Source organism: Kitasatospora sp. NPDC051984 (assembly GCF_044593455.1).
In the GTDB taxonomy this organism is placed as follows: domain Bacteria; phylum Actinomycetota; class Actinomycetes; order Streptomycetales; family Streptomycetaceae; genus Kitasatospora.
Genome location: NZ_JBIUCB010000001.1, coordinates 379,845 through 435,157 on the forward strand (window position 1 = coordinate 379,845; position 55,313 = coordinate 435,157).

At 71.4% G+C, this 55,313-nt stretch carries 50 protein-coding genes, 1 tRNA gene, 4 pseudogenes and 1 riboswitch (1 of these 56 only partly in view); of the genes and pseudogenes, 33 read left to right on the forward strand and 22 right to left on the reverse strand.

Annotated elements, in window-relative coordinates:
* Positions 1-37: 37 nt before the first annotated feature.
* From ACIHEI_RS01740 to ACIHEI_RS01755, 4 genes are all read left to right on the forward strand, one after another.
* On the forward strand, positions 38-238 hold the full coding sequence (locus ACIHEI_RS01740) for a hypothetical protein (protein ID WP_396605263.1): 201 nt from the start codon (positions 38-40) through the stop codon (positions 236-238).
* A 119-nt stretch (positions 239-357) separates the two neighbouring features.
* Positions 358-1,227 (forward strand): JmjC domain-containing protein, encoded by an 870-nt coding sequence (locus tag ACIHEI_RS01745; protein WP_396605264.1) that lies wholly within the window; start codon positions 358-360, stop codon positions 1,225-1,227.
* Positions 1,228-1,268: 41 nt separating this feature from the next.
* Positions 1,269-2,144: a JmjC domain-containing protein gene (locus tag ACIHEI_RS01750; RefSeq protein WP_396605265.1), complete on the forward strand. Its 876-nt coding sequence runs from the start codon at positions 1,269-1,271 to the stop codon at positions 2,142-2,144.
* 59 nt (positions 2,145-2,203) lie between these two features.
* A complete protein-coding gene (locus ACIHEI_RS01755; RefSeq protein ID WP_387637997.1) occupies positions 2,204-3,202 on the forward strand; it encodes a MazG family protein in 999 nt (332 codons plus the stop codon).
* A gap of 4 nt (positions 3,203-3,206) precedes the next feature.
* Here ACIHEI_RS01755 and ACIHEI_RS01760 read toward each other — a convergent pair whose 3' ends face one another.
* On the reverse strand, positions 3,207-3,629 hold the full coding sequence (locus tag ACIHEI_RS01760) for an SDR family NAD(P)-dependent oxidoreductase (protein WP_396605266.1): 423 nt from the start codon (positions 3,627-3,629) through the stop codon (positions 3,207-3,209).
* 155 nt (positions 3,630-3,784) lie between these two features.
* Between ACIHEI_RS01760 and ACIHEI_RS01765 the strand changes: the two genes are divergently transcribed.
* The 7 genes and pseudogenes from ACIHEI_RS01765 (at position 3,785) to ACIHEI_RS01795 (ending at position 11,649) form a co-directional block, all read left to right on the forward strand.
* Positions 3,785-5,029 (forward strand): cytochrome P450, encoded by a 1,245-nt coding sequence (locus ACIHEI_RS01765; protein WP_396605267.1) that lies wholly within the window; start codon positions 3,785-3,787, stop codon positions 5,027-5,029.
* 242 nt (positions 5,030-5,271) lie between these two features.
* A riboswitch (cyclic di-AMP (ydaO/yuaA leader) is annotated at positions 5,272-5,471 on the forward strand.
* A gap of 3 nt (positions 5,472-5,474) precedes the next feature.
* Positions 5,475-6,143, forward strand: a complete 669-nt coding sequence (locus tag ACIHEI_RS01770; RefSeq protein ID WP_396605268.1) for a transglycosylase family protein — start codon at positions 5,475-5,477, stop codon at positions 6,141-6,143.
* Between the two features lie 252 nt (positions 6,144-6,395).
* Positions 6,396-7,685 carry a phosphopyruvate hydratase gene (gene eno / locus ACIHEI_RS01775; protein WP_387637989.1) on the forward strand — a complete coding sequence of 430 codons (1,290 nt, stop codon included), beginning with the start codon at positions 6,396-6,398 and terminating at the stop codon, positions 7,683-7,685.
* Positions 7,686-7,789: 104 nt separating this feature from the next.
* Positions 7,790-8,227 carry a septum formation initiator family protein gene (locus ACIHEI_RS01780; RefSeq protein WP_387865365.1) on the forward strand — a complete coding sequence of 146 codons (438 nt, stop codon included), beginning with the start codon at positions 7,790-7,792 and terminating at the stop codon, positions 8,225-8,227.
* A pseudogene (locus ACIHEI_RS01785) lies at positions 8,224-8,773 on the forward strand (DUF501 domain-containing protein); the annotation flags it as partial. The gene ACIHEI_RS01780 and the pseudogene ACIHEI_RS01785, both read left to right, overlap by 4 nt.
* A 131-nt stretch (positions 8,774-8,904) precedes the next feature.
* On the forward strand, positions 8,905-9,840 hold the full coding sequence (locus ACIHEI_RS01790) for an exopolyphosphatase (protein WP_392952123.1): 936 nt from the start codon (positions 8,905-8,907) through the stop codon (positions 9,838-9,840).
* Positions 9,841-10,284: 444 nt separating this feature from the next.
* On the forward strand, positions 10,285-11,649 hold the full coding sequence (locus ACIHEI_RS01795; RefSeq protein ID WP_387637983.1) for an NAD(P)/FAD-dependent oxidoreductase: 1,365 nt from the start codon (positions 10,285-10,287) through the stop codon (positions 11,647-11,649).
* A 175-nt stretch (positions 11,650-11,824) separates the two neighbouring features.
* On the opposite strand, the gene ACIHEI_RS01800 is transcribed toward ACIHEI_RS01795, so the two are convergent.
* Positions 11,825-12,268 carry a DNA-binding protein gene (locus tag ACIHEI_RS01800; RefSeq protein WP_396605269.1) on the reverse strand — a complete coding sequence of 148 codons (444 nt, stop codon included), beginning with the start codon at positions 12,266-12,268 and terminating at the stop codon, positions 11,825-11,827.
* 148 nt (positions 12,269-12,416) lie between these two features.
* Here ACIHEI_RS01800 and ACIHEI_RS01805 point away from each other — a divergent pair, with 148 nt between their 5' ends.
* Positions 12,417-12,623: a hypothetical protein gene (locus ACIHEI_RS01805; protein WP_396605270.1), complete on the forward strand. Its 207-nt coding sequence runs from the start codon at positions 12,417-12,419 to the stop codon at positions 12,621-12,623.
* Positions 12,624-13,482: 859 nt separating this feature from the next.
* On the opposite strand, the gene ACIHEI_RS01810 is transcribed toward ACIHEI_RS01805, so the two are convergent.
* Positions 13,483-13,564, reverse strand: a tRNA-Leu gene (locus ACIHEI_RS01810).
* A gap of 337 nt (positions 13,565-13,901) precedes the next feature.
* Here ACIHEI_RS01810 and ACIHEI_RS01815 point away from each other — a divergent pair.
* The gene (locus ACIHEI_RS01815; RefSeq protein ID WP_043915787.1) at positions 13,902-14,675 is read left to right on the forward strand and encodes an ABC transporter ATP-binding protein; all 774 of its coding nucleotides are present in this window, start codon (positions 13,902-13,904) and stop codon (positions 14,673-14,675) included.
* Between the two features lie 46 nt (positions 14,676-14,721).
* The gene (locus tag ACIHEI_RS01820) at positions 14,722-17,277 is read left to right on the forward strand and encodes an ABC transporter permease (protein WP_396605271.1); all 2,556 of its coding nucleotides are present in this window, start codon (positions 14,722-14,724) and stop codon (positions 17,275-17,277) included.
* Between the two features lie 83 nt (positions 17,278-17,360).
* Here ACIHEI_RS01820 and ACIHEI_RS01825 read toward each other — a convergent pair whose 3' ends face one another.
* Positions 17,361-17,885, reverse strand: a complete 525-nt coding sequence (locus ACIHEI_RS01825; RefSeq protein WP_396605272.1) for a peptidylprolyl isomerase — start codon at positions 17,883-17,885, stop codon at positions 17,361-17,363.
* A 172-nt stretch (positions 17,886-18,057) separates the two neighbouring features.
* On the opposite strand from ACIHEI_RS01825, the gene ACIHEI_RS01830 reads away from it, so the two are divergent.
* Positions 18,058-18,942, forward strand: a complete 885-nt coding sequence (locus tag ACIHEI_RS01830; RefSeq protein ID WP_392952106.1) for a Bax inhibitor-1/YccA family protein — start codon at positions 18,058-18,060, stop codon at positions 18,940-18,942.
* An 89-nt stretch (positions 18,943-19,031) separates the two neighbouring features.
* Complete coding sequence (locus ACIHEI_RS01835) at positions 19,032-19,370, forward strand: hypothetical protein (protein ID WP_396605273.1); 339 nt, start codon at positions 19,032-19,034, stop codon at positions 19,368-19,370.
* Between the two features lie 110 nt (positions 19,371-19,480).
* Here ACIHEI_RS01835 and ACIHEI_RS01840 read toward each other — a convergent pair whose 3' ends face one another.
* From ACIHEI_RS01840 to ACIHEI_RS01850, 3 genes are all read right to left on the reverse strand, one after another.
* The gene (locus ACIHEI_RS01840; RefSeq protein ID WP_387637962.1) at positions 19,481-20,392 is read right to left on the reverse strand and encodes a hypothetical protein; all 912 of its coding nucleotides are present in this window, start codon (positions 20,390-20,392) and stop codon (positions 19,481-19,483) included.
* A gap of 289 nt (positions 20,393-20,681) precedes the next feature.
* Entirely contained in the window at positions 20,682-21,902 is a 1,221-nt protein-coding gene (locus ACIHEI_RS01845; protein WP_396605274.1) for an acetyl-CoA C-acetyltransferase, read from the reverse strand.
* A 57-nt stretch (positions 21,903-21,959) separates the two neighbouring features.
* Positions 21,960-23,069: an SGNH/GDSL hydrolase family protein gene (locus tag ACIHEI_RS01850; protein ID WP_396605275.1), complete on the reverse strand. Its 1,110-nt coding sequence runs from the start codon at positions 23,067-23,069 to the stop codon at positions 21,960-21,962.
* A gap of 300 nt (positions 23,070-23,369) precedes the next feature.
* On the opposite strand from ACIHEI_RS01850, the gene ACIHEI_RS01855 reads away from it, so the two are divergent.
* From ACIHEI_RS01855 to ACIHEI_RS01875, 5 genes are all read left to right on the forward strand, one after another.
* Positions 23,370-24,794, forward strand: coding sequence for a cystathionine beta-synthase (locus ACIHEI_RS01855; RefSeq protein WP_396605276.1), 1,425 nt, complete (start codon positions 23,370-23,372; stop codon positions 24,792-24,794).
* 420 nt (positions 24,795-25,214) lie between these two features.
* Entirely contained in the window at positions 25,215-25,544 is a 330-nt protein-coding gene (locus tag ACIHEI_RS01860) for a hypothetical protein (protein WP_396605277.1), read from the forward strand.
* 155 nt (positions 25,545-25,699) lie between these two features.
* A complete protein-coding gene (locus ACIHEI_RS01865; RefSeq protein ID WP_396605278.1) occupies positions 25,700-26,965 on the forward strand; it encodes an Ig-like domain-containing protein in 1,266 nt (421 codons plus the stop codon).
* Between the two features lie 110 nt (positions 26,966-27,075).
* Positions 27,076-28,437: a hypothetical protein gene (locus ACIHEI_RS01870; protein WP_396605279.1), complete on the forward strand. Its 1,362-nt coding sequence runs from the start codon at positions 27,076-27,078 to the stop codon at positions 28,435-28,437.
* Between the two features lie 354 nt (positions 28,438-28,791).
* Positions 28,792-29,283: a DUF1203 domain-containing protein gene (locus tag ACIHEI_RS01875; protein WP_387637944.1), complete on the forward strand. Its 492-nt coding sequence runs from the start codon at positions 28,792-28,794 to the stop codon at positions 29,281-29,283.
* A 7-nt stretch (positions 29,284-29,290) separates the two neighbouring features.
* On the opposite strand, the gene ACIHEI_RS01880 is transcribed toward ACIHEI_RS01875, so the two are convergent.
* The 3 genes from ACIHEI_RS01880 to ACIHEI_RS01890 all read right to left on the reverse strand — a co-directional run bounded on the left by ACIHEI_RS01880 (position 29,291) and on the right by ACIHEI_RS01890 (position 32,556).
* Entirely contained in the window at positions 29,291-29,656 is a 366-nt protein-coding gene (locus ACIHEI_RS01880) for a cupin domain-containing protein (protein WP_392952083.1), read from the reverse strand.
* Between the two features lie 115 nt (positions 29,657-29,771).
* Complete coding sequence (locus ACIHEI_RS01885) at positions 29,772-30,887, reverse strand: hypothetical protein (RefSeq protein WP_396605280.1); 1,116 nt, start codon at positions 30,885-30,887, stop codon at positions 29,772-29,774.
* A gap of 19 nt (positions 30,888-30,906) precedes the next feature.
* A complete protein-coding gene (locus ACIHEI_RS01890; protein ID WP_396605281.1) occupies positions 30,907-32,556 on the reverse strand; it encodes a M48 family metallopeptidase in 1,650 nt (549 codons plus the stop codon).
* Positions 32,557-32,721: 165 nt separating this feature from the next.
* Between ACIHEI_RS01890 and ACIHEI_RS01895 the strand changes: the two genes are divergently transcribed.
* Positions 32,722-33,876 (forward strand): cystathionine gamma-synthase, encoded by a 1,155-nt coding sequence (locus ACIHEI_RS01895; RefSeq protein WP_392952075.1) that lies wholly within the window; start codon positions 32,722-32,724, stop codon positions 33,874-33,876.
* Positions 33,877-33,976: 100 nt separating this feature from the next.
* On the opposite strand, the gene ACIHEI_RS01900 is transcribed toward ACIHEI_RS01895, so the two are convergent.
* The gene (locus ACIHEI_RS01900) at positions 33,977-34,417 is read right to left on the reverse strand and encodes a MarR family winged helix-turn-helix transcriptional regulator (RefSeq protein WP_387637931.1); all 441 of its coding nucleotides are present in this window, start codon (positions 34,415-34,417) and stop codon (positions 33,977-33,979) included.
* An 89-nt stretch (positions 34,418-34,506) separates the two neighbouring features.
* Between ACIHEI_RS01900 and ilvA the strand changes: the two genes are divergently transcribed.
* The 3 genes from ilvA to ACIHEI_RS01915 all read left to right on the forward strand — a co-directional run bounded on the left by ilvA (position 34,507) and on the right by ACIHEI_RS01915 (position 37,827).
* Entirely contained in the window at positions 34,507-35,718 is a 1,212-nt protein-coding gene (gene ilvA, locus ACIHEI_RS01905; protein ID WP_396605282.1) for a threonine ammonia-lyase, read from the forward strand.
* 236 nt (positions 35,719-35,954) lie between these two features.
* Complete coding sequence (locus ACIHEI_RS01910; protein WP_396605283.1) at positions 35,955-36,965, forward strand: ATP-binding cassette domain-containing protein; 1,011 nt, start codon at positions 35,955-35,957, stop codon at positions 36,963-36,965.
* A 1-nt stretch (position 36,966) separates the two neighbouring features.
* Positions 36,967-37,827: an ABC transporter permease gene (locus tag ACIHEI_RS01915; RefSeq protein ID WP_392952065.1), complete on the forward strand. Its 861-nt coding sequence runs from the start codon at positions 36,967-36,969 to the stop codon at positions 37,825-37,827.
* Between the two features lie 78 nt (positions 37,828-37,905).
* Here the strand turns inward: ACIHEI_RS01915 and greA are convergent, their stop codons facing one another.
* Together greA and ACIHEI_RS01925 are read right to left on the reverse strand one after the other, a co-directional pair.
* Positions 37,906-38,403 carry a transcription elongation factor GreA gene (greA, locus tag ACIHEI_RS01920; protein ID WP_387637920.1) on the reverse strand — a complete coding sequence of 166 codons (498 nt, stop codon included), beginning with the start codon at positions 38,401-38,403 and terminating at the stop codon, positions 37,906-37,908.
* A 288-nt stretch (positions 38,404-38,691) separates the two neighbouring features.
* Positions 38,692-39,114, reverse strand: coding sequence for a DUF4307 domain-containing protein (locus ACIHEI_RS01925; RefSeq protein WP_396605284.1), 423 nt, complete (start codon positions 39,112-39,114; stop codon positions 38,692-38,694).
* A gap of 160 nt (positions 39,115-39,274) precedes the next feature.
* Here ACIHEI_RS01925 and mca point away from each other — a divergent pair, with 160 nt between their 5' ends.
* Complete coding sequence (mca, locus tag ACIHEI_RS01930; RefSeq protein WP_387637915.1) at positions 39,275-40,144, forward strand: mycothiol conjugate amidase Mca; 870 nt, start codon at positions 39,275-39,277, stop codon at positions 40,142-40,144.
* A 58-nt stretch (positions 40,145-40,202) separates the two neighbouring features.
* Positions 40,203-40,394: a hypothetical protein gene (locus ACIHEI_RS01935; RefSeq protein WP_392952062.1), complete on the forward strand. Its 192-nt coding sequence runs from the start codon at positions 40,203-40,205 to the stop codon at positions 40,392-40,394.
* Between the two features lie 3 nt (positions 40,395-40,397).
* Here the strand turns inward: ACIHEI_RS01935 and ACIHEI_RS01940 are convergent.
* The 3 genes and pseudogenes from ACIHEI_RS01940 to ACIHEI_RS01950 all read right to left on the reverse strand — a co-directional run.
* A pseudogene (locus tag ACIHEI_RS01940) lies at positions 40,398-40,764 on the reverse strand (Uma2 family endonuclease); the annotation flags it as partial.
* A 107-nt stretch (positions 40,765-40,871) separates the two neighbouring features.
* The gene (locus tag ACIHEI_RS01945; RefSeq protein ID WP_392952059.1) at positions 40,872-41,825 is read right to left on the reverse strand and encodes a hypothetical protein; all 954 of its coding nucleotides are present in this window, start codon (positions 41,823-41,825) and stop codon (positions 40,872-40,874) included.
* On the reverse strand, positions 41,822-43,234 hold the full coding sequence (locus ACIHEI_RS01950) for a phenylacetate--CoA ligase family protein (RefSeq protein WP_387865416.1): 1,413 nt from the start codon (positions 43,232-43,234) through the stop codon (positions 41,822-41,824). The genes ACIHEI_RS01945 and ACIHEI_RS01950 overlap by 4 nt, the downstream gene beginning before the upstream one ends.
* A gap of 397 nt (positions 43,235-43,631) precedes the next feature.
* On the opposite strand from ACIHEI_RS01950, the gene ACIHEI_RS01955 reads away from it, so the two are divergent.
* On the forward strand, positions 43,632-44,489 hold the full coding sequence (locus ACIHEI_RS01955; protein ID WP_396605285.1) for a helix-turn-helix domain-containing protein: 858 nt from the start codon (positions 43,632-43,634) through the stop codon (positions 44,487-44,489).
* Between the two features lie 36 nt (positions 44,490-44,525).
* A pseudogene (locus ACIHEI_RS01960) lies at positions 44,526-44,657 on the forward strand (DUF255 domain-containing protein); the annotation flags it as partial.
* A gap of 51 nt (positions 44,658-44,708) precedes the next feature.
* On the opposite strand, the gene ACIHEI_RS01965 reads toward ACIHEI_RS01960, so the two are convergent.
* Entirely contained in the window at positions 44,709-45,707 is a 999-nt protein-coding gene (locus ACIHEI_RS01965) for an ArsR/SmtB family transcription factor (protein ID WP_387865421.1), read from the reverse strand.
* Positions 45,708-45,775: 68 nt separating this feature from the next.
* On the opposite strand from ACIHEI_RS01965, the gene ACIHEI_RS01970 reads away from it, so the two are divergent.
* A complete protein-coding gene (locus ACIHEI_RS01970; protein WP_396605286.1) occupies positions 45,776-47,029 on the forward strand; it encodes an MFS transporter in 1,254 nt (417 codons plus the stop codon).
* 43 nt (positions 47,030-47,072) lie between these two features.
* Positions 47,073-47,222: pseudogene (locus ACIHEI_RS01975) on the forward strand (DUF255 domain-containing protein); the annotation flags it as partial.
* A 161-nt stretch (positions 47,223-47,383) separates the two neighbouring features.
* Here the strand turns inward: ACIHEI_RS01975 and ACIHEI_RS01980 are convergent.
* From ACIHEI_RS01980 to ACIHEI_RS02000, 5 genes are all read right to left on the reverse strand, one after another.
* On the reverse strand, positions 47,384-47,950 hold the full coding sequence (locus ACIHEI_RS01980) for a Uma2 family endonuclease (protein WP_396605287.1): 567 nt from the start codon (positions 47,948-47,950) through the stop codon (positions 47,384-47,386).
* 179 nt (positions 47,951-48,129) lie between these two features.
* Positions 48,130-48,663 (reverse strand): hypothetical protein, encoded by a 534-nt coding sequence (locus tag ACIHEI_RS01985; RefSeq protein ID WP_396605288.1) that lies wholly within the window; start codon positions 48,661-48,663, stop codon positions 48,130-48,132.
* Between the two features lie 26 nt (positions 48,664-48,689).
* The gene (locus ACIHEI_RS01990) at positions 48,690-50,654 is read right to left on the reverse strand and encodes a hypothetical protein (RefSeq protein WP_396605289.1); all 1,965 of its coding nucleotides are present in this window, start codon (positions 50,652-50,654) and stop codon (positions 48,690-48,692) included.
* Entirely contained in the window at positions 50,651-51,814 is a 1,164-nt protein-coding gene (locus ACIHEI_RS01995; protein WP_396605290.1) for a purine phosphorylase, read from the reverse strand. The genes ACIHEI_RS01990 and ACIHEI_RS01995 overlap by 4 nt, the downstream gene beginning before the upstream one ends.
* Entirely contained in the window at positions 51,815-52,558 is a 744-nt protein-coding gene (locus ACIHEI_RS02000; protein WP_396605291.1) for an NrtR DNA-binding winged helix domain-containing protein, read from the reverse strand.
* Positions 52,559-52,744: 186 nt separating this feature from the next.
* Between ACIHEI_RS02000 and ACIHEI_RS02005 the strand changes: the two genes are divergently transcribed.
* Both ACIHEI_RS02005 and ACIHEI_RS02010 read left to right on the forward strand, forming a co-directional pair.
* The gene (locus tag ACIHEI_RS02005) at positions 52,745-54,781 is read left to right on the forward strand and encodes a thioredoxin domain-containing protein (RefSeq protein ID WP_396605292.1); all 2,037 of its coding nucleotides are present in this window, start codon (positions 52,745-52,747) and stop codon (positions 54,779-54,781) included.
* A 66-nt stretch (positions 54,782-54,847) separates the two neighbouring features.
* A protein-coding gene (locus ACIHEI_RS02010; RefSeq protein WP_396605293.1) for a GNAT family N-acetyltransferase crosses the window boundary here: on the forward strand, positions 54,848-55,313 show its 5' portion. The gene runs 386 nt beyond the window's last position; only the first 466 of its 852 coding nucleotides appear in the window; it begins with the start codon at positions 54,848-54,850; its stop codon lies off the right edge, out of view.

Here is a 55,313-nt window from a genome sequence, read left to right on the forward strand (position 1 = left end):
CTCACCCCGACACACACGACCAAGAAGGAGCCCTGCCATGGGTGTTCAGAGCACCGAGTCCGCTTCGAAGTTCGCCGCGCTGGCCCGTCAGGCCGCCCTCTCCGTGGCCGTCGCCGCCGCTGTCGGTGGCGCCGTGTTCGCGCCGGCCGTCTCGGCCCAGGCCGCGACCGCCCCGTCCGTGACCGCGGGCACCGTGACGCCGGACGGCTGCGCGGACTGCTACCCGGACGTCATCTGATCCACCGATCCACGCCCGGGGTCGCCGGCGGCATCGCCGCCGCCGGCGCCCCGCGTCCGACCCGCCTCAACACCTCCAACACCCCCTGACCCCCCGTGAATTCGGAGAGGAACGCCGCCATGGACTGGCTGGACCGCTGCGTCGACGACACCGAGACCTTCCTGCGCAAGCACTGGCGCCAGGGGCCCGTGGTGCTCCGTCCCGCCGACCCGCCCACCGAGGTGCTGACCGTGGAGAGCCTGTTCGAGATCATCGACGAGGGTTCGCTGCGCGACCCGTACGCGGGGCTGTTCACCGTCGAGGGCACGGTGCCGCAGGAGGAGTACTGCCCGCCGCGGGTCATCGCGGGCCGGAGGCTGGAGGGGTGCCTCGACCCGGAGCTGGTGCGGGCGCTGATCCGGGACCGCAACGCCACGCTCCAGCTGCGCTACCTCAACCACTGGCACCCGGGGGTGCGCGCTCTGACCGCCGGCCTGTCCGAGAGTCTCGGCCGGCTCACCGAGGCGTTCATGTTCTACTCGCAGCCCGGTCGGCACGGGCCGGTGCACCGCGACGAGGGCGACATCCTGGTCATCCAGCTGAGCGGCCACAAGCACTGGCAGGTGTACGGCGGGCCGACCGACCCGAACTGGCAGCCGGTCCGTGAGGACAACCCGGGCCCGTGCCTGCTGGACACCGTCGTCCACCCGGGCGAGGTGCTGTACGTCCCCAACGGCTACGCCCACACCGCCCGCGCCACCGAGGACGGGCCGTCGCTGCACCTGACGATCGCTCTGCGCGAGGCCTGCACCGTCCACCTGCGCACTCAGCTGCGCGCCCTGCTCACCGAGGGCCTCGAACTGCCCGCCCGCCCCCGCGACGAGGACGACCTGCTGGCGGCCGGCGAGCAGCTGCTCGACCACCTGCGCACCCGGCTGGCCACCGCCGACCCGGCCGAGCTGGTGTCCGCCGCCCGCCGCGTCGCGTACAGCAACCGTCCCACCGCCTGAACCCGCCGTCCGACCCAGCCCGCACCAGAGGAGACCCGACCATGACCGAGACCTGGCTGAGCCGCTTCGTCGCGGACGAGGAGCAGTTCCGTACCCAGCTGTGGCGCACTGCCCCGGCCGTGCTGCGCCCCGAGCGCCCGCCGGTGGACGTGCTGCCCGCCGCCGAACTCGACCGGCTGCTCGACCACGGCCTGCTGAAGGTGCCGTACCTGGGCCTGGTGCAGCGCGACGCCCACCTGCCCGTCGAGCGGTTCTGCCCGCCGCGGGTGGTGCTCGGCGAGGTGGTCGGGGGGTACGCCGACGGCGCGGCGGTGCGGGCGCTGATCCGGGACGAGCAGGCGACGCTGCTGCTGCGCTACGTCGACCAGTGGCACGACGGGGTGCGCGAGCTGGCCCGCGGTCTGGCCGCCGAGATCGGCCGGCAGGTCGAGGCGTTCTACTTCCTGACCCCGCCCGGCACCCAGGGCCGCCCGGTGCACCGCGACGACGCGGACGTGCTGGTGGTGCAGATCTCCGGGGCCAAGCGCTGGTGGGTGCACGGCGGGCCCACCGACGGCAACTGGGTGCCGGAGCGGGAGGACGGCGACCCGGGCGAGGTGCTGCTGGAGACCGTCCTGCAGCCGGGCGAGGTGCTGTACGTGCCGCGTGGCTTCGCCCACCGTGCCCGCGCCGAGGACGGCGCGCCCTCCACGCACCTGTCGCTGACGATCCGCGAGGCGGCCAGCGCCAACCTGTACACCGTCGCGCAGAGCCTGCTCGCCGACAGCCTCCCCTTGGCGGGGCGCCCGCTGGACGACGCCGCGCTCACCGAGGCGGCCGCCGCGCTGATCGAGCACGCCGGTTCGCTGCTGGCCGAGCTGACGCCCGCCGACCTGCTGTCCGTCACCCGACAGCTGATGCTGCAACCCGCGGCGTGACCGTCCGCGCAGGAAAACCGCTGGTCCGCCCCGCACGCGGTCGTTGTAGGTTCGGTGGCGTGGACACTCCGAAGCTGATCCTGCTCACCACCACCCACCGCGTCGCCCCGGGCCTGCTCGGCTGGCCGGCCTGGGAGGCCCTCCGTTCGGCGCCCGTGGTGCTGGCCGGCGTCGCCGACCACCCGCAGCTGCCCGCGCTGCGCGCCGCCGGCGTCGAGCCCCGGCTGATCGAACGCGGCTCCGCCCCGGCGCTGGCCCGGCAGTTGCTCGCGCTGGCCCCCGCGGTGTGGCTGGAGAGCCCGGACGGCGACCCGGGGCTGACCGACGCACTGGCCCGGATCGCGGTGGAGGAGGCCGGCGAGCACCCGGAGATCGAGGTGCTGCCCGGCTCGTACGACCTGCCGGGCGCCCGCCTGCTGGACCTGGTCTCGGTGATGGACCGCCTGCGCTCGCCCGGCGGCTGCCCGTGGGACGCCGAGCAGACCCACCGGAGCCTGGTGAAGTACCTGGTCGAGGAGGCCTTCGAACTGGTCGAGGCGATCGAGGAGGATGACCGTCCGACCCTCCGCGAGGAACTCGGCGACGTGCTGCTCCAGGTGTTCTTCCACTCCCGGATCGCCGAGGAGGACGCCGAGGACCCGTTCTCCATCGACGACGTGGCGGGCGACATCGTCGAGAAGCTGATGTACCGCCACCCGCACGTGTTCGCCGACGTCAGCGTCCGGGACTCCGCCGAGACGGAGGCCAACTGGGAGCAGCTGAAGGCCGCAGAGAAGCAGCGCGAATCGGTGCTGGACGGCGTCCCGGCGGGCCTGCCCGCGCTGGCGTACGCGGCGAAACTGGTCTCCCGGGTGCGCCGGGCGCGGTTCACCGGAGTGCCGGACGCGCCGTACGAACTGCCCGCCGAACTCACCGCCGAGACGGCGGGGGAACTGCTGCTGGCGGTCGCACAGCGCGGCTACGACCAGGGCGTGGACGTGGACGCCGCACTGCGGGCGGCGGCCCGGCGCTACCGCCGGGCGGTACGGGCCGCCGAGGGACTGTCCGAGGACGACTGACGGGTCAGCTCGCCAGCGGGACGTCCGAGACCGGGCGGCGGCGCTGGGCCGGCACGACCTCGCCGATCGCCTCGCCGACCAGGGCCAGCACCTCGGCCAGCGGGTCGAGGTGGCCCGACAGTTCGGCGAGCTGGACGACCCGCTCGCCGTCCGGGCCGGCGACCGCGAACAGGTCGATCGGCCCGAGGTGCTTGGCGGCGGTGTCGACCAGCGCGGCGATGTCCGCGGGGTGGTGGATGTCACCGGACACCCCGACCACCGGGCAGCCGGGACGGTCGAGTTCGGCGGCGAGGTCCTCGGCGACACCGGGGCGAAGATCGGCGATGAGCAGGCCGGCGGCTCCGGCGGCGGAGAACCGGCGGGCCAGGTCGGCCCCCTCGCCTCCGTCGAGCACCGCGATGACCACCACTGCACCGGCTACTCGCATGGCCTGCTCCCCTTTCAGAGCGAACCGCGGGCGGTCCGCACGCCGCCCACTGTGGTTCTTGCGGAGGATCGTAGGCTCGCCCCGACTCTCCACAACAGCAATTACCCGCCAGGTGACCAGACTCACGCGACGGCGGTTCCAGATACGGTCAAGACATGCCAGATCAGCCCCACGCCACCCATCCGCAACTCTTCACCTGGGAGTTCGCGGCCGATCCGTATCCGGCGTACGCCTGGCTGCGGGAGAACGCCCCGGTGCACCGCACCACGCTGCCGAGCGGGGTGGAGGCCTGGCTGGTCACCCGGTACGCGGACGCCCGGCAGGCGCTGGCCGACTCCCGGCTCTCCAAGAACCCGGCGCACCACAGCGAACAGGCGCACCGCACCGGCCGGGTGGGCATCCCGGGCGAGCGGCAGGCCGACCTGATGACCCACCTGCTGAACATCGACCCGCCGGACCACACCCGGCTGCGCCGCCTGGTGTCGAAGGCCTTCACACCGCGCCGGGTTGCCGAGTTCGAACCGCGGGTGCAGCAGCTCACCGACCGCCTGATCGACTCCTTCGCGGAGCGCGGCGAGGTCGACCTGATCCACGAGTTCGCCTTCCCGCTGCCGATCTACGCGATCTGCGACCTGCTCGGCGTCCCGCCCGAGGACCAGGACGACCTGCGCGACTGGGCCGGCATGATGATCCGCCATACCGGTGGCAAGCGCGGGGGAGTGGGCCGCGCGGTCAAGCAGATCCGCGGCTACCTGGCCGACCTGATCCACCGCAAGCGCGCCGACCTCGGCGACGACCTGATCTCCGGCCTGATCCGGGCCAGCGACCACGGCGAGCACCTGAGCGAGAACGAGGCCGCGGCGATGGCCTTCATCTTGTTGTTTGCGGGGTTCGAGACGACCATTAATTTGATCGGCAATGGGGCATTTGCCCTGCTCCGCAACCCCGTTCAGCGCACCCTGCTCCAGGAGTCGCTGGCGCGCGGGGAGTCGGGCCTGTTGGAGACCGGCATCGAGGAACTCCTGCGCTACGACGGGCCGGTGGAGCTGGCGACCTGGCGGTTCGCCACCCGGCCGCTGAGCATCGGCGGGGTGGACATCCCGGCGGGCGACCCGGTGCTGGTGGTGCTGGCCGCGGCGGACCGCGACCCGGACCGGTTCTCCGACGAGAACACCCTGGACCTGGCCCGGACGGACAATCCGCACCTCGGTTTCGGACACGGCATCCACTACTGCATCGGTGCGCCGCTGGCCCGGCTCGAAGGGCAGCGCGCGATCGGCACACTGCTGACACGGCTGCCGGACCTCCAGTTGGCCGCCGATCCGGCCGAACTCCGTTGGCGGGGTGGGCTGATCATGCGCGGGCTGCGCGAACTCCCGGTCTCCTTCACGCCCCGCTGACCCGGTTTCGACCGCCGCCGTCCTGCCCTCGCCCCGCCCCCGCACGTCACCGTCCGTGGGCCCGGTGGGGGCGCGGGTGCGCCCCCACCTGGGGCGAATACGGACATACATGGACGGTTTGTGCACGAGAAGTGAAGGTCCGTAATTTCGACGTGATACCGGTGATATGAGCTTGTGATTGCTCGTCAGCTCTGCTTACTCTCCGATTTGCCCGCAGCTGCGGGCCCCGAGCGCGGCACGCCGAGTCCTGTCCGCCGCACCCTCGGGACACCGACCAGGATTCGGACAGGAGCGGGGGAACCAGGTGTGAACGCCGTACTCCCAACGGCTTGGGGTGAAGCCGCCGGGGAACGGACGCAACCGCGTCCGGACCTCCCGGCGGCCGGGCCAGCCTCCCGGTCCGAACCCGACAGCTCACCTCGTAGGCGTGCGGAGAGGAAGTCCCATGCTGTTCACCGGTACTGGACGTCACCGCCGTAGCACCAAGGCCGAGAAGGTCGTCGCCGCTGCAGGCGTCGCCTCCGTGGGCCTGGCCCTGCCCCTGCTCTCCGCCACCGGAGCGGCAGCCGCACCCGCCGACACCTGGGACCGCGTGGCCCAGTGCGAGAGCGGCGGGGACTGGAGCATCAACACCGGAAACGGGTACTACGGCGGCCTGCAGTTCTCCTCCTCCACCTGGCGCGCCTACGGCGGCGGCGACTACGCCGCCCGCGCCGACCAGGCCACCCGCTCCGAGCAGATCGCGGTGGCCGAGCGGGTGCTCGCCTCCCAGGGGCCCGGCGCCTGGCCGTCCTGCTCGATCAAGGCCGGTCTGTCCCGCGGCGGCGACAGCTCCGAGGACACCGCCTCCCGCTCGCAGCAGCGCGCGGCGGCGCCCGAGCGGAAGCAGACGAAGTCGCAGCAGCAGTCGAAGAGTTCGAAGCAGAGCGCCCCGGCCGACGGGTCGACGCAGTCCGGCACCGGGAACTACACCGTGCAGGAGGGCGACACGCTGTCCGGGATCGCCGCCGCGCGGAACGTGTCCGGCGGCTGGGAGCAGCTGTTCCGGGCGAACCGCGAACTGATCGGCGCCGACCCCGATGTGATCATGCCCGGCCAGGTGCTGGCGCTGTGACGGCGCGGTCCGGCCGGCTCCGGCCCGGCGGTGGTATAGACCCTTCGTCGGTCTGACGATTCGTCCGCTCCGGGCGTGCGCCCAGCAGTTCGCGCCGCCCGGAGCCCGCCGCCGACGGGCAAACAGGTGAACTACCAGTGAGTAGCCGGGTCACACGGTGAGACGGGGCCCGGCCGGGCGTGGCCGTGGGCATGTCTGCGGCTAGGCTCTGGGCGTAACGACCACACATCCGCTTCCGCTAGGAGATGCCTCGTGCCGTCCATTGATGTCGTCGTAGCCCGTGAGATCCTCGACTCCCGCGGCAACCCCACGGTCGAGGTCGAGGTCGGTCTCGACGATGGCAGCACCGGTCGTGCGGCTGTCCCGTCGGGTGCCTCCACCGGCGCCTTCGAGGCGCTGGAGCTCCGCGACGGCGACAAGAACCGCTACTTCGGCAAGGGCGTCGAGAAGGCCGTCCTCGCCGTCATCGAGCAGATCGGCCCGGAGCTGGTCGGCTACGACGCCACCGAGCAGCGCCTGATCGACCAGGCCATGCTCGACCTGGACGCCACCCCGGACAAGTCCTCGCTCGGCGCCAACGCCATCCTCGGCGTCTCGCTCGCCGTCGCGCACGCCGCCTCCGAGGCCAGCGACCTGCCGCTGTTCCGCTACCTGGGCGGCCCGAACGCGCACGTGCTGCCGGTCCCGATGATGAACATCCTCAACGGCGGCTCGCACGCGGACTCCAACGTCGACATCCAGGAGTTCATGATCGCCCCGATCGGCGCGGAGTCCTTCTCCGAGGCCGTCCGCTGGGGCGTCGAGGTCTACCACACCCTCAAGGGCGTGCTGAAGGAGCGCGGGCTGTCCACCGGCCTGGGCGACGAGGGCGGCTTCGCCCCGAACCTGGACTCCAACCGCGAGGCCCTGGACCTCATCACCGAGGCCATCAAGAAGGCCGGCTACACCCCGGGCAAGGACATCGCGCTGGCCCTGGACGTCGCCGCGTCCGAGTTCTACAAGGACGGCGCCTACCAGTTCGAGGGCAAGGCCCTGTCGGCCGCCGAGCTGGTCGAGTACTACGCCGAGCTGGTCGCCGCCTACCCGCTGGTCTCCATTGAGGACCCGCTGGACGAGTCCGACTGGGACGGCTGGAAGGCCATCACCGACAAGCTGGGCGACAAGGTCCAGCTGGTCGGCGACGACCTGTTCGTCACCAACCCGGAGCGCCTGCGCAAGGGCATCGAGACCGGCACCGCCAACGCGCTGCTGGTGAAGGTCAACCAGATCGGCTCGCTCACCGAGACCCTGGACGCCGTCGAGCTGGCCCAGCGCAACGGCTACCGCTGCATGATGTCGCACCGCTCCGGCGAGACCGAGGACGTCACCATCGCCGACCTCGCCGTCGCCACCAACTGCGGCCAGATCAAGACCGGCGCCCCGGCCCGCTCCGAGCGCGTCGCCAAGTACAACCAGCTGCTGCGCATCGAGGAGATCCTCGACGACGCCGCGGAGTACGCCGGCCGCGGCGCGTTCCCCCGGTTCCGCTCTGCGGACAAGTAAGCACAGCAAGGGCTGACCAGTACTGAGCCTGTTGTGACCGGTGCCCCGGCCTCCACCGCGTAGGGTGGGGCCGGGGCACCGGCATGCGCAGGAGGGGCGACCAGATGGCCAAGTGGAGAATTCCCGGACTGGCGGCGCGCCCGCGCTTCACCAGCCGGGCCACCGTGCTGGTCCTCGTCCTGTGCTCGCTGGTGGCGATACTCGCGTACCCGGCCCGGCAGTACATCGCGCAGCGCGGCGAGATCGCCGATCAGCGGGCCAAGGCCGATCACGCCCGCCAGCAGGTCGACGAACTGCGCCGGGCCAAGGCCCGCTGGCAGGACCCGGAGTTCGTCAAGGCCCAGGCCCGGGAGCGGCTGCACTACGCGCTGCCGGGCGAGACCCCGTTCGTGTCGGTCGCGCCGCCGCCCGCGCAGGGCGAGAAGCAGTCCGCCTCGGACGGCGCCGGCCGGCCCAAGGCCGCCCGTCCCTGGTACTCCGGCTTCTGGGACTCGGTGGACGCCGCCGACACCGCGATCGCCGCTCCACCCGCAGCTCCCTGACGCCACCCCACCCGCCCCCTCCTGACGAACAGACTCCTGATGAGCAACCAGAACCCTCCCGTCTCCGACAACGACGTCGCCGCCATCGCCGCCCAGCTCGGCCGGGTGCCGCGCGGGCTGCGTTCCGTCGCCCACCGCTGCCCGTGCGGCAACCCGGACGTGGTGGAGACCGCGCCCCGGCTGCCCGACGGCACGCCGTTCCCGACGCTCTACTACTTGACCTGCCCCAAGGCCGCCTCGCTGATCGGCACCCTGGAGGCGGACGGCGTGATGAAGGAGCAGACCGCCCGGCTCGCCGAGGACCCCGAGCTCGCCGCCGCCTACCAGGCCGCGCACGAGGACTACATCGCCCGCCGGGACGCCATCGAGGTGCTGGAGGGCTTCCCCAGCGCCGGCGGCATGCCCGACCGGGTCAAGTGCCTGCACGTGCTGGTCGGCCACTCGCTGGCGGCCGGCGAGGGCGTCAACCCGCTCGGCGACGAGGCGATCGGCATGCTGGAGGACTGGTGGGCCAAGGGCCCGTGCGTCAGCCCCGCCGAGGTCGAGGCCGCCGGTGAGCGGGTCGCCCGCAACAAGGCCAAGGCCCAGGACCACGCCGCGGTGATCGCCGCCAAGGAGGCGCTGACCGCCGAGCGGGCCGAGCGCGCGGCGCGCAAGGCCGAGGAGGACGACGAGTCGTGAGCACCATCCGGGTCGCCGCGATCGACTGCGGCACCAACTCGATCCGCCTGCTGATCGCCGACCTGGACCCGGAGACCGGGGAGATCGTCGATCTGGACCGGCGGATGCTGATCGTCCGGCTCGGCCAGGGCGTCGACAAGACCGGTCGGCTGCACCCCGAGGCGCTGGACCGCACCTTCGCGGCCTGCCGCGAGTACGCGGAGATCATCGCCGCGCACGGGGTCGGCCCGGAGCGGATCCGGATGGTCGCCACCTCGGCCTCCCGGGACGCCGAGAACGCCGCCGAGTTCACCGCCGGAGTCAAGGCGATCCTCGGCATCACCCCGAGCGTGGTCAGCGGCGACGAGGAGGCCCGGCTCTCCTTCACCGGCGCCACCCGCGAGCTGCTCGGCGGCCCGCACCGCCCGCCCTACCTGGTGTTCGACCTGGGCGGCGGCTCCACCGAATTCGTGCTCGGCGAGCAGGACGTGCGGGCCGCGCACTCGATGGACATCGGCTGCGTGCGGATGACGGAGCGGCACTTCGCGGGCGGGCAGCCCACCGAGGTGCAGATCGCCGCCGCCCGGGCCGACATCCGGGCCGCGCTGGACACCGTCGAGGCGAGCGTCCCACTGGCGGACGGCGCCACCCTGGTCGGCCTGGCCGGCACCGTCACCACGGTCGCCGGGATCGCGCTGGAGCTGCCCGGCTACGACTCCGAGCGGATCCACCACGCGGTGCTGACCGTCCAGCAGGTGCGGGAGACCGCCGAGTGGCTGCTGCACTCCTCGCACGCCGAGCGGGCCGCCGTCCCCGTGATGCACCCCGGCCGGGTCGACGTGATCGCGGCCGGCGCGCTGGTGCTGCTGGAGATCATGGAGCGCACCGGGGCCGCTGAGCTGCTGGTTTCCGAGCACGACATCCTCGACGGGATCGCCTGGTCGATCGCCTGATCCGGGCGCCCGGCGGGTGGTCGACGGGTGGTTGACGGGCGGTTGACGAGTGTTCCGGGAGGCCCGGTGCGGGCCTCCCGGCGTGTCCCGGCAAGAAGCTTCGTGAATTTCTTCACATGGCGACCGGGCCTTTCGGCCCCTTGCGGTGTCCGGTCCGTCCGATATGTGGGACCGAAGGCGCCTGGGGCGGGTGGTTCATGGGATCGCAGGCAACCCGCCGTTCACGCCGAAGAAATCGAAAGCGCACTCGGGAACCCGTGCCCCACAAGGATCGTTGCTGCTCAGCGTGGCACCGAGTGCCTGGGTGATCATGGTGGACGGGCGGTGGCGGCGAGGAGGCCGGCACCAGCCGGAATTGTGGGCGCGCAGTGTAGCAGCAGGTGTCCAGGAGCTTGTGATGGGCCTCACGAATGGCCCGTCAGGCCGGGGTGGATACTTTCGGATATGAGCACCACGGAGCGTCCTCGCATCCTCATTGTCGGCGGTGGTTACGTCGGCCTGTATGCCGCGATGCGCATCCTCAAGAAGATGCGCTACGGCGAAGCGACCGTCACGGTCGTCGACCCGCGGTCGTACATGACGTACCTGCCCTTCCTCCCGGAGGCGGCCGGCGGCAACGTCGCCCCCCGCAACCTCGTCGCGCCCCTGCGCAGCGCCCTGAAGAAGGCGGAGGTGCTCACCGGTCACGTGACCGAGGTGGACCACGCCCGCAAGGTCGCCACCATCCAGCCCGCGGCCGGCGAGTCCTACGAACTGCCCTTCGAGTACCTGGTCGTGGCGACCGGCTCGGTCTCCCGCACCTTCCCGATCCCGGGTCTGGCGGAGCACGGCATCGGCATGAAGACGGTGGAAGAGGCGATCAGCCTCCGCAACCACGTCATGGCGCAGCTGGACAAGGCCGAGTCCACCACCGACGAGGACGTCCGCCGCAAGGCGCTGACCTTCGTCGTCATCGGTGGCGGCTTCGCCGGCATCGAGACGGTCGCCGAGATCGAGGACATGGCGCGCGACGCCGCCAAGATCTACAAGACCGTCAGCCGCGAGGACATGCGCTTCGTCGTGGTGGAGGCGGCCAACCGCATCCTCCCCGAGATGGGCCCCGACCTGGGTCTGTGGACCAAGGGCCGGCTCGAGGAGCGCAACATCGAGGTCTACATCGAGACCTCGATGGACTCCTGCGTCGACCAGCACGTGGTGCTGAAGAACGGCATGGAGTTCGACGCGTCCACCATCGTGTGGACCGCCGGCGTGAAGCCGAACCCGATCGTCAACCGCTTCGGTCTGCCGCTCGGCCCGCGTGGCCACGTCGACACCAAGCCGACCCTGCAGGTCCAGGGCTTCGACTACGTGTGGGCGGCCGGCGACAACGCCCAGGTTCCCGACCTGGCCGCCGGTGAGGGCGCCTGGTGCCCGCCGAACGCGCAGCACGCGGTCCGTCAGGCCGCCGTCCTCGGTGACAACGTGGTGGCCGGCATGCGCGGATTCCCGCAGGCCGAGTACAAGCACAAGAACCTCGGTGCGGTGGCCGGCCTCGGCCTGCACAAGGGTGTGGCGATCCTGTTCGGCAAGGTCAAGCTCAAGGGCCGCCTCGCCTGGTACTTCCACCGCGCCTACCACGGTGCGATGGTCCCCACCATGAACCGCAAGATCCGGGTCTTCACCGACTGGACGCTGGCGATGTTCCTCAAGCGCGAGACGGTCGGTCTCTCCGAGATGGAGAAGCCGTTCGACGCGTTCCAGGAGGCCACCGCTCCGCCGAAGCCCGCCGCCGCCGCGGAGCCGAAGAAGGAGCTCGCCTCCAGCAAGTAAGCGACGAGACCCGTCACTTCGGGTTACGAGTCGGAGGCCCTCCGCCCGGCAACGCCGCCGGACCACGTCCTCCGTGGTGCTCAGCCGGCCTTGCTGTCGGGCGGAGTACAGCACTCAGTTGACGAAGGCCCCCACCCCCGCCGGGTGGGGGCCTTCGGGCTTTCCCGGGGCGCCGTCAGCCCTGGTCGGTGGGCGTGGTGCGGTCGCTGAGGCGCTCGTGGCGCTGGCGGGCGGCCTGCGGGGTGCCGAGGCCGAGGCCGAAGGCGATCTCCTGCCAGGTCATGCTGCGGCCGCGGGCCATGGTGAGCAACCCGGCCTCCAGCTCGTCGAGTTCGGCGCGGACCAGGGGGAGCAGGGTGAGCGCGGCGGTCAGGTCGGCGCGGTCCACCTCGGGTTCGCCGTCCTCGGCGAGGGCGGCGCCGCTGAGCAGGAAGGCCACCAGCCGGACCGCCTCGTGCGGGGCGAGCATCGCCGGGTTGGTCTGGCGGCGGCGCTGCTCGTCGGTGGCGGCGTGGCGCTCGGCGATCCGGAACAGCGAGGCGTAGACGCGCTGCGTGCGGGCGGCCTCCGGGTCCGGCGGGGAGAACGGGTCGGCGGGCTGCTGAGGGGTGTCGGTCATGGGGTCAGCATGCTCCGGTGAACGGGGCAACGTCAACGGGATTCGTTGAACGAAGTGTTCATAGGCGGGCCCGGGAAGTGGATTGATCAAGCGAATCCGGCCGCTTAGCATGATGATCACCAACCACGCTCAACCTGGGGGAACCACAATGGAACTGAGCACTCGTCAAGCCGCCCTGATCGCCGCCGCCACCACCGCGCTCGCCGCCGCGGCCGTCGTCGGCACCGCTGCCACCGCCACCGCCGCCGAGCGCCCCGTCGACCAGGCCGCCGGCCAGGTCGTGGTGCCCGACCACGTGGCGCTGGTCACTCCCGACCACATCGCGATCTCCGTCGCCGACCACATGGCGCTCTGACCCCGCCGTGCGGGCAGCGGCCGACGACCCGGCGGCGAGCCTGGTCGCGCAGACCGCCGAGCGCCTGATCCGGCTCTGGGCCGAGCGCGGCGAACTCCACCACCCCGGCTGGGGACGGCCGTTCCGCCGGCTCGCCGAGCTGCTGCCCGCACCGGACGTCGAATTCGCCGTCCACAACCCGCAGATGGTGCCACTGCTCTGGTACCCGGCGCTGCGTCGCGAGGGCCCGCACGGCACCGTCGTCGAGGTGTTCGACCACCTCCCGGCGGACGCCGGCCCGCCGCTGCCGCGCCGGCAGGAGCTGTCCCGGATCTACAGCTGGGCGCCCGTCACCCGCACCGCCCTCGACTGGATCGCGGAGCGGCTGGCCGGCCGCGGACTGCTCGAAGTCGGCGCCGGCAGCGGCTACTGGGCCGCGCGGCTGCGCGCCCGCGGCGTCGACGTGCTGGCCACCGACGCCGAGGCCCGCACCGAACTCAACGGCTGGACCGACCGGTTCCGCTGGACCGACGTGCGCCCCGGCCGGGCCGCCGAGGACGCCGCCGCGCACCCCGACCGGGCCCTCGCCCTGATCTGGCCGCCGTACCGCGATCCGATGGCCCTGGACGCCCTGCGGGCCTACCGCGGCGATCATCTGATCTATCTGGGCGACCGCCCGGGCGGTCTCTGCGCCGACGACGCCTTCTTCGCCGAGCTCGCCACCCACTGGTACCCGGCCGCCCGCTGCCCGCTCACCCTGCGCTGGCTGGGCAATCACGACACCCTGACCCACTGGATCCGCAGGGAATCCGTGGGGGTGGGTCGGGGCGTCGGTCGTGATCGGGTCATTACCGCAGGTCACGATGGGTGGGCAGAAGAGTGCCCAGAGCCGGACTCGAACCGGCACGACCTTCCGGCCAAGCAGTTTTAAGCTGCCCGTGTCTGCGTTCCACCATCTGGGCCTGGGAGCGCGTGAACTCGGTTACTGAGCCTAGTCGGCCGGGCGAGGGTTTCGCATAATTCTCGGGACGGAAGTTGTCATGCTTCCATGCGATCTGACGAAGCGTCTGTCATTTCGGCCACCCTCCGACAGTTCTCGGCCACCGCCGGTCCTCGGGGTGCGGGTCATACCGAAGGAGGAGAGGGCGGCGGCGGCCGTACATCTCGGGGCGGGGCGGCAACCGTTCGGCGGAGCGACGAATTCCATGATCATCGAGGAGAGGATGGGATAGCGGTCGCAGGCACGTCCTGGCCGCAACCCAGTGACGAGCCAGCACCTCCCCGACAGGAGTCCCCTTCGTGAGCACCTCGACCGCGTACGCAGCCCACACCGGTCTGGCGGCGGCCCGCGCCACCGGTCTCAACAAGGTCTACGGCGAAGGCGACACCCGCGTCGTCGCGCTCGACAACGTCTCGGTCTCCTTCGGCCAGGGCGAGTTCACCGCGATCATGGGCCCGTCGGGCTCCGGCAAGTCCACCCTGATGCACTGCATGGCCGGCCTGGACACGGTCAGCTCCGGCTCGGCGACCATCGGCGAGACCGAACTGGTCGGACTGAAGGACAAGCAGCTGACCAAGCTCCGCCGCGACAAGATCGGCTTCGTCTTCCAGGCGTTCAACCTGCTGCCGACGCTGACCGCGCTGGAGAACATCACGCTGCCGATGGACATCGCCGGCCGCAAGGTCGACAAGGCCTGGCTCGACCGCGTGGTGGAGACGGTCGGCCTGTCCGGCCGCCTCTCGCACCGCCCGGCGCAGCTCTCCGGCGGCCAGCAGCAGCGCGTGGCCTGCGCCCGCGCGCTGGCCTCCAAGCCGGAGATCATCTTCGCCGACGAGCCCACCGGAAACCTGGACTCCCGCTCCGGCGCCGAGATCCTCTCCTTCCTGCGCAACTCGGTGCGCGAGCTCGGTCAGACCGTGGTGATGGTGACGCACGACCCGGTGGCCGCGTCCTACGCGGACCGCGTGGTCTTCCTCGCCGACGGCCGGATCGTCGACGAGCTGACCAACCCCACCGCCGACTCGGTCCTCGACCGGATGCGTCGTTTCGACGCCAAGGGCCGCACCAGCTGACGGCCCCTCAGCAGCCGACCGTCCACACCACCCCAGGACTGACCCCATGTATCGCACCGCACTGCGCAACGTGCTGGCCCACAAGGGCCGACTGCTGATGACGGCACTCGCCGTCATGCTGGGCACCGCCTTCGTCGCCGGCACCCTGGTGTTCTCGGACACCATGGGCCAGGCCGTCCGCAACAGCTACTCCAAGAGCTACTCCGACGTCTCCGTGCTGATCTCCGACAGGTGGTCCCGGAGCGCCGACGAGGGCCCCAAGGAGGCCGGCCAGAAGAAGCGTGACGCGCTGACCGACGCCACCGTGAAGGACCTCGCCGCCCTGCCGGGCGCCGAGCGGGCCCGCGGCGTGGTCACCGGCTTCACCGCCGTCGCCGACAAGAAGGGCAACCTGATCGGCGAGGCGTGGAGCGCCCAGGGCTCCAACTTCGCCCCGGACGCCTCCGGCAAGGACCCGCGCTACCCGATGGCGGAGGGCCGCGGCCCGAAGGCGGCCGGCGAGATCGCGCTGAACAAGCAGGCCGCCGACAAGGCCGGCTACAAGGTCGGCGACAAGGTCCGGGTGGCCGGCAACGGCGCCGCCGAGGACACCACGCTCACCGGTGTGTTCACCTCCGACGACCCGCAGGTCACCTCTGGCGGTTCGCTCGTGCTGATGGACACCGCCACCGCCCAGCAGCGGCTGCTGGAGCCCGGCCACTACAGCTCGATCGCGCTGACCGCCAAGTCCGGCGTCTCGGAGGACGCGCTGCTGGACGCGGCCAAGGCGAAGCTGCCCGACACCTTCGACCTGGAGACCGGCCAGAAGCTCAAGGACGAGCAGTCCAAGATGGTCGAGCAGTCGGTCACCGGCATGAAGAGCATGCTGCTGGTGTTCGCCGGCATCTCGCTGTTCGTCGGCATCTTCATCATCGTCAACACCTTCACCATGCTGATCGCTCAGCGCCTGAAGGAGCTGGCGCTGCTGCGCGCGGTCGGCGCCAGCCGCCGCCAGGTCACCAACTCGGTGCTGATCGAGGCGCTGCTGATCGGCGTGATCGCCTCCGTGGCCGGTCTGCTGCTCGGCATCGGCATCGGCGCCGGCATGCAGTCCCTGCTGGCCGGCATGAACGAGGGCATGCCCACCGGTTCGCTGGTGATCGCCCCGGCCACCATCATCGGCACCCTGGTGACCGGCATCGTGGTGACCGTGCTGTCCGCGCTGATCCCCGCGATCCGCGCCTCCCGGATCCCCCCGGTGGCGGCGATGAGCAGCGGTGACCTGCCCAGCACCCAGCGCGGCCTGGTGGTCCGCAACTCGATCGGCGCGGTGCTGGCCGGCGGCGGCATCGCCCTGATCCTGGCCGGCGCGTTCAGCAAGGGCACCGGCGGCCGGACGTACCTGGAGCTCGGCGCCCCGCTCACCCTGATCGGCGTGTTCGTCCTGCTGCCGCTGCTGTCGCGCCCGGTGGTCGCCCTGGTCGGCCCGCTGCTGGCCAAGGTGTTCGGCACTCCCGGCAAGCTGGCCCGTCGCAACGCCGTCCGCAACCCGCGCCGCACCGCCAGCACCGCGGCCGCGCTGACCATCGGCCTGACCCTGGTCACCGCCGTGACGGTGATCGGCGACTCGGTCACCAGCACGGTCACCCGCCTCGTCAGCGGCTCGATGAAGGCCGACTACACGGTCTCGATGGCCAACCACCACTCGCTGTCGAAGGACCTGGCGCCGCTGATCGCCAAGGCGGACGGCGTGACCGCCGTCAGCCCGGTCAGCAACGTGATGTGGACGATCAACGGGGACAGCCGGGCCGTCGAGGGCTTCGACGCCGCCGCCTTCGACCAGTTGGTCACGGTGAAGATGGCGTCCGGCTCGACCGGCGCGCTGAAGCAGGGCCAGATCCTGGTCAACGACGAATACGCCGCCAAGCACAACCTCACCCAGGGTGCCACCGCCAAGGTCGAGGTGGCCGACGGCAAGACGCTGGACCTCACCGTCGGCGGCGTGTTCGAGCGCAACGCCACCCTGTCGAACGTCATCGTGTCCAACGCGCTGATCGACCAGCACGACCCCGACTCGTTCATCAGCGAGATCCTGGTCAAGGGCAAGGACGGCGAGACCGCCGCGCTCAAGCAGTCCGTCAAGCAGGCCACCGGCAGCAACCCGGTGATCGAGGTGCTGACCGAGAAGGACAAGGTCGCCGAGTTCAGCCGGATCATCACCACGATGCTGAACATCATGTACGGCCTGCTCGGCATGGCGGTGCTGGTCGCCGTCCTCGGTGTGATCAACACGCTGGCGATGTCGGTGTTCGAGCGCAAGCGCGAGATCGGCATGCTGCGGGCGATCGGCCTGGACCGGCGCGGCATCAAGCGGATGGTCCGCATCGAGTCCGTGGTGATCTCGCTCTTCGGTGCCGTGATCGGCGTGGGGCTCGGCGTCTTCCTGGCCTGGTCCGCCGTCCGGGTGCTGGCCGCCGACCTGACCGGCCTGACCACCTCGATCCCCTACGGCAGCGTGCTGCTCTTCCTGGCCCTGTCCGCGCTGGTCGGCGTGATCGCCGCCCTCTGGCCGGCCCGCCGGGCCTCCCGGATGGACATCCTCGCCAGCATCAAGACCGACTGACGTCCGGTCGGCAGAACGCCGCGCCGCCCGTTCCCGGAGCAACCGGGGACGGGCGGCGCGGCGTTCGCGTGGGGCGGCCCGGGTCAGCGGGTCTCGATCACGACCTTCTCGATCACCACGTCCTGCACCGGGCGGTCGTTGCGCCCGGTCTCGACGCCGACGATCGCGTCCACCACACGCTGGCTGGGCGCGTCCGCGACCTCGCCGAAGATGGTGTGCTTGCCGGTCAGCCAGGTGGTCGGGCCGACCGTGATGAAGAACTGCGAACCGTTGGTGCCCGGCCCCGCGTTGGCCATCGCCAGCAGGTACGGCTTGGTGAACGCCAGGTCCGGGTGGAACTCGTCGGCGAACTTGTAGCCCGGGCCGCCGGTGCCATTGCCCAGCGGGTCGCCGCCCTGGATCATGAAGCCTTCGATGACGCGGTGGAACACCGTGCCGTCGTACAGCGGGGCGTTGCTGGGCTGCCCGGTGTTCGGGTCGATCCACTGGCGCTCGCCGGTCGCCAGCTCCACGAAGTTCTTGACCGTCTTGGGGGCGTGGTCCGGCAGCAGCCGGATCACGATGTCGCCCTTGTTGGTCTTCAGGGTGGCGTACAGCTCCTCGGCCATCCGGGGGGCCGCCTTTCTGATCGTCTGTCAGTTGCGTCCCCCACCCTGCCCTCTCAAGGGCCCCGCGCGCAGGCGACACGGGATCCTCCTCACGGCTGACGCGGAATACTTTGCCAAACCATTACTCTTGTGCTCTGTATGGGTGGTGCTGTGCCACCCCGGAGGGAATGTGATGAGAAGCAGAAACCCGGTCTTCTCGCGGGAGGGGTCCTTCACCCGCGACAACCAGTACGCGGGGTTCGGCACGCAGCCGGCCGGGCACCAGGGCCAGGCGTACGGCAACCCGTACGCCAACAACCCGTACGCCAACAACGCCTACGCGCAGCCCGGCGGTCAGGCCATGACCGACGAGCAGCTCTACGAGCTCTACCAGGGCCCTGACGCGGGCCCGGCCCAGACCGGCCGGATGACGCTGGACGACGTGGTCGCCCGCACCGCGATGACGCTGCTCACGCTGGTCATCACCGGCGCGGTCGCCTGGTTCGTGGTGCCGGTCGAGAACTACGCGCTGGCCGGCGTCGCCGCGTTCGCCGCGATGGTCATCGGCCTGGTCATCAACTTCAAGCGGAGCATCAACCCGGCGCTGATCCTGACGTACGCCGGCCTGGAGGGCTTCTTCCTCGGCGCGCTCAGCAAGGCCTTCAACACCCTGCTGCAGGGCATCGCCATCCAGGCCGTGCTGGGTACCGCCGCGGTGTTCGCGGCCACCCTGATCGCCTACAAGAGCGGCAAGATCCGGGTCACCCCGCGGTACACCCGGATCGGCATCTCGATCGCGATCGGCTTCGTGATCCTGATGTTCGTCAACCTGATCGCCACCATGTTCGGCGCGGACTTCGGGTTCCGCTCCGGCCCGCTCGGCATCGTGGTGGGCCTGGTCGGCATCGCGCTCGGCGCGTTCTTCCTGACCCTCGACTTCAACGAGATCCAGGAGGGCATCCGCAATGGCGCCCCCGAGCGGGAGTCCTGGCGGGCCGCCTTCGGCCTGACGCTGTCGCTGGTGTGGATCTACCTGGAGATGCTGCGCCTGATCGCCATCCTGCGCGGCGACGACTGATCGCACGGCTGTACACGCGGCGGGCCCCGGAGGACTCCTCCGGGGCCCGCCGCGTTCCGTCCGGCCCCGGTTTGGCTACCCTCGGGGCCATGCCCGAGCACCACCCCGTCACCCCCGCCCAGTTGACCGCCGCCGTGGACCGGCTCGCCGACCGCTTCCGGGCGATGCCGCAGAGCCGCCTGCTGGTCGCCGTCCCCGGCCACCCCTCGCGGGCCGCCGCGCTGCTCGCGCTGGCCGGCCGGCTGGCCGACGCCGCCCGCGCGCTGGAGGGCCTGCCGCCGCTGCCCGTCCCCGACTGCGGGGCGTTCGCGGTCGGCGACCAACTCGCCGTCACCGGCCACGACCTGGCCGCCGCGGCCGCCGAACACCTGGAGGTGCTGGCGGTCGCGCTCACCGACGTCGAGGACACCGACCGGCTGACCGCCTGACGCAGGGTCGGGAACGCCGAAGGGGCGCCGGTCCGCCCGGGCAACCCCTTGCCGTGCGGATCGACGCCCCTGTGCGTGGCTCAGATGTGCGTGGTTCAGATGTGCGTGGTTCAGATCGAGGCGACCACCCGGTCGGCGAGCACGTAGACGGTGTCGCCGTCGGTGGAGAAGGTCAGCGAGTACGAGCCGGAGAAGCGGGAGCCGCCCAGCAGCCGGACGTCCTCGTCGGCCCGGACGGCGTCGATCAGCCGGTACGCCGCCTCCCGGTCGCCGGGGGCCACGCACAGCGTGGTGCCGTCGGCGAAGGCGTACACGTCCAGGGTGCCGAGCGGGCCGGGGCGCACGTCGGTGAGGGCGATCCTGTCCTCGGCGAGGGCGGCGAGCCGGTCGTCGGTCCACTCGCGGGACGGGGTGGGACTGGGCACGAAGTCCGGGTGCGAGGGGTGGCGGCGCGGGTCGGGCGCGGTGGCGGGCTCGCTCTCGGCGTCCAGCAGTCCGGACTCCAGGCCGGTGGCCAGCAGGTCGGCCTCGCGGCGGGCCTTCACGTCACCGTTGTCGCCGGGGAGCGGGAAGCTGCCGCCCCGGATGCCGCCGTCCGCCGAACCGCCGTCCGCGGAGCCGTCCTTGGCGAGGTCCTCCAGCGCGTGGCGCAGCGCCTCGCCGAACTCCGGGTCCATCACCCCGTAGTTGTCGGCGGCCTCCTGCGGCCCGGTCGGGCGCGGGAAGAAGATCGGCCACTCCTCGCCGGCGGCCGTGAACGGGGTTTCGAACAGCGGCGCGTCCTCGGCGGCGCGCGCCTCCTGCTCGGCCCAGAATGCCCGGGCCTCGGTGATCTCCCGCTCCCGGTCGGCGGCGAGCGCCTCGGCGACGGCGCGGCGTATCAGTGCCTCGTCGAGCTGCGGGGCGGGCTGCGCGGTGGGCTGCGCGGCGTCCAACTTCCGCCCCAGTGTGCGGAGGTGGAGCAGGACGGCGGCGGTCAGGGCGATCAGGGCCAGCAGCAGGGAGGTGTAGACGACGCTCACGGAACGTACTCCCAACGAGGAGCGGAACGGGGTTACGGCTCCACACTGCCGTATTCCCGCCCGTTACTGCAGAGGCTGATGTCCGATTTGGCGGTGACTTTCCGACTTGTCCTTAAATTGCTGGGTAATGCCCTTCTACGCAGCGGAGTTGATCCAATCCGGTGCGTCGATATTTCGGTCCCGGAGGGCAAAAAAACGGGCCGGATCGCACCATGGGTGTGATCCGGCCCTCAATTACGTACGGTGACTCCGGACGGGTGAGACGTCCGTCACGGTGCCGCTGCGGAGGTCAGCTCAGCCGCTCGATGACCATCGCCATGCCCTGGCCGCCGCCCACGCACATGGTCTCCAGGCCGAACTGCTTGTCGTGCCACTGGAGCGAGTTGATCAGCGTGGTGGTGATCCGGGCGCCGGTCATGCCGAACGGGTGGCCCACCGCGATCGCGCCGCCGTTGACGTTCAGCCGGTCCAGGTCGATGCCCAGGTCCCGGTAGGACGGGATGACCTGCGCGGCGAACGCCTCGTTGATCTCCACCAGGTCGATGTCGCCGATCGACAGGCCGGCCCGCTTCAGCGCCTGCTTGGACGCCTCCACCGGGCCGTAGCCCATGATCTCCGGCGACAGCGCCGAGACGCCGGTGGAGACCACCCGGGCCAGCGGGGTGATGCCCAGCTCGCGCGCCTTGGTGTCCGACATGATCACCAGCGCGGCCGCGCCGTCGTTCAGCGGGCAGCAGTTACCGGCCGTCACGGTGCCGTCGGGGCGGAACACCGGCTTCAGGCCGGACACACCCTCCACCGTCACGCCCGCGCGCGGGCCGTCGTCCGCGCTCACCACGGTGCCGTCCGGGAGCGTCACCGGGGTGATCTCGCGCTGCCAGAAGCCCGCCTTGATCGCGGCCTCGGCCAGGTTCTGCGAGCGGACGCCGAACTCGTCCTGCTCGGCGCGGGTGATGCCCTTCAGCGCCGCCAGGTTCTCCGCGGTCTGGCCCATCGCGATGTACGCGTCCGGCAGCAGGCCGTCCTCGCGCGGGTCGTGCCACTGGCCGCCGCCCGTCTCGGCGCGGTGCTTGGTGCGGGCCATCGCCTCGTCGAACAGCGGGTTCATGGTGCCCGGCATGCCGTCCGAGGTGCCGTTGATCGACCGCGAGACGGTCTCCACGCCGGCGGAGATGAAGATGTCGCCCTCGCCGGCCTTGATCGCGTGCAGTGCCATCCGGGTGGTCTGCAGCGAGGACGAGCAGTAGCGGGTGATGGTGGCGCCCGGCAGGTAGTCCATGCCCATCTGGACGGCCACGATCCGGGCCAGGTTGTGGCCCTGCTCGCCGCCCGGCAGGCCGCAGCCCAGCATCAGGTCGTCGATCGTGCGCGGGTCCAGCTCCGGGACCTTGGCCAGCGCGGCACCGATGATCTGCGCGGTCAGGTCGTCCGGGCGGACGTCCTTCAGCGAACCCTTGAAGGCCCGGCCGATCGGCGAACGGGCGGCGCTGACGATGACGGCTTCGGGCATGACGGGCTCCTCGCTGAGTGACCTCGGGATGCGATCCGACGGATCTCCCGGGGAAAGTTACCGCTTGGTAGCTCCGGCGTCATCCGCCTCCGGATGTGAGTTGGCCGACGCGATCGCCCGCGGCCGCTCCTGGTCCGCGACCGCCCCGGGATCCTGCCTCGCCGCGTCGCCGCCCGGCAGCGCCAGCCGGAAGCGCTGCTTGAGCGTCGCCCACCGCCAGGTGCCGTTCGACGGGCCCGCCGCCGTCACCTCGGTGCCCGAACGCCCCGCCGCCGCCGCGGCCGCCACCGCCACCGGCAGCACCGCCTGCGGCTCCAACGGCCCGCCCACCGCGGACGGCGTGTCCTGCGGCCACAGGTCGAGCGCAGCGCACACCGACGGCAGCAACGCCATCGACGCCGTCGCGTACCCCTGCGCGGACGGGTGGTAGCGGTCCGCGGCGAACAGTTCCGGACGGGTCGCGAACTCCGGGCCCAGCAGCGACCCCAGCGAGACCGTCCGGCCGCCGGCCTCCACCACCGCGATGGTCTGCGCCGCCGCGAGCTGCCGGCTCAACCGGCGCGCCACCCAGCGCAGCGGCGGCCGCACCGGCTTGATGGTGCCCAGATCCGGGCAGGTGCCCACCACCACCTCGCAGCCCGCTGCGACCAGCCGGCCCACCGCCTCGCCCAGCTCCCGCACACTGGTGGCCGCCGGAGCGTGCCTGGTCACGTCATTGGCACCGATCATCAGCACCGCGATGTCCGGACAGTGCGCCAGCGCCCGCTCCACCTGCCTCGCGAGATCGCCCGAGCGGGCACCCGACTTCGCCACGTTCACCAGCCGCACCCGGCGCTCGGCGACCGACGCCAGCCCCGAGGAGAGCAGCGCGCCCGGCGTCTCCTGCGCGCGCTGCACGCCCAGGCCCGCGGCCGTCGAATCGCCCAGGAACGCCATCACCAGCGGCGGACGCGAATCCAGCGGATCGGCGAACGCCTCGCCGTGCATGCCGTCCGCGCGCGGCGGATCGCCGCCCAGGATCCCGATCGCCCGGACCGCCATCCGGCTCTCGGTCAGCAACACCCCCGCCAGCCCCACCCCGAGCAGCCCCAGCCCGCCACCGCCGTACGCGGCCGCCGTGGCGATCCGCCGTGCCACCCGCACCCTCGACGCCTGCGAGCCGGCCATCGGCCACCCCCTCTCCTCTTACACCCAGACTCGTACCCGCCCACGTACCCGCCCACCCCGCCCCGCTACCCGGCCACCCCCACCAACCACCCACCCGGAGCCCCGGTGGGGCCTGGTGCGCCGAGGTCGTTTTTCCGAAGTCTGTGCGGCGGAGGGCCTTCTCGGTGGGCTGATGTTCGGTGGTGGTGGAGTGCCGGTGGGTGCCGCGAGCGGTTTGTTCGGGCGGGGCGGGAGACATGGGGTGGATGCGCACGGTGGGTGCGAAGGGGGCCCTAGGCTGGGGGTTTCGGCAATCAGGGCATGCCATGGACCGGGAGGATCCCCGTGCGGTACCACAATTCGATCATCGAGCTGGTCGGCGACACCCCGTTGGTGAAGCTCAACAAGGTCACCGAGGGCATCACCGCCACCGTGCTGGCGAAGGTCGAGTACTTCAATCCGGGTGGTTCGGTCAAGGACCGGATCGCGATGCGGATGATCGAGGCGGCGGAGGCCTCCGGCGCGCTCAAGCCGGGTGGCACCATCGTCGAGCCCACCAGTGGCAACACCGGGGTGGGGCTGGCGATCGTGGCCCAGCAGAAGGGCTACAAGTGCATCTTCGTGTGCCCGGACAAGGTGTCCACGGACAAGATCAACACCCTGCGGGCGTACGGCGCCGAGGTCGTGGTGTGCCCGACCGCGGTCGCGCCGGAGCACCCGGACTCGTACTACAACGTCTCGGACCGGCTGGTCCGTGAGACCCCGAACGCCTGGAAGCCGGACCAGTACTCGAACCCGGACAACCCGGCGTCGCACTACCACTCCACCGGCCCGGAGCTGTGGGAGCAGACGGACGGCCGGATCACCCACTTCGTGGCGGGCGTCGGCACCGGCGGCACCATCTCGGGCACCGGCCGGTACCTGAAGGAGGCGTCCGGCGGGAAGGTCCAGGTGGTCGGCGCGGACCCGGAGGGTTCGGTGTACTCGGGCGGCACCGGCCGTCCGTACCTGGTGGAGGGCGTCGGCGAGGACTTCTGGCCGACCGCCTACGACCGCGAGGTCGCGGACCGGATCGTCGCGGTGTCCGACAAGGACTCGTTCCAGATGACCCGCCGCCTGGCCAAGGAGGAGGGCCTGCTGGTCGGCGGTTCCTGCGGCATGGCCGTGGTGGCCGCGCTGGAGGTGGCCCGCGAGCTGGGGCCGGACGACGTCGTGGTGGTGCTGCTGCCGGACGGCGGCCGCGGTTACCTGTCGAAGATCTTCAACGACGACTGGATGGCCGACTACGGCTTCCTGCCGACCGCCACCGACGAGGCGCACATCGGCGAGGTGCTGGCCCGCAAGGACGCGGTGGAGCACGAGGGCATCCCGCAGTTCGTGCACATGCACCCGGGCGAGACGGTCGCCGAGGCGGTGCGGGTGCTGCGCGACTTCGGCGTCTCGCAGATGCCGGTGGTCTCCCCGGGCGCCGGGCACCCGGACATCATGGCGGGCGAGGTGGTCGGCTCGGTGGTCGAGCGCGAGCTGCTGGACGGCCTGTTCAACGGGCGGATCGAGCTGACCGACACGCTGGACAACGTGATGTCCAAGCCGCTGCCGGTGGTCGGTTCCGGCGAGTCGGTGACCAACCTGATGACGGTGCTGGAGAAGGCCGACGCGGTGGTGGTGCTGGTGGAGGGCAAGCCGCAGGGCATCGTCACCCGCCAGGACCTGCTGGCCTTCCTGACCGCCCGGGCCGGTCACTGACGTTCCCTCAGGGGCGGCGCCCCGCTTGGTACGTGGACGTCACAAGCGCGCATCATCCGGTTAACACGGCTCGGGCATGGTGGTGGACACGGCAAGAAAAGCCGGGAAAACGGTGACGGCGGGGGTCGGGAGCGGCTCTCCGGCCGCCGCGGTCACCAGGGGTTCCGACGGTCGGCCTGACCCGTCCGCCGGGCCCGGTCCGCGGGGCTGCCGTCGTCCCGCCCCTGGCAGGTTCAGGGTGTGACGGCGCCCGTGGCGAACATCGCGTCGTGAGGCGCGGCTTCCGCGTACTCCCGGGTGGGGGAGTGCGCGCGGAGGCGGCAGGGCCGGTCCGGGTTGTTGCCCGGCCCGGCCCTCGCCGCGTCCGGAGCCGCAAGGGCCGTTTCCGGATGGGCCGTGCGACCCCCTACGCTCGCTGTCATGACCAGCAGCATTGACCTGCCCGAGCAGGACGCCCCCCGTTACGTTCGCCTCACCATCGAGCTGATCGCCGAGATCACCGACGAGCAGGCCCTGAAGGCCGCCGCCCTGACCCAGGTCGCGGACGACGAGTACCTGGACGACGAGGAGCGCGCCCAGGCCGTCGAGGCGATCGAGGTGGACCCGACCGGTTCGCTCGCCCACTTCGTCGACCCGGTGGCGCTGCTCGGCGACGTTCCCGGCGTGGAGCTCGCCTCCGCGACCTGGGAGTCCGCCACCACCGACTACGACCCGGACGACGAGGGCTGGGACGAGTACGAGGTGAAGTGAGCCCCGGCGCTTTCGCGCTCAGGCCCGGTCCGGAGATCCCTAGAACCTAAGGATCTCCGGACCGGGCCTTTTTGTCCGTTCTTTGGACCCCTTGAGTACTCTCGTATGATCTGCACATTTTTGAGTGATCTTGAGAGATCCAGGGACCGAGGAGCGTGGACGTGACCGCAGCCGAGAAGCAGGACGGGCCGCTCGGCGGCAGCTGGAGCCGGCGCGGCGTACTCGCCGGGCTGCTCGGCGCCCCCGTGCTGCTGCTGGCCGCGTGCCAGAGCGGCGACGGCAAGTCCACTCCGGTCGGCGGCGGTGCGAGCGCGGGCGGCCAGAGCCCGTCGACCAGCCCGAAGGCGTCCGTCGCGCAGATCGCCATCACCCCGGCCGACGGCGCGACCGCCGCGCCGTTCACCGCGCCGGTCACCGTCACCGTGCAGGACGGCACGCTCACCTCGGTCACCGTCACCGACGGCGCGGGCAAGCAGATAGCCGGCCAGCTGGCCGCCGACGGCGCCAGCTGGACCACCACCGCGCCGCTCATCAGCGGCAGCAAGTACACCGTCGCCGCAGCGGCCGAGGACAAGGACAAGCGCCCCGCGGACGCCAACGCGAGCTTCTCCACCGCCTCCCCGGCCAACACCTTCGTCGGGTACTTCAACCCCGAGGACGGCTCCACGGTCGGCGTCGGCATGCCGGTGACGATCAACTTCAACAAGGCGATCACCGACCGCAAGGCCGTCCAGCAGGCGATCACCGTGGTCTCCGACCCGCCGGTGGAGATCGTCGGCCACTGGTACGACTCGACCCGGCTGGAGTTCCGCCCGCAGCAGTACTGGGCCAAGGGCACCACCGTCACGCTGAAGCTGCGGCTGAAGGACGTGGCCGGCGCCACGGGCGTCTACGGCACCCAGTCCAAGGACGTCACCTTCACCGTCGGCCGCAGCCAGACCTCGGTCGCCGACCTGAAGGCCGACACCCTCACCGTCACCACCGACGGCAAGGTCACCGCGACCTACCCGGTGATCGGCGGCTCGCCCGACCACCGCACCTGGGGCGGCAAGATGGTGATCTCCGAGCGCTACAAGGAGACCCGGATGAACTCCGCCACGGTCGGCCTGGGCAGCGAGTACGACATCCCGGACGTGCCGCACGCGCAGCGGCTCACCACCTCCGGCACCTTCATCCACGGCAACTACTGGTCGGCGGCGTCCCAGTTCGGCAACTCCAACACCAGCCACGGCTGCATCGCGCTGCAGGACGTGCAGGGCGGCAACAGCACGACCACCAGCGCTGCCCGGTTCTTCGCGAGCTCGATGGTCGGCGACGTGGTCGAGGTGGTCAACTCCGGTGACCGCACGGTGAATCCGTCGAACGGGCTGAACGGCTGGAACATGTCCTGGGCGGACTGGAAGGCCGGCAGCGCGCTCTGACGCTCCGTCAGGCGGGGGAGTCTCTCACGACAAGGTGGGGGCGCCGTGAGAGTGTCCTAAACGAATGGTAAAAATATTCGCATGCGGGGGGGCATGCGGGTGTGTTGAGCTTGCCTCCGCGGCAGGGCCGATCGGGCCCGAGTTCCGCCTTCAGGCACAGGAGTTCAGCCATCAACACCGCCACCAGCCGGTCTGTCCGCGCCGGCATAGCCGTCACCACCGGAGCCGTCCTGATCGCCGCCGGCGTCACCGCCTGCGGTACCGCCGAGAAGCTGAGCGCCGGCCAGAAGGTCACCGGGGCGTTCAAGAAGCTCGGCGACGCCAAGTCGATGAGCCTCCAGCTCTCCTTGGACGCCACGTCGGACCAGATCGTCGCCTTCGGCAAGGCGGTTGACGACCCGATCGAGAAGAAGAACGCGGACCTGCTGTCCGACCTGGTGCTGAACGTGTCGCTGAGCGCCGACAAGCCGCTCAAGGACACCGAGGTGTTCAAGTTCAACACCTCCGACACCACGAACGACTCGTACGACCTCAAGGGCGTGGCGGTCGCCTACTCGCTGAGCGCCAAGAAGTCCGGCAAGACCTACGCGGACGTCCGCCTGGTCGGCGAGCGGATGTACCTGAAGGCGGACGTCCGCGGCATCGCCGAGCTCGCCGGCAAGGACACCAAGGAGGTCGACGAGTTCGTCTCCGTGCTGCCCGCCGAGGCTGGTCCGATCAAGGACGTGGTCGACGGCAAGTGGGTCTCGCTGGACGTGAAGAAGATGCAGGACGAGATCAAGAAGTCGAAGGCCCCCGGCTCCGACGCGGGCGTCAGCTCGGGCTCGCCGCTGGACGCGATGCCCGGGATGGACCCGGCGGAGCTCCGGCGCCTGGTCAAGTCGCTGAAGGCCGTGATCTCCAAGAACACCTCGGTGGAGGACAAGGGCAAGTCCGGCGACGCCGACGTCATCGAGGTCTCCGCCCAGGCGCGTCCGCTGATCGAGGGCCTGGCGAAGACCGTCGAGAAGGCCGCCACCGGCAAGGACGCCCTCCCGTCGCTGCCGACCGGCGACTTCGAGGACATCCCGGACCGCAAGATCGCCGCCGACGTGATGATCAAGGGCGGCAAGGCGCAGGCCATCACCTTCGACCTGATGCAGCTCGCCGACAAGCCCGACGCCTCGGCGCACTTCCCGCTCCGGCTCGGCATCAACTCCGACGCGCCGGCCATCGACGCCCCCAGCGGCGCCACCGAGCTCGACCTGCAGAAGCTCGGGGAGGCCTTCATGTCGATGGCCGCCCCCGGTGGCAAGGCCGGCGGCAAGGGCAGCGGCTTCGGCTCGGACGGCCCGGACACCACCCCGCTGACCGACGCCCAGTACGCCGAGCTGGCCGCCGCCGGCATCGACCACGACAAGGCCAAGAACCTCAACGCGGCCGGCCTGTCGTTCCAGGACATCAAGGACTTCGCGGACGCCATCAAGGGCTGACCATCAGTCAACCCCCGTTCGCCTCACGGCCCGTCGCAGCCCCAGGTTGCGGCGGGCCGTCGCCTTGCTCCGGCTCGGCCCGGCCAGTCCATCTCCGCGTAGATCATCTCGCCCATGTCGCAAGTGATCGCGACGCGAACACAAGTGATCACGGCGAGGAGTTCGTCCCTGCGGAGACTATCTCCGCGTAGATCATCTCCCCCGGCGCCAACGCGGACACGATCGCTGCAGCCCCCGCCACCGACAACGCCGACCCCGAGCGTGCCGCGCAGCTCGCCCGCCAGCAGGCGGTGCCGCAGCGCGACGTCCGGAACCCGCCGGACCGTCGCGCCCGGTTCGCGCAGGCTGGGGGCCATGAACACCACCGACACCACCCTCGACGTGCGGGCCGTCCCCGCGCAGACGCTCGCCGAACTGCGGCGGCTCGACGACAGCGGGCGCTGCCACCCCGTCACCGTCACCGAGGACGGCGGCTCGCCGCTGCGGTGCTGCCTCACCCGGGCCCGCCCCGGAGACCGGATCGTTCTGCTGTCGTACGCGCCGCTGCGGCGCTGGGCCGAGGAGACCGGCTGCGACCCGGGAGCGTACCTGGAGACCGGGCCGGTGTTCGTGCACGCCGACCCGTGCGAGGGCTTCGCGGGCGGCTGGCCGGACGGCTTCCACGGCGGGCAGCGAGTGCTGCGGGCCTACTCCGCGGACGGCCGAATCCTCGGCGGCCGGGTCGGCGAGCCGGACGAACTGCCCGAGCTGGCCGCCGAGTTGCTGACCGACCCGGAGATCGCCGTGGTGCATGTGCGGGCCGTGGAGTACGGCTGCTTCATGCACGAGGTGCGGCGGGCCGGCTGAGCGGGAATCAGCTGCGCTTCGCGTAGTCGGTGAAGCCCTGCCAGTCGACGACCACGCAGGCCACGTCGCCCAGCACCCAGGCGTCGTGGCCGGGCGGGCAGATCATCACGTCGCCCGCGCCGAACTCCTCGGCCTGGCCGTCGTCCATCTCGATCCGCATCCGGCCCGAGATCACGTACCCGGCGTGCGAGGCCTGGCAGCTGTCGGTGCCGGCGATCGGCTTCACGTGCTTCGACCAGCGCCAGCCCGGCTCGAACACGCCCCGGCCGACGCCGCCGGACTTCAGGTTCACCAGCGACACCTGCCCCTTGCCCTCTTCGAACGGGCGGACCTCCTCGGGGGAGTCCAGATTCATCCGTACCAACCCGGCCATTACCGCTCACCTCCGGCCGACAACGCTCCGTGCCCCCGTCGCCGGGCTCGGCAACGGGGGCACGGCTGACGTTCCCATCCTCGGCAACCGTCGCGGATCGCGCCAGGCACGGCGGTCAGTCCGCGGTGGCCGCCAGCACGATGTCGATGCGCCGGGTGACGAACCTGTCGACCGGGTCCGCCCAGTACGTCCACGGCTCGGGGACGATCGGGCCGAGCGCCCGCAGGTGCGGCATCGCGTCGGAGGGCCGGCCTGCCTGGGCCAGCACCCAGACCAGCCAGCCGTGCGCGTAGCGGCGGTGGCGGTCGTCGGGGTCGGCCAGTTCCAGGTCGGCCAGCACCGCGGCCACGGCGGCCTGCACCTCGGGGGCGGTGTACGGCTCCTTGTTCCCCTCGAACTGCTCGAAGTACGCCTCCAGCTTGAGCGCGGACAGCAGGCTGCCCTTCGGGGCGGCGGCGACCGCGGCGTCCACGAAGGCGTGCATCTCCTCGTGGCTGCCCTTCCACTTGGCGCACCAGTACTGCAGGGCGCCGGTGTGGGCGGAGAAGTTGTGCGGGTCGCGGGAGACGATCTCCTGCCAGAGTGCCCGGAAGCGCTCGTTGTCCCAGCTCTGGCCCATCGCCAGCGGGATCTGGGCGACGAACGGCAGCGGGTCGGCCGGGTCGGCGAGCCGGACGGCCTCGGCGGCGGCCGCCTCGGCGTCGCCCAGTACCTTGCGGAACGCGGCCCAGCGCTCCGAGGTGACCGCGGCGGCCCGCTGGCTGGTGCGCACGTTCCAGGCCAGCACGACCAGCGAGTCCTGGGCGAGGATCGCGGCGTCCGCGTTGTCCGGCTGCTCGGCGCGCCAGGCCAGCAGCCAGGCGTCGTTCTCGGCGGCGGGCTCCGCGAAGCGGCGCATCAGGCCCCGGCGCCGGTCGTGGTCGCCCGCGGCGGCGGCGAGCAGGTCGGCGACCGGGTGCCAGTCGCCCGCCTCGAGGGCGGCCAGCGCCGCGTCCACGTCCGGGCCGGCCAGGCCCGGATCCAGGATCAGCTCGTCCCCGGGGACCAGTCCGTGGTCGGCCGGGTAGATGGTCCGCCGCTTCCGCTCCGCCTCCTCGTACCGGGCGATGGTGGCCTTGGCCTCCTCGGTGCGGGCGTTCAGGGTGGCGACGCGGCGCTTCATCAGCCAGGGGGCCAGCTTGAGGGCGGCGATCAGGACCAGCGGGATGAGCAGGATCAGACGAGCGTCCATCGAACGGTTCTCCGGGAGGTCAGGACTGCGGGTCGGCCGGGGCGGCGGCCTCGGCCAGCAGGGCGCGCAGCGGGGCGGTGTCGGGTACGTCGGCGACGGCGGCGTCCAGCGCCTCGGGCAGCCGCTCGCCGGTGTCGCCGGGCAGCACCAGGGCGGCCGGGCGGCTCCAGGACAGCTCCCAGCGGGCCTGCTGCTGCGAGGCCAGGGCGAGCACCGTCAGCGCGCGCAGGGCCCGGCGCAGCAGCGGGCGGTGGAACTCGCGGGCGGCCCGGCCGGTGGCCTGCGCGGACTCCTGGCTCTGCGGCAGCCGCCCGGCGATCTCCGCCGAGCGCCCGGCGTCCAGCGCGTCCAGCATCGCCTCGGCGGTGCCGGGCAGGCCGCTGTCGGTGAGCGCGCGCAGCACCGGCTCGGCCTCCTCGCGGGCGTACGCGAGCATCGCCTCGTGGACCAGCTCCGGCCAGTCCAGGCGGCGCATCTGCGCGGCCTCCGGGATCAGCGCCAGCGTCTCCAGCTCGGCCAGCCGCCGCTGCGGGTCGCGCAGCAGCCCGAGCGCGGGCCGGTCCTCGCCGAGGCCGGGCAGGCCCGGGGTGTCCGGCAGGGCCTCGACGGCGGCGACCCGCTGCTTGATCGGCGGGTGCGAGTCGTACGGGTCGGGCTGCTCGTCGGGGAGCTCCAGACCCATGTCGGTGAGCTCCTTGCCGCGCTCGGGGTCGGTCAGCAGGCGGTCCAGGCCGCCGAAGAACTGGCCGGGCAGCGGGAGCAGTCCGGCGCCCACGCCCATGGTGGCGTAGCTGTTCAGGTAGAAGCCCTGCGCGGCGTCCAGCACGGGGATGCGGCGCAGCGCGGAGGCGGTGGCGTCGCGGCCGGCGATCCGGGCGGCGTGCCGGTCGGCGGCGTACTCCTGGCTGCGGCTGATCGACTCGGACACCCGGAAGTACAGCTTGGCGTACAGGGTGAACAGCTTGGCGAGGTAGCGCTCGACGCCGCCGTTGCCGGCGTCCGTGTCGCGGGCCTTGCGGCCGCGGGCCTCCCGGGCGGCGTTCTTCTCGGCGATCTCGGAGGTCCGCTCGGCGACGTTCTGGTCGGCGCCGTGGTGCAGGGTGGCGATGGTGTGCCCGATGGCGGCGCGGCCGGCCACGGTGGCGGCGGCCAGGCGGACGTCGTTGTTGGCGTAGTGGCCGAACTCGTGGGCGAGCACCGAGTCCAGTTCGGCCTCGGTCAGGCCGATCAGCAGCGGCGCGCCGATCACCAGGTGGCGGGGGCCCGGTATCAGGCCGAGCAGCTTGGTCTCCTCGTACACACCGGCGTTGACCTGCGGCACCAGGCGGATCTCGGCCGGGCCGCGGACACCGGTGGCCGCGGCGATCCGGTCGACCCGGTCCCACAGCTCGGGCTGCTCCTCGCGGGTCAGCGGCAGGCCGTCGTGGCTGTCGTCACGCGGACGGCGGGTCAGGAACACCACCCGCACCACCGGGTAGGCGATGGCGGCGCTGAACAGCACGATCTTGGCCGTTCCCAGGCTGAACCGGCCGGTGTTGACGATCAGTTCGAAGTTCAGCCAGACCAGGCCGGCCACGATGGCCGCCGCGAGCAGGTAGAACCCGGCGAGCAGCGTGACTGCCAGCAGGGCCCGGGTGGACGTGCGCATGCCGGTGCGCTCGGTGGACATTCCGCGCCCCCAAGTGTCGATCGTGTGTGCGGCTGGCAGATCGTAGCGGTACGACCTGGCCCTTCGCGAAGCGATTGCGATGGCGGCACGGCCACCTGACGCGGCGCCACGACGGACCCGCCCAACCACCACCCATGATCCGTCCGCCGCACTAGGCTCGACCGCATGACCGAGCACCAGCTTTCCCACGGCTTCGAAACCCTCGCCATCCACGCGGGCCAGGAAGCGGACCCCCGGACCGGGGCAGTCGTGACGCCGATCTACCAGGTGTCCACCTACAAGCAGGACGGCGTCGGCGGACTCCGCGAGGGCTACGAGTACAGCCGCTCCGCGAACCCCACCCGCACCGCCCTGGAGGAGTGCCTCGCCGCGATCGAGGGCGGCTCCCGCGGCCTCGCCTTCGCCTCCGGCCTGGCCGCCGAGGACACCCTGCTGCGGACCATCCTCAAGCCCGGCGACCACATCGTGATCCCCAACGACGCCTACGGCGGCACCTTCCGGCTGTTCGCCAAGGTGCTGACCCGCTGGGGCGTCGACTTCTCCGTCGCCGACACCCACCACCCCGAGAAGGTGCGCGAGGCGATCCGCCCCAACACCCGCGCGGTGTGGGTCGAGACCCCCTCCAACCCGCTGCTCGGCATCACCGACCTGACCGCCGTCGCCGAGATCGCGCACGCCGCCGGCGCCCTGCTGATCGTCGACAACACCTTCGCCAGCCCCTACCTGCAGCAGCCGCTGTCGCTCGGCGCCGACGTCGTCGTGCACTCCACCACCAAGTACATGGGCGGCCACTCCGACGTGGTCGGCGGCGCCCTGGTGGTCGCCGACGCCGGCCTCGCCGAGGAGGTGGCCTACCACCAGAACTCGATGGGCGCCGTCTCCGGCCCGTTCGACGCCTGGCTGGTGCTGCGCGGCATCAAGACCCTCGGCGTCCGGATGGACCGTCACTCCGACAACGCCGCCCGGATCGCCGAACTGCTCTCCGCGCACCCGAAGGTGACGCAGGTGCTGTACCCCGGCCTGCCCACCCACCCCGGGCACGACATCGCCGCCAAGCAGATGAAGGCGTTCGGTGGCATGGTGTCGTTCCGGGTCGCCGGTGGCGAGGAGGCCGCCGTCGAGGTGTGCAACCGCGCGCAGCTGTTCACCCTCGGCGAGTCGCTGGGCGGCGTCGAGTCGCTGATCGAGCACCCCGGCCGGATGACCCACGCCTCCGCGGCCGGCTCCCCGCTCGAGGTGCCCGCCGACCTGGTGCGCATCTCGGTCGGCATCGAGTCCGCCGCCGACCTGCTCGCCGACCTGGAGCAGGCGCTCGGCTGATCGCCGTGCCGGCGCGGTCCAACGGCGGCTGTGCGGACCGCCGTTGGACCGCGCGGATGGTAATACCGTTTGTGCATTTGCGAGTTGAACCACCTGGGCGTCAACGCTGGTTGCGCAGGCCGTCGTTGAAGCGTTCCAGAAGCGCGCAGAACAGCGTCCGCTCGTCCGCCGTCCAGTCGGCCGTCAGTTCGGCGATCAACTGCCGCCGCTGCTCGTGCACCTGCGCCAGGCGCCCGGCCCCGAGCGGGGTCAGTGCGAGCAGTGCCGCGCGCCGGTCGGCCGGGTACGGCACCCGGGCCAGCAGGTGTTCGCGCAGCAGCGGCGCGGCCTGCCGGGTCACCGTGGAGGAGTCCACGCCCAGCGCGGCCGCCAGTGTCTTCACGTTGGCCGGCCCGCCGGCGGCGAGCTGGTCCAGCAGCAGGAACGCGGCCCGGTCGAGCGCCGCGGCGGCACTGATCCGCCGGGCGAACACCGCGACCTGGTAGGGGAGTCGGCAATCGGGGTCGGGGGCGTCGGGCACGTCGGGCGGGGGCAGGCTCATCGCGACTCACGGGGGTGCGGGCGACTCGTGCCCAGCAGCGTACGCGCGCCCGGCGGGCATCGGAACCGCCTCGGCCTAGGCTGATCTTCATGCAGAACTGGCCGATCACACTCGACGACGTCCGCGGCGCACAGAAGATGCTCGCCGGGGTGGCCAGGGTCACCCCGATGCAGAGCAGCCGCCACCTGTCCGGGCTGGCCGGTACGCCCGTCCACCTGAAGTGCGAGAACCTCCAGCGCACCGGCTCGTTCAAGCTGCGCGGCGCGTACCTGCGGATCGCCGGCCTGCTGCCGGTGGAGCGGGCCGGCGGCGTGGTCGCCGCCAGTGCGGGCAACCACGCGCAGGGCGTGGCGCTGGCCGCCGCGCTGCTCGGTGTGCGCTCCACCGTCTTCATGCCGCTCGCCGCGCCGCTGCCGAAGGTCGCCGCCACCCGCGAGTACGGCGCCGAGGTGCGGCTGCACGGCGCCAACGTCGACCAGGCGCTGCAGGCGGCGCGCGAGTACGCCGACGCCACCGGCGCGGTGTTCATCCACCCCTTCGACCACTGGGACGTGATCACCGGTCAGGCCACCGTCGGCCTGGAGATCCTGGAGCAGTGCCCCGAGGTGCGCACCGTGCTGGTCGGCACCGGCGGCGGCGGGCTGCTGGCCGGCGTGGCGATCGCGATCAAGGCGCTGCGCCCGGACGTCCGGGTGATCGGCGTGCAGGCGGCCACCGCGGCGGCGTACCCGCTGTCGCTGTCCGCGGGCCGCCCGGTCTCGCTGGAGCGGTTCTCCACCATGGCCGACGGGATCATGGTCGGCCGCCCGGGCGACATCCCGTTCGAGGTGATCAACTCGCTCGCGGACGGGGTGCGGACGGTCTCCGAGGACGAGCTGTCCCGGGCGCTGCTGATCGGCCTGGAGCGGCTCAAGCTGGTGGTCGAGCCCGCCGGGGCGGCGCCGATCGCCGCGCTGCTGGCCGAGCCGGGGCGGTTCGAGGGCCCGGTGGTCGGCGTGCTGTCCGGCGGCAACATCGACCCGCAGCTGATGCAGCGGGTGCTGCGGCACGGCCTGGCCGCGGCGGGCCGCTACCTGTCGCTGCGGGTCCGGCTGGCCGACAAGCCGGGCGCGCTGGCGGACCTGCTGGGCGTGCTGACCCGGGTGGACGCCAACGTGCTGGACGTCGCGCACGTGCGGATCGACCCGCAGCTGGGCCTGACCGAGGTCGAGGTGGACCTGCACCTGGAGACCAAGGGCCCGGAGCACTGCGCGGCGGTGATCGGGGAGCTGCGCGAGGACGGCTACGTGGTCTCGCGCTGACGGCGCGGCACCGGGCGCGGCGCCGAGCCCCGGCGCCGAGCCCCGGCGCCGAGACGCGGATCACCCGTTCGGGTTGACGCGATATATCGCGAGTGGCAGCATCTTGCGATGTATCGCGAGCTTGCCGTTGGCGCGCTCAGGTAACAGAGTGGGTGATCTGCGCCCAAAACGGGCTCGTCCACCGACTCCACACCTCCGACTTCAGGACCCCGACTTCAGGGAGATGAGGCAGGACCATGGCGTCAGCCATCGAAGCCGAGAACCTGGTCAAGACCTTCGGTGACGTACGCGCCCTCGACGGCGTCAGTCTGGACGTCCCCGAAGGCACCGTGCTCGGACTGCTCGGCCCCAACGGCGCCGGCAAGACCACCACCGTGCGCGTTCTGACCACCCTGCTCCAACCGGACTCCGGGCGGGCCACCGTGGCCGGCGTCGACGTCCTCAAGCACCCCAACCAGGTGCGCAGCCTGATCGGCCTGTCCGGCCAGTACGCCGCCGTGGACGAGTACCTCACCGGCCGCGAGAACCTCCAGATGGTCGGCGAGCTCTACCAGATGAGCGCCCGCGACGCGAAGAAGCGGGCGGTGGAACTGCTGGAGTGGTTCAACCTCGCCGAGGCCATGGACCGCACCGCCAAGACCTACTCCGGCGGCATGCGCCGCCGCCTCGACCTGGCCGCCGCGCTGGTGGTCCGCCCGCCGGTGATGTTCCTGGACGAGCCCACCACCGGCCTCGACCCGCGCAACCGGCTCGCGCTCTGGGAGGTCATCGAGACCCTGGTGGAGCAGGGCACCACGCTGCTGCTCACCACCCAGTACCTGGAGGAGGCCGACCGCCTCGCCCACGACATCGCGGTGGTCGACCACGGCAAGGTGATCGCCCGCGGCACCGCCGACGAGCTGAAGGCCCAGATCGGCGGCGAGCGCATCGAGGTCGTCGTGCACCGCTCCGACCTGATCCCCGAGGCGGTCGCCGCGCTCACCCCGTTCGCCAAGGGCGATCCGGCGGTGGAGAAGAACACCCGCCGGATCACCGTCCCGGTCAGCGGCGGCGCCAAGGTCCTGGCCGACGCCATCCGCGAACTGGACGCCCGCTCCATCGAGATCGACGACATCGGCCTGCGCCGCCCCACCCTCGACGACGTCTTCCTCTCCCTCACCGGCCATGTCACCGAGGGCGACGGCGGCGTGGACGAGGGCGAGCAGCCGGCGAAGAAGGGCCGTCGCGGCCACGGGAAGGACGCCTGAGATGACCACCGCACTGCCGGACGCGGCGATCGGCCCCGTCCCCGTAGCCCCCCGCCGCGGCGTCTCCGCCACCCTGCACGACTCCTGGGTGGTCGCGAAGCGCAATTTGCGGCGAATGACCCGAATTCCCGAAATCGTGGTCTTCGGTCTCATGCAGCCGGTGATGTTCGTGCTGCTGTTCTCGTACGTGATGGGCGGCGCGATCGCCATCCCCGGCGCCCAGCCCAGCCACGAGGTGTACATCGAGTACCTGATGGCGGGCATCTTCGCGCAGACCGTCACCTTCGCGGTGGCCGGTGCCTCGGCCGGTATCGCGGAGGACATGACCAAGGGCCTGGTCGACCGGTTCCGCTCGCTGCCGATGTCGCGCGCGGCGGTGCTCACCGGCCGCACCCTCGCCGACCTGGTGCAGACCGCGTTCACCGTGGTGGTGCTCGCCCTGGTCGCGCTGCTGGTCGGCTGGCGGATCCACGACGGCGTCCTGAAGGCGCTCGCCGCGTTCGGCCTGCTGCTGCTGCTCGGCTACGCGTTCTCCTGGATCGGCGCGCTGATCGGCCTGTCGGTGCGCAGCCCCGAGGCCGCCACCTCGGCCGGCCTGATCTGGCTGTTCCCGCTGACCTTCATCTCCAACGCCTTCGTGCCGGTCAGCTCGATGCCCGGCTGGCTGCAGCCGATCGCCTACTGGAACCCGTTCTCCGCCACCGTGCAGGCCTGCCGCAGCCTGTTCGGCAACCAGCTCGGCCCGACGCCCGACGCCTGGCCGATGCAGCACGCCGTGCTGGTGTCGATCGGCTGGTCGCTGATCATCATGGCGCTGTTCTCCTGGCTGTCGGTGCGCAAGTACCGCCGCGCCGCAGGCTGAGCTTTCTGCTGGTGAACGACCGGACGGCCGCTCCCCCCCCCCGGGGGAGCGGCCGTCCGTCGTCGTGCTGCGGGAGGCTCAGCCGGAGAACGGCTTGGCGTCGACGATCTTCACGCCGGCCTTCTTGCCGTTCGGCAGCTCGTACACGGCGTCCTCGCCGACCGACTTGCCGGTGATGGCGCGGCCCAGCGGGGACTGCGGCGAGTACACGTCGATGTCGCCGTCGGTGACCTCGCGGGAGGCCAGCAGGAACTCCATGGTGTCGTCCAGGTCGCCGTCGAAGGCCACCGTCACCAGCATGCCCGGCGCCACCACACCGGAGTCGGCCGGAGCCTCGCCGACCTTCGCCCGCTCCAGCAGCTGGGACAGCTGACGGATGCGCGCCTCGGTCTTGCCCTGCTCGTCCTTGGCCGCGTGGTAGCCGGCGTTCTCCTTGAGGTCGCCCTCCTCGCGGGCGGCCTCGATCTTCTTCGCGATCTCGATGCGCCAGGGCCCGGTCAGGTGGTCAAGCTCGGCCTTCAGCTTGCTGTAGTGGTCCTGAGTGAGCCAGGTCACGTCGTCGTTGGTCTGGGTCACAGGGTGCTCCTCGTCGTGCTGGCGCTGCTGCGAGGGTGGTTCGGCAGCAGTGGGCGATTTTCTGGGCAGATGCAAAGCAACGCCCGCTTCCGTGCCATTCGGCAGGGAAGGGGCGAAATCACGAGCCTAACAAGTTCCCCGTACAGGCGGGAAGGGCTGCGGGGGGCGAGGCCGTCCCGCACCTTCGACTATGCGCTCGAAAGGGTGAGCGGAGCAAAGAGCGTTCGCTCACCCTTCCGGCGGCTCCGGGCGTCTTCCGGCGTCTTCCGGCGCCTATTCGGGTGGCCGCTACTTGTTGGGCGTGCAGCCGAGCAGCTCCGCGGTGGAGCCCCGGGAGGTGGTCCGCAGCGTCACGACCTTGTCGTAAGTGGTGCCCTCGGCCGGGATCTGGAAGTCGGACTGGCCGACCACCGCGCCGTCCACGCCCTGCGTGCGGACCGTGCACACGCCGGAGGTGCCCTCGCTCTTGCGCACCGACAGCTGCAACTGGAGCTCGCTGTCGGACACCGGCTGGAAGGTCGGCACCGTACCGTTCAGCTTCGTCTCGCGCAGCAGGTAGGACGTGCCGAGCCAGGCGATCAGGCCCACCAGCAGCACCCCGAACACGACACCGGCGATCCGCAGCCGGCGGTCGGTCGTCCGGTCGTCGGACCGGCTGTAGCGGCCCACCGGGGGCGCGAGGGGCTGCTGGGGCGTAGGGCTCTGGTCCATGGCGCGGCTCGGTCCTTTCGCGGAGGAACGCTCGGCCGTCCGCGGGAATGGACGCGCCCTCCAGTCCGTCACTATAGGAGGGGCACGTCCGCGCCAGAGGCGGCGGGGGAGCCGGCCCGACGAAGCGGACATTTTTTGTTACCTGGAAGGGACCCAGGCGTTGAGCGAGCAGTTGCGGTTGATGGCGGTACACGCGCACCCGGACGACGAGTCCAGCAAGGGCGCCGCCACCATGGCGATGTACGTGGCCCAGGGGGTGGAGGTCCTCGTCGCCACCTGCACCGGGGGCGAGCGGGGGTCGATCCTCAACCCCAAGCTGCAGGGCGACCCGTGGGTCGAGGAGAACATTCACGAAGTGCGCCGCAAGGAGATGGACGCCGCCCGGGAGATCCTCGGCGTCCAGCAGGCATGGCTCGGCTACGTCGACTCAGGCCTGCCCGAGGGCGACCCGCTGCCCCCGCTGCCCGAGGGCTGCTTCGCCCTCGAGGACGTGGACGTGGCGGCCGGCACCCTGGTCAAGCTGATCCGCGAGTTCCGCCCGCACGTGATCACCACGTACGACGAGAACGGCGGCTACCCGCACCCCGACCACATCATGACCCACAAGATCACCATGGCGGCCTTCGAAGCCGCCGGAGACCCCGAGGCCTACCCCGAGGCCGGCGAGCCCTGGCAGCCCCTCAAGCTCTACTACAACCACGGCTTCCCGATGGGCCGCATCCGCGCCCTGCACGCCTACCTCACCGAGAACGGCCACGACTCGCCCTACGGCGAGTGGATCGAAGGCTGGGAGAAGTCCGGCCGAGCCGAGCGGGAGATCACCACCCGGGTCGACTGCGGAGAGTACTTCGAGATCCGCGACAAGGCCCTGATCGCCCACGCCACTCAGATCGACCCCGACGGCCCCTGGTTCCGCGTCCCGATCGACATCCAGCGCGACGTCTGGCCCACCGAGGACTACGAACTCGCGAAGTCCCTGATCGACACCGACCTCCCCGAGACCGACCTCTTCGCCGGCCTCCGGAAGTAACCCGTACGACCCACCCCCCGGTGACCCGGCCCGCGTAGGGCCGGGTCACCATGGATGAATGAGCACCCCCGTGAACGTCACCCAGCTCGCCGCCGACCTCGCCCTCGACGAAACCAAGGTCACCCCCGGCCTCCTCGGCTTCGTCGTCTTCGCCGCCCTCGGCATCGCCACCTGGTTCCTCCTGAAGTCGATGAACGACCGCTTCAAGAAGATCGACTTCACCGAGCAGCCCGACCCCAAGGACGAGTGACCCTCACGGGGTGAGATCCACCTCCACGGCGAACGGCGCCGCGACCCCCACCTCCCCGGTGAACACCGGCCCGTCGCGACAACTGCCGCTCGCCGGGTCGAGCACGTGCGTGTACACCAGCGGCAGCCCCGTCGCGGCCTGCTCGACCCGCCAGTAGAACCCGATCCCGGCCCGCGCGTACTGGTCGACCTGCACCACCCGGTCCGTGGTCTCCGACCCCCGGCGCCACCACCTCGACCACCAGCAGCACATGCTCCGGCCTGATCGGCACCACATCGATGGCGTCCGCCCGGTGCGCCACCACGTCCGGGCGCCGGTTGTTCAGCGGCACGTCCTGCAGGCGGACGTCGAAGTCCGTGTCCGCCCAGTCCCGCGGTCACGCCTTGGCGGTGAGCGAGATCATCCGCGGCGCATACCGGGCATGTTCGAGTACCTGACGGTCGTTCGGCACGAGCAGATCTACATCGTCCAGGTCACCTATTGCTGAACCGCCCCTCGCGTCCCGTTTCCGGCCGCGGTAGGGGCCGCCAGGTCCGGTGACCTGCGGGCCGGCTGCCGGCCCGGGGTTCCGATCCGGTCGCGGCGGAACGTGAGTTCGGCCATCCGGCGTTCGGGGCCCCGGCGGCGGAGGAGGAGGTGGCCGATGAAGGCTGCCGGGCCGAAGAAGACCTGGGCCGGGATCAGGGCCGCGGGGTGCCCGGTGACGGCGTCGATGAGGTGCAGGGTGGCTACCGGGGCCACGGCGCCGAAGAGCACGACCAGTGTGATTCCGGTGCGCAGGCCCGCCTTGCCGTAGGCCTTGTAGGCGGCGGTGGTGAAGAGGGCGTAGGCCAGCAGGTCGCCCATGCCGAGTACGGAGCCGAGGTTCTCCCCGATGCGGAGCCCGGCCGCGGGGGCGAAGGGGTAGCCCTGGATCGCGTCGGACAGTTCCTCGGTCAGCGGGACGACCCAGGCGAAGAACGCGTCGTAGGCGGCGAGCGCGAGCAGGAACCACGCGACGTTCTTCAGCCGCATCCCGCCCTGGACGTTGATGTTGGTGGCGGAGACGACGACCAGGCCGACGACGCAGCTGTTGGCGATCCAGTACGGCGCGGCGGTGTCGCCGAAGGCGAGGTGGGTGCCGAGCACGGCCGCGATCAGCGTGGCGATCAGCGCCCAGCGCAGCCGTCCGTCACCGATGACGGGCTGGTAGCCGACGGACAGCCCGCCGGCGAAGGCCAGCGCGAGTACCGCCGGCAGGACCGCGCCGGGCAGCGCCAGGTAGAGGTACGGCAGCGCCAGGACGAAGCCCATCATCATGAAGATGTCGGCGCCGTTGAAGACCCCGATCGGCGGCCGGGGGGTGCGGACGGTGCGGAAGTAGCCGACGGCGCCGACGCACACCGCGAGCGCCAGGGTGCAGCTGACCGCGAGCTGGAAGAAGACCGTCATGCGTGGCTCCGGGTGAAGGTGTGCTCCAGCAGGTCGCAGCGGAGCGGGAAGCGCAGTGCCGCTTCCGCGTCGTCCAGCGGCAGGACGGTGACGTCGGCGTCGATGCCCTCGGCCCGCAGTCGCATCGTCACGTCGGCCGCGCCGAGTTCCTTGGAGACGACCTCCACGTGCAGCCGGCCCCGGTCGGTGATCTCGGCCCGGTGGCGCAGCGGCCACGGCAGGCCGGGGGTGCCGTCCAGCGCCTCGACGATGTCGCGCGGGGTGACGATGGTGTCGGCGGTGCGGTAGAGCTGTCCGGCCTTGCCGAGGATGTGGGAGACCGCGGGGACCGAGGCGAGTTCGCAGGTGGGCTCGCCGTCCAGGGTGCGGACCACGTCACCCGTGTTGTACCGCAGGACGGGCATGCATTCCCGGTAGGGGAAGTACGGGGTGACCGTCAGCTCGCCGAGGCGGCCGGGCCCGGCGGGCTCGCCCGTCTCCAGGTCGAGGACCTCCGTGTACCCCATGTTGGGGTCGATGTGCAGGTGGTGGTGGGTGCAGGTGCGGCCGCTGACGGGCAGCAGCTCGGTCATGCCGAAGGAGTCGCCGACGGTGCGTGCGCCGAAGGTCTCGCGGAAGGCGGCCGCCAGGTTGCGCGACAGCATCTCCCCTCCCGCGTAGACCGCGCGCAGCCCGAAGTCCTGCGGCCCGTATCCGCGTTCGCGGGCGACGCTCACCATGCGGGCGAGGTAGCTGGGGTTTCCGGTGAGCACCGTCGGCCGGGGGCCGGAGCGGCCGAGCAGGTGCTCGACGGACTCCTCGGGCGGGATCTGTCCCACGACGTGACAGGCGGCGTTGGCGAGGCGGCACACCTCGACGTCCTCCTGCACGGCGGCGGTCGCCCGCGAGCTGAGGTTGATCTGCATCCGGTCGCCGGGGCCGAGGTCGCCGCGGAGCACCAGGGACAGCGCGATCAGGGCGGGCCACAGCTCCATCTCGTAGCGGGAGAGCCAGATCTGGACCGGTGCGCCGGTGGTGCCGGTGGTCTGCGTCACCAGGTACGGGTCGCTGCACAGGAAGTCGGCGGGGCGGGCGAGCAGGTCGGCCTTGCGGGTCACCGGGATGCGGGTGAGCGTCTCGGTGGTGATCCCGTCCGGGTCCACGCCGGTGAGCCGTTCCCGGTAGAAGGGCGAGCGTTTGGCGAGCCTGCGCACGGTGCGCTGGAGCGCCCGGTTCTGCAGGTCGCGGCGCTCGGCCGGATCGGTGAACGGTCCGTCGGCCAGTTCGTCGACGTCGTCGCCGAGTGAGCCGAACTCCTCCAGCGTGACGAGCGCGTCGGCGACCAGCCGTTCCACGGCCCGTACGTTCAGCCGCCGGCCGAACACCATGGCCGTGGCCACCTGCACCTGCCGGACAGCGGTCTCCAGCACTGATGCCTCCCTCGTACCTCGAACAGGACGAAGGGGTGGGGGCGGCGCGCCGCCCCCACCCCCGGGGTTCTACGTCAGCTGGCCGAGCAGGCGCCGAAGAAGACCGCGGTCAGCGCGCCCATGACGTACTTGAACTGCTTGGCGCTCGTCTTGATGGAGCTCATAGCTGCCTCCTTGTGTGGTGCGAGTGGACGGCCCGCCTGAGCTCCGCAGGAGCTCCGGCGTTCCGTTCCCGGATGAAAAACACAGTGGCGCGATCATCGCGAGCGGGCAATGATCGGGTCCGTTCAACGGACCGGCGACTGAAGGGAACCCATACCGAAACCCCAACTGACCTGGTCCGAACGGGGAGTTGTGGGGCCGTCCGATCGGCGGCCCGGCATGAGAGGGGGCCCTCATGGCGAGATCCGGCGCCGAGGGGCGCGGCGTGCTGGACGGCGCGTTCGCACTCATGGAGGTACTCGCGCACACCGACGAGGTGGGGCTGACCCGGCTGGCGAGCGACGCCGCGCTGCCGAAGGCCACCGCCCACCGGCTGCTCGGGCAGCTGGTCGCACTGGGCGCGGTGCAGAGTCACGAAGGCCGCTACCGGCTGGGCCCGCGGACGTTCCGGCTCGGGCAGGCCTGGCATCCGGCGCGCGCGCTGCGCGCCGCAGCGGCCCAGCCGCTACGGGAACTCGCGGCGGTCAGCGGCGGGGTGAGCCTGAGCCTGTCGGTGCCCGAAGCGGGACAGATCATCGTCGTCGGGGGCATGCGGGGCGAGGTGGACGAGGTCTTCCCGCTGTACTCCGGGGTCGTCCTGCCGCCCGGCAGCGCGGCCGAACTGGTCCTGGCGGCGGCCGCCCCGGTGCCGAAGCGGCCCGCGGGGTGGACGGAGGCCGCCTGGGCGCGCGAGGTCGCCGGGGTCCGGGAGCGGGGGCTCGCGTACGACTACGAGCAGTGCGTGGATTCGCTGTCGTGCGTGGCGGCTCCGGTGCACTCGGCGTCCGGCCAGGTGGTGGCCGCGGTCGCGGTGACCGCCCTGGACGCGAAGCTGATTTCCCCGCTGGCCGACGCCGTGAGCCGCGCGGCGTCGATGATCAGCGGGAGGCTGGCCCGCCGGCCGGAGCCTGTGCCCAAGCCCCGCAGGGCCGCGCCGGCCCCGAACCGGGCCGTCAAGGGCTTCACGGCCCCGGCCGACCCGGCCGCCGACCCGGCGGGTGCCGCCGGGATCCTCCTGCCCCGGCCGCGCGCCCCGCACCGCCGGAGCCGCTGACCTGTCGCCGAGCCCCCAGGACCCACCCGAAAGCCGTTGCCGTGTCTGCTGCGGCATGCCGACAATCCGGTGGAGTGATGGCCCTGGGGGCCGGAGGCGTTCGAGGAGGCGGAGCGGCGCGGCGTGCCCGTTCTGCTGTCCGTCGGGTATGCGGCTTGTCACTGGTGCCAATGACTTGACGCAACCAGGTGGTCCTGACCTGGAGCTTTGCCAGCCGACTCACGGGCCCGCCGCGCCGCCGACCAGTGCGTCCCCGAGCGCCGTACGCCGGTAGAGCACCGAGCGGCCGGACCGGGTGCGCGCCAGCAGCCCGCTCGCGAGGAGCACGGCCAGGTGGTCGCCGACCGCGCCGGGGGCCATCACGAGGCTGCGGGCCAGCTGACTGGTGCTGGCCGGTGCGCCCAGCTCCACCAGCAGCCGCGCCCGGGAGCGGCCGAGCAGCGCCGCCAGCGCCGCCGGATCGGGCGCCGCCCGCTCCCACAGGGAGGCGGTGCCGCGCGCCCGGTAGATCAGGGCCTTCGGCCACGGCTCCTCGTGGAAGGCCGCGACACCGGGCCAGACCATCACCGAGGGCACCAGCAGCAGCCCCTGCCCGGCGAGGCTCACGTCCTCGTACACGCGGCGCAGCGGCACCGCAAGGTGCTGTCCCTGCCAGGCCAGCCCGTCCTGCAGGCCCTCGACCGCCTCCTTCCAGCCGCGCTCGCCGATCACCCCGACCCGGTGCACGACATCGCGTTCGCAGACCGCCCGCAGCTGCGGCCAGTCCGGGGCGAGCAGTTCGTGCCAGGCGCGGTCCAGCGCGTCGGCGACCGTCTCCACCACGCCGTCGGACTCCAGCAGTTCGCGCACTCGCGGATCACGGACACCCAGGTCACCGCCCGCCCGCCCGCGCAGCACGGCGTCGATCTCGGCGCGGGCCACCGCGACCGGCGTGGACCGGATCGCCGCGAGATCGTCGGCCCAGCTCTGGGCGAGCCCACGCGGCGGCGGGGCGACGAAGTTGGCGCCCGCCCTGCTGACCTGAAGCGCCAGCACGGCGTCCAGATGCGTCTCGCCGCGCAGCCGCGCGAAGCCCGGGGCGAGGCGCGCCGCCCAGTCGGCCGGCAGCGCCGCGTCCCGGCCGCTCAGCCGGCGCAGCAGTCCGCAGAGCTCGAAGGCCGGGGAGAGCGCGAACCGGCTGTGCAGCAGGTCCTCGGTGGTGGCGGTGAAGCGGAGCACGCCGCCAGACCTTACGTCCCCGGGCGAATCTCTCGCACGCCCACGCGGCCCGCACCAGGCTGCCGGGCATGACCACCACATCCCCGCCGCTGCCGGCCCCGGCGCCGCGAACCACCTACGGCCAGGTGCTCGCCGAGCCCCGATTCCGGCTGCTCTTTCTGACCCGCACCATCGGCATCACCGCCGACTCGCTGCGCATCACCACCTTCTCGGCACTGGTCTACTCCGGCACCGGCTCCGCGCTGCTCAGCGCGCTGGCCTTCGGCGCGGGCTTCCTGCCGCAGCTCCTCGGCTCGCTGCTGTTCGGCTCCCTCGCCGACCGGTTCCCGCCCCGGGCACTGATCGCCGGCGGCTACCTGCTGGAGGGCACGGCGGCGGCCCTGCTCGCCCTGGTGCGGATGCCCGTCGCGGCGGGCCTCGCCGTCGTCGCGGTGCTCGCCCTCGCGACCCCGGCGTTCGGCGGCGCCTCCGCACGGCTCGTCGCCCGCTGGCTGAGCGGCGACGCGTACGTGCTGGGCCGCTCGCTCAACAGCATGGCCTCCAGCGGCGCCCAGCTCTTCGGGCTGACCCTCGGCGGCGCCGCCGTCGCGGCCGTCGGCCCGCGCGCGGCACTCGCGGCCGGGGCCGTCATGCACCTGCTCTGCGCGGCCGCCGTCCGGCTGCGGCTGCCACGGCTCGCGGCGGAACCCGAAGCGGGCGGCGGCGGCGCCATGCGCACGAGCCTGCGCGGCACCGGCGCGCTCCTGCGCCACCGCCCGGTCCGGCGGCTGCTGTTCGCCCAGTGGCTCCCGACCGCGTTCGTCACCGGAGCGGAGGGCCTGATCATCGCCTACGCGGGCAGCCACGGCTTCCCGTCCGGCTCCTACGCGGTCCTGATGGCCGCCCTGCCGGTCGGCATGCTGCTGGGCGACCTCCTCGTCGGACGCCGGCTGCGGCCCGCCACCCGCGAACGCATGGTGGTGCCCCTCATCGCCCTCATGGGCCTGCCCCTGGCCGGCTTCGCCGCCGACCCGGGCCGCCCGCTCTCCGCCGCCCTGCTCCTGCTCTCGGGCAGCGGCTTCGCCTACGGCCTCGGCCTGCAACGCGAGTTCCTCGCCGCCCTCCCCGAACAGGGCCAAGGCCAGGCCTTCGGCCTGCTGGGCTCCGGCAACATGACCTTCCAAGGCCTGGGCCCCGCCTTCTTCGGCACCATCGGCGCCTTCACCGGCACCGGCTGGGCCATGGCCCTGGCCGGCCTCGGCGCACTCCTCACCGCCACCTGGATCCTCACCTGGCGCCGCACCGACCCCGGCGAGCCGACCCACCCCACCCCCGAGCCGTGAGTCACGGCCCCCGGCACCACTCCCGATGCGTCAGGATGGGCACATGCCGAACCGTCTCGCGGGCGCGACCTCGCCGTATCTGCTGCAGCATGCCGACAATCCGGTGGAGTGGTGGCCCTGGGGGCCGGAGGCGTTCGAGGAGGCGGAGCGGCGGGGTGTGCTGTCGGTCGGGTATGCAGCTTGTCACTGGTGCCAGTGAATGTGTACAACCGGGTAGTTCCGGCCTGGGGCGTTTCCAGTGAGTGCCGGAATCGACACGAATGGTGAGTGGTTGTGTGGGGAGGTGGACGCCTGGCCGAGGACCGGCTGGCAGCCTCGCCCGAAGTCAGGCCGTCTACATGTCCTGAGTGCGGATCAGATCGTGTTGAGGTCGATCTCGACCGCGAACGGAGCGGCGGTCCGGATCGTGCCGGTGAACATGTCGGCGTCGCGGTAGGACCGGCTCGCAGGGTCGAGGATGTAGGTGTAGATGAGGGGAACGCCGTTGGCGGTCTGCTCGATCCGCCAGTAGAAAGCGATGCCGGCCTGGGCGTACTGATCCACCTTCACGATGCGGTCAGTGGTCTCCGAACCCGGTGACACGACCTCGACGACCAGGAGAACGTGCTCCGGGCGGGTGGGCGTGATGTCGATGGTCTCAGCCCGGTAGACCACGACGTCGGGCCGCCGGTTGGTGAGGGGCACGTCCTGCAACCGGACGTCGAAGTCCGTGTCGGCGTTCCAGTCCGAACCGGCGGCTGCATCCAGGGCGTTCGCCAGGATCCGGGCCAGGCGGTTGTGCCGCTTGGACGCACTCGGGCTCACGACGACCATCCCGTCCACAATCTCGATACCCGCGCACTGCTCCGCGGACCAGGAGTCGTACTCGTCCGCGGTGATCTGCTGGTGCATCCACTCAGGAGCGACCATCTCGGCGGTCATCGCCGCGCCTCCTCGGGGGTTCGACGGGCTCGGTGCTGCTGGGCCCAGCGTACTGTTCGGTCGCAGGGTACGTGGTGCTACGTGGTGTTCTCCGGTGCCTGAGGAGCGGAGTCCGGCCCGCGCCTCCGCGCACCGGAGGCGTCGTACGCGTGCGGAGAGCGGGTCCGGCGGGGCTGGTGCTACCGCTCCGCACGGCGCAGGAACTGCCAGCCCAGTACGGCCAGGGCGAGCGTCTGTACGAGAGAAGTGAGCACGAGCAGGGGCTGAACGGTGGGAGAGCACCAGAACGCGGTCGTGCAGACCATTGGCAGGACCAGGTACGTGAACAGGTCCACCGTGGTCTGAAGCCGCTTGCGCATGGTGCGGCCCGCAACGTTGCGGTGGTAGACCTCCCAGCCGAACACCGTGCCGTGGGCGGAGGCGAGTTCCCCCAGGCGCGGTCCCAGTCGGTCACGGACGTAGTAGCCGATCGCCGAGATCTTCTCGTCATTGACCAGATAGGTCCAACCCAGGACCAGACAGATCGCGGGGACGGAGAGCAGCAGTCGGGACTGTCCACTCTGGACGGTGACCGTCACGACCGCAGTGGCTGCGGCGAGCGTGAAGTAGAGCAGGTTGTCGCGGAACCCTATGCGGGTCTTCTGTTCCTCCTTGAGGCAGTCGTACTCGGCCAGCAGGATCTTGCTCTCGGTGACATCGTCCGTGGAGGTCACAGGCGCTCCTATGCTCGAGTTCGGGATCAGCCGGCGATCTGGAAGAGCGTCAGGTTGTCGGGCCCGTGCCGTTCGATCCAGCTCTTCCCGTCCGCCGCGATCCCCTCCAGGAGGCGGAAGGTGTGGGTGGAGCCGGTCGCGCTGAGGTTGATCTCGGAGATCTCCTGGGAGTTCTCGTTCGGCGCCAGTTGGTGGGCGTCGGCGTCCTTGATGCGAATCTTCCTGGCAGGTCCGTTGGTGAGGACGAGCTCCAGGTCGTAGCCGACGTCGACGTTCTCCGTCACCTGCACGGAGGACAGCGCGTCGAACCGGTAGTTGCTCCGCTGCTCGTTCCTGCGTGTCGCGTCGGAGAAGTTGAACTCGGAACTGACCTCGCGGATGCCGTCCTGGGTGAACAGGAACAGGCGGAAGACGTAGTGCGAGTACCGCCAGGGGCCGCCCCTGACCCGGCCCCGTTTGTAGGAAGGGCCCGGGGCGACCAGGATGGTGTGGGTGATCAGGTCGCGCCAGGTGAGCTGGTGGTGCCGGAGCGCTTCATCGACGAACGAGGTCTTGTCGCAGGTGAGCCAGGTCTCCATCTCCCGCTCGCTCGGGCGCAGATCGTCCAGGCGCGACTTCCAACGCTGGTAGGCGATCTGTCGTGCGGTCAGCTGTTTCTGGTACTCCCGGGTCTCCCGGAGCAGGCGGTACTCCTCGCGCCTGACCTCCAACCACCGGGAAGCGGCTGCGTGTCCGGACCAGGCCGCACCGAGCACGGCCAGGAACGCCCACAGCGGCCGGGGTTGGGCGGCACCCGAGACTGCCGTGCCGAACGCGGCCAGGGCCGCGGCGCCGAGGACGGTGAGGGCCACCACGGTCAGGGCCTTCGTCCTGCCGGGGGTCTGCTCCTGGCGGTGCGGGTCGAGCAGGGTGCCGTTGTTGTGACGGTTCCGGGTGTCCTCGGCGAGGTACCGGATCAGCCAGTTGACCCGCTCCACGCCGATCCGGCTCTCCCGGTAGAGGTCCGCGATCTCGGCCGCGAGACTGCCGCGGATCTGAGCAGTGTGGGCGAGCCAGGCGTCCGAGGTGAGCCCGTAGGGCGTGCGAATGCTGAAGTAGTGGTCGAACGAGTGGCGGACGCTCTTGGTGAACCCGCCCTCGGCGGAGGCGGGCTCGCGCGGATACGGGACGCGGGGTCCGGATGCGGGGCCCGGCCGGGCTTCCCGGCCCGACCCCCGGAGACCGCAACGGGCCGCGGTCAGGCCTGCGCCGAGCGCCACCAGTAACTCGACGGCGGCCTGGATCGGATCAGCGATCAGTGCCAGGGCCCAGAGGAGCACACTGCTGACGACGAACAGGGCTGCCCGAACCGGGAGTGCCGCTTGGGCGGCGGCAGCGCTGCTCGGGCGGGGCGGAACGGCCCGCGCCCCAATAGGGGTGGGCGCGAAGTAGGCCCAGACCCGCCCGGCCCGGTCGTTGCCGAAGCGTTCCGCTCCGGCACGTTCACGGGTCTCCGCCCACAGGTCGTCTTTCAGACCTCCGGTGAGCATGAGGTCGAGGTGGCGGAGGATCGCGTAGTGCTGGCGGGGTGGCAGGTCCTGCAACTGCTTCAGCACGGGGCCGGTTTCGCCGTTGGCGGTACTGAGTACCGCCAGCAGGTCGAAGGTGACGCGTAGGGCTTCCTTCCACTCGTTCTCGGCGTAGGCCTGCACGAGCCCGGAGGTGTAGCGCAGCCGCCGAACCTCCTCGGTGCTGAGGTCGTGGTGGGTGCGTGCGCTGAGCATGGCGAGCACCCAGTGGAAACGCACCTCCGCGCCGTCATACCCGTGGACGATGGCATCAGTGATCATTTCGCGGGCGCGGCTGGGGACGCCGTCCTGCAGGAACTGCACGCCCACCCGGTACTTCTCCTGCGGCGAGGCGTCCGGGTGGATGAGGTAGATGGTGGAGTCGTGTACGGTCTCGGCCTGGATCCCGATGGTGGAGTTGTGCGCGGTGTTGCTGTGGCTCATGTCAGGTCACCGGCCGCGGCGACCATGGGGGCCACTGCGGCCACCAGCGCGGGGCACTCCGCGACCAGTCCGCGCATCCTTCTGAGCGTCATGACCGTCCGCTTCGACGATTCAGGTGTGTTTCCCCCGGCCGTTCGGAGGGCGGACTCCAGATCGGTCAGGGCCTCTCGGTACGTGTCCTCGTCGAGGGCACCCTCGGCGCGGTGCCACCCCAACTGCTCGCGGAAATCGTTCAATTTCGTGATAAGGCCCGTCGGGCCGGGTGCCTTCGGGGCTGCGTTCATATGGACGCTGCTGCCCGTGACCGAGCCGGCCATGATGCCGATGGTGCTGTTGTGCGCGGTGTTGCCGACGTGTCGGTCGGGCCGGTCGGTCGAGCGGACCCTGTCGTCCTGGGGCATCGTGGTCTCCTCCTGTTCCCCCAGCAGCTCCACCGCCAACCGGGTGGCGAAGGCCGCCGCGTTCGCTGCGGCCTTCGGCTGCCAGTTGCGGTCCTCCGTGCTGTTCTTCGTGCCGTCTGCCCGGTCGCTGATCCCTCGGACGATGGCCACCGGCGCCCCGTTGAGATGGCCGGCCTGTGCCACGCCGGCCGCCTCCATCTCGATGGCGAGTGCATCGTTGTAGTGCTGCCGGATCCACTTCGCCTCGGCCGAGATCCTTGAGTTCTGGACGATCTCGCCGGCGGCGATCGCCCCGAAGCGCACCTGCGGCGCGTCCTCGTGACCGGGGGCGGGGTCCGCCCAGTCGTTCAGGCGGGCCAGGTGGGAGGCCAGCTGACTGATGCCGTGCGGGGCTTCCCACACCCGGGGGCGGGCTTTGAGCCCGTCGTCCTCGCTGGTCCCGCCGTGGTAGGCGTACACGTGTGATGCCACCACCACGTCGCCCAGCCTGGTGGTGTCCCAGAGGGCGCCGGCAACCCCGACGAACAGCACGGCCACCGGCGAGAATTCCTGAATCGCACGTTCGGCGATCACCGCGGCGGAATGGTTCCCCTTGCTCGTCATGCCGAGCGCGACACGGCACGACGTGCCCTGCACGGTTCCCACCTCGAACCGGGTGCCACGTTCATGGCGGTGCACCTGCGGATCGGCCAGCCTCTGGTGCACGGCCTGGTACTCAAGATTGAGGGCGGTGAGAATCACCACCGGGCCATTCGACATCTACTCCTCTTCCCCTCTCGTGTTCTCGTCCGTCGCAGATGGCGCGGGGCGGATGAGCGGTGGGAACAGCACGGTCTTCGGACCGGCTCGGTACAGCCGTGCGGGCCGTCCTCCGGTGGGCCTGCGGTCCGTGCCGGCGGGGATGATGAATCCCTGCGCGGCTTGAACCTTCCGGTAGAAATTGCGGGTGTCGAGTTCGGTGCCCCAGACTGCCTCGTACACCTGCTGCAGCTCTGCGATGGTGAAGTTCTCCTCGCAGAAGGCTGTGGCCAGCGCCGAGAACTCGAGCTTGGTGCGCGCGTGTTCGATCCCGTCCGTAGCGATTCGGCGGTGGTCGAAGGCGAGGGCAACCTCGCCGGACAGGACGGCTTCTGCGGGAACCCACGCGGCGTCGGTGGCATCCGTCCCCGCGACCGGGTCGGGTAGCCCCGGCGCGATCGCCAGGTGGGCCACGGAGACGACCCGGCCCCGAGGATCGCGGCCCGAAGCCCCGTACACGGCCAGCTGTTCAAGGTGCACCCAGCCGGCGGCCAGGGCTGTTTCCTCGCTCAGTTCGCGGTGGGCGGCGTCCAGGATCTCCTCACCGTCGTGGTTCAGGAACCCTCCGGGCAGGGCGGACATACCCCGGAAAGGATCTTCGCCCCGCTCCACCAGGAGGACGTGCAGGCGGCTCTCCCGCAGTGTCAGGATCACGAGATCGACCGTCAGTAGTACAGAAGGTGGTGACCATGCGTCATCTTGCATGTCCGGCAAGGTACTTCAGTTACTGTCACTTACACAAGAAGGGGGGGTGATGGGGATTGCCGTGTCGCTCGACTCCGCAGTCGCGGTGCGTGGGGCGGGACCGTACGGATCGGCCGGGCGGCGCCGACCGCACCGGTCCGTTCCACTTGTGGGGCTTCCCGAGGCAGGTGCTGAGATACTGCGCGCATGGTGAACCGCCTGGCTGATGCCACGTCCCCCTACCTCCAGCAACACGCCGAGAACCCCGTCGACTGGTGGGAGTGGGGCCCCGAGGCGTTTGCCGAGGCGGAGCGGCGCGGGGTGCCCGTGCTGCTGTCCGTCGGCTATTCGAGCTGCCACTGGTGCCATGTGATGGCACACGAGTCGTTCGAGGACGAGGCGACGGCCGGGTACCTGAACGAGCGGTTCGTGGCGGTGAAGGTCGACCGGGAGGAGCGGCCGGACGTCGACGCCGTGTACATGGAGGCGGTGCAGGCGGCCACGGGGCGGGGCGGGTGGCCGATGACCGTGTTCCTGACGCCCGAGAAGGAGCCGTTCTACTTCGGGACGTACTTCCCGCCGGAGCCGCGGCACGGGATGCCGTCGTTCCGGCAGGTGCTGGAGGGGGTGGACACGGCGTGGACGGGGCGGCGCGCCGAGGTCTCGGAGGTGGCGGCGCGAATTGGGAAGGATCTGGCGGACCGGGCCTCAGTGTACGCGGTGGGGAGCGGGATCGCGCAGCCGCCCGGCGAGGGCGAACTGCACGCGGCCGTCGTGGAGTTGACGCGGTCGTTCGACGAGCGGCGGGGCGGGTTCGGTGGGGCGCCGAAGTTCCCGCCGTCCATGGTGCTGGAGTTCCTGCTGCGCCACCACGCCCGGACGGGGTCGGAGGCCGCGCTGGAGATGGTGCAGCGCACCTGCGAGGCGATGGCGCGCGGCGGGATGTACGACCAGTTGGGCGGCGGGTTCGCGCGGTACGCGGTGGACGCCACCTGGACGGTGCCGCACTTCGAAAAAATGCTTTATGACAACGCGCTGCTGCTGCGGGTGTACCTGCACCTGTGGCGCGCCACCGGCGACGAGCAGGCCCGCCGGGTCGTGCTGGAGACCGCCGACTTCCTGCTGCGTGAACTGCGCACCCCGCAGGGCGGGTTCGCCTCCGCGCTGGACGCCGACTCGCTGGACGAAGCGAGCGGGAAGACCGTCGAGGGCGCGTACTACGCGTGGACGCCCGAGCAGTTGACGGAGGTGCTGGGGGAGGCGGACGGCGCCCTCGCGGTGGAGCTGTTCGACGTCACCGGCACCTTCGAGCACGGCACGTCGGTGCTGCAACTCCTGCGCGACCCCGAGGACTTGGCCAAGTACCGGGAGATCCGGGAGAAGCTCGGGGAGGCCCGCGCGCAGCGTCCGGCCCCGGCCCGGGACGACAAGGTGGTCGCGGCCTGGAACGGCCTGGCGATCGCCGCCCTCGCCGAGGCGGGTGCGCTGCTGGAGCGCCCGGACCTGATCGAGGCCGCCGAGCGCGCCGCCGACCTGCTGATCGCCGTGCACCTCACGGCGGACGGGCGGCTGCTGCGCACCTCCCGGGACGGCGTCGCGGGCGCCAACGCGGGTGTGCTGGAGGACTACGCGGACACGGCGGAGGGGTTCCTCGCGCTGTACGCGGTCGGCGGCGAGTCGTCCTGGCTGCAACTCGCCGGAGAGCTGCTCGACCTGGTGCTGCTGCACTTCACCGACGAGAAGTCCGGCGCGCTGTACGACACCGCCGACGACGCCGAGCAGCTGATCCGCCGCCCGCAGGACCCCACCGACAACGCCGCCCCGTCCGGCTGGACGGCCGCCGCCGGGGCGCTGCTCACGTACGCCGCGTACACCGGCTCCGAGCGTCACCGCACCGCTGCCGAACGGGCGTTGGGCATCGTCTCGTCGCTCGGCACCCGCGCGCCCAGGTTCACCGGCTGGGGCCTGGCCGTCGCGGAGGCGCTGCTGGACGGGCCGCGCGAGGTCGCGGTGGTCGGCCCGGCCGGCGACGCGGGGCGGGCGGCGCTGCACCTGGCCGCGCTGCGTTCGACCGCGCCCGGCGCGGTGGTCGCGGTCGGCGAGGTCGGCGACACCGAGGTGCCGCTGCTCGCCGACCGTCCGCTGCTGGACGGGAAACCCGCCGCGTACGTGTGCCGGCACTTCGTCTGCGAGCAACCGACCGCGGACGTCGCCGAGTTGACGGAGCGCCTGCGCGCCCAGTGAGCAGGGGCGCCGCCGTTGGCCGGGAAAGTGCTGGTCAACGGCGGTGTCGGCGGGGGAGGATGCGCCATGGGCTGGACACTCACCACGTCACTGGACGACTTCCGCAGCGCAGCCGGGGAGTTCCTCGCGGCCGACCCCGTCGAGAACACCGTGCTGCTCACCATCCTCGACCGCCTCACCCGGGACGGCCTGCACGTGTACGGCGAACAGCCGCCGCGCTTCGGCTGGTGGCACGGCCCGGACGGCGCCGTCGCCGGCGCCTGCCTGCGCACCCCGCCGTACGGGCCGCGGCTCGGCCGGATGCCGGTGGCCGCCGCCGAGGAGCTGGCCCGCCGGCTCGCCGCCGACGGCGAACGCCCCGACATGGTGGCCGGCGAGCACGGCACCACCCTCGCCTTCGCCGCCGAATGGCACCGGACCACCGGCGTCAACTGGCACCTGGAGCGCAACGAACGGCTGTTCCGGCTCGGCGAGTTGACGCCCCCGCCGGCCCCGCCCGCCGGCCGTTCCCGGCTCGCCGCGCCCGCCGACC

Bases quoted from the DNA above. Each gene is read 5' to 3' on its own strand.
- ACIHEI_RS01875 (WP_387637944.1), top strand. From the start codon at position 28,792: ATGAACACCACCGACACCACCCTCGACGTGCGGGCCGTCCCCGCGCAG.
- ACIHEI_RS01760 (WP_396605266.1), bottom strand. From the start codon at position 3,629: ATGCGAGTAGCCGGTGCAGTGGTGGTCATCGCGGTGCTCGACGGAGGC.
- ACIHEI_RS01995 (WP_396605290.1), bottom strand. From the start codon at position 51,814: ATGTCGAATGGCCCGGTGGTGATTCTCACCGCCCTCAATCTTGAGTAC.
- ilvA (WP_396605282.1), top strand. From the start codon at position 34,507: ATGCAGAACTGGCCGATCACACTCGACGACGTCCGCGGCGCACAGAAG.
- ACIHEI_RS01935 (WP_392952062.1), top strand. From the start codon at position 40,203: ATGAGCACCCCCGTGAACGTCACCCAGCTCGCCGCCGACCTCGCCCTC.
- ACIHEI_RS01805 (WP_396605270.1), top strand. From the start codon at position 12,417: ATGGAACTGAGCACTCGTCAAGCCGCCCTGATCGCCGCCGCCACCACC.
- ACIHEI_RS01745 (WP_396605264.1), top strand. From the start codon at position 358: ATGGACTGGCTGGACCGCTGCGTCGACGACACCGAGACCTTCCTGCGC.
- ACIHEI_RS01910 (WP_396605283.1), top strand. From the start codon at position 35,955: ATGGCGTCAGCCATCGAAGCCGAGAACCTGGTCAAGACCTTCGGTGAC.
- ACIHEI_RS01980 (WP_396605287.1), bottom strand. From the start codon at position 47,950: ATGACCGCCGAGATGGTCGCTCCTGAGTGGATGCACCAGCAGATCACC.
- ACIHEI_RS01880 (WP_392952083.1), bottom strand. From the start codon at position 29,656: ATGGCCGGGTTGGTACGGATGAATCTGGACTCCCCCGAGGAGGTCCGC.
- ACIHEI_RS01845 (WP_396605274.1), bottom strand. From the start codon at position 21,902: ATGCCCGAAGCCGTCATCGTCAGCGCCGCCCGTTCGCCGATCGGCCGG.
- ACIHEI_RS01925 (WP_396605284.1), bottom strand. From the start codon at position 39,114: ATGGACCAGAGCCCTACGCCCCAGCAGCCCCTCGCGCCCCCGGTGGGC.
- ACIHEI_RS01970 (WP_396605286.1), top strand. From the start codon at position 45,776: ATGACCACCACATCCCCGCCGCTGCCGGCCCCGGCGCCGCGAACCACC.
- ACIHEI_RS01915 (WP_392952065.1), top strand. From the start codon at position 36,967: ATGACCACCGCACTGCCGGACGCGGCGATCGGCCCCGTCCCCGTAGCC.
- ACIHEI_RS01855 (WP_396605276.1), top strand. From the start codon at position 23,370: ATGCCATGGACCGGGAGGATCCCCGTGCGGTACCACAATTCGATCATC.
- ACIHEI_RS02005 (WP_396605292.1), top strand. From the start codon at position 52,745: ATGGTGAACCGCCTGGCTGATGCCACGTCCCCCTACCTCCAGCAACAC.
- ACIHEI_RS01955 (WP_396605285.1), top strand. From the start codon at position 43,632: ATGGCGAGATCCGGCGCCGAGGGGCGCGGCGTGCTGGACGGCGCGTTC.
- ACIHEI_RS01830 (WP_392952106.1), top strand. From the start codon at position 18,058: ATGAGAAGCAGAAACCCGGTCTTCTCGCGGGAGGGGTCCTTCACCCGC.
- ACIHEI_RS01990 (WP_396605289.1), bottom strand. From the start codon at position 50,654: ATGAGCCACAGCAACACCGCGCACAACTCCACCATCGGGATCCAGGCC.
- ACIHEI_RS01825 (WP_396605272.1), bottom strand. From the start codon at position 17,885: ATGGCCGAGGAGCTGTACGCCACCCTGAAGACCAACAAGGGCGACATC.
- ACIHEI_RS01890 (WP_396605281.1), bottom strand. From the start codon at position 32,556: ATGTCCACCGAGCGCACCGGCATGCGCACGTCCACCCGGGCCCTGCTG.
- ACIHEI_RS01895 (WP_392952075.1), top strand. From the start codon at position 32,722: ATGACCGAGCACCAGCTTTCCCACGGCTTCGAAACCCTCGCCATCCAC.
- ACIHEI_RS02000 (WP_396605291.1), bottom strand. From the start codon at position 52,558: ATGCAAGATGACGCATGGTCACCACCTTCTGTACTACTGACGGTCGAT.
- ACIHEI_RS01850 (WP_396605275.1), bottom strand. From the start codon at position 23,069: ATGGCCGGCTCGCAGGCGTCGAGGGTGCGGGTGGCACGGCGGATCGCC.
- ACIHEI_RS01780 (WP_387865365.1), top strand. From the start codon at position 7,790: ATGGCCAAGTGGAGAATTCCCGGACTGGCGGCGCGCCCGCGCTTCACC.
- ACIHEI_RS01800 (WP_396605269.1), bottom strand. From the start codon at position 12,268: ATGACCGACACCCCTCAGCAGCCCGCCGACCCGTTCTCCCCGCCGGAC.
- ACIHEI_RS01740 (WP_396605263.1), top strand. From the start codon at position 38: ATGGGTGTTCAGAGCACCGAGTCCGCTTCGAAGTTCGCCGCGCTGGCC.
- ACIHEI_RS01860 (WP_396605277.1), top strand. From the start codon at position 25,215: ATGACCAGCAGCATTGACCTGCCCGAGCAGGACGCCCCCCGTTACGTT.
- ACIHEI_RS01770 (WP_396605268.1), top strand. From the start codon at position 5,475: ATGCTGTTCACCGGTACTGGACGTCACCGCCGTAGCACCAAGGCCGAG.
- ACIHEI_RS01820 (WP_396605271.1), top strand. From the start codon at position 14,722: ATGTATCGCACCGCACTGCGCAACGTGCTGGCCCACAAGGGCCGACTG.
- ACIHEI_RS01900 (WP_387637931.1), bottom strand. From the start codon at position 34,417: ATGAGCCTGCCCCCGCCCGACGTGCCCGACGCCCCCGACCCCGATTGC.
- ACIHEI_RS01750 (WP_396605265.1), top strand. From the start codon at position 1,269: ATGACCGAGACCTGGCTGAGCCGCTTCGTCGCGGACGAGGAGCAGTTC.
- ACIHEI_RS01945 (WP_392952059.1), bottom strand. From the start codon at position 41,825: ATGACGGTCTTCTTCCAGCTCGCGGTCAGCTGCACCCTGGCGCTCGCG.
- ACIHEI_RS01835 (WP_396605273.1), top strand. From the start codon at position 19,032: ATGCCCGAGCACCACCCCGTCACCCCCGCCCAGTTGACCGCCGCCGTG.
- ACIHEI_RS01765 (WP_396605267.1), top strand. From the start codon at position 3,785: ATGCCAGATCAGCCCCACGCCACCCATCCGCAACTCTTCACCTGGGAG.
- ACIHEI_RS01795 (WP_387637983.1), top strand. From the start codon at position 10,285: ATGAGCACCACGGAGCGTCCTCGCATCCTCATTGTCGGCGGTGGTTAC.
- ACIHEI_RS01885 (WP_396605280.1), bottom strand. From the start codon at position 30,887: ATGGACGCTCGTCTGATCCTGCTCATCCCGCTGGTCCTGATCGCCGCC.